Raw genomic sequence first — 57671 nt, 5'->3', positions numbered from 1 at the left:
CAGCAGCGGCAACGGCGGTGACTGCGTCGAGGTGGCCTCGCTCCCGGCGGGCATGGCCGTCCGCGACAGCAAGAATCCCGCCGGTCCCACTCTGCGCTTCAGCTGCGGCGAATGGCGCACGTTCGTCCACAGCCTGAGGACGAGCGAACTCGCCAGCCGGTAGAGATCGCCTCCTGCGCGTCATCGTCGTGCGGCTCGCCCGTGCTCCATGGCCGGGACGGTGATCGGTCCGACGGGTGGCAGGGGCCTCGGCTCACGGGGTGAGCGAGCGCACTAGGACGGGGATGGCGAGGGGGCGGGTGTGGCGAGGAGGGTCGCCGTGGGGGCGAGAGTGGCGGCTCCGCCTGACAGGTCCCACAGGCGGGCCGTGCCGTCGAAGCTCGCGCTCGCCAGAACCTTGCCGTCAAGGCTGAACGCCACGTCGGCGATCTCGATCTTGTGACCGGTCAGGGTGGTGACGGCGCTCCCCGTGCCCACCGCCAGCAGCACGATCGTCCCGGTGTAGTCCCCGACCGCCAACACCTTACTGTCGGGACTGAACGCCAGCGCGAGCGCCGAGTCGTCGACCTTGAGCGTGCCCGAGTGGTCGCGCGTGTGCGCGTCCCACAGCGTGATCCCCCGTCCGAGGCCACCGGCCGCCAGGATCTTCCCGTCCGGGCTGAATGCCACGTTCAGCAGTTTCTCCGTACCTCCGGCCGGCAGGGCGTCCAGGGCGTGGCCACGGACGGGGTCCCACAACCGGACGGTCGCGTCGTAACCGGCACTGGCGAGGATCTTCCCGTCAGGGTGGAACGCCAGCGATTCGACGCCGCCGGTGTGTCCCGTCAGGACGGCCTGTGTCGCCCCCGTGATCCCGTCCCACAGCCGCACCGACCGGTCGAAGCCTCCGCTGGCGAGGATCTTCCCGTCGGGGCTGAACGCCAACGCGGGGATGCTGGCCCCACTGCTGCCCGTGATGCGGGGGTCGGGCGCGTCAGTGTGACCGGCGAGGGTGTGGAGCAGTGTGGGACCGGCCGGGTTCCACAGCTCGATGAGTGTGCTTCCGGCCAGCGCCATCCTCTCGCCGCCGGGACTGAACGCCATCGCGTACACCCCTGAGATGGCAGACGATCGCAGCGCCCTGATGAACCGGCCGCCGGGCCAGTCCCACATCCGCACGGTCGGCGAGTCATAGCTGGCCGTGGCGAGCGTCTTGCCGCCCGGCCTGAACTCCACCTGGGTCACCGGACCGGGAGCCGGGGGCGTTGTCCCATCGGGCCTGGAAAGGATCATGGCCGTGGGAACGGCGGCCGCGGCGAGCGCACCCAGCCCCGCGAGCAGCACAGTACGCCTCCGGACCATACGGCGCTCACCCCGCGTCCCCGCCTCGGCCTGGGCGTCCGGCTCGGCCCGCGTCCCCGCCTCGGCCTGGGCGTCCGGCTCGGCCCGCGTCCCCGCCTCGGCCGTTACGTCCGGTTCGGCCTGCGTCTCGGCCCGTCCTCCTGGCTCGGACTCCGTGACCGTCTCCGCCCGTGTCTCCGCTCCGGCCGATGGCGCATCCGGATGGAAGGTGGCATTGCGGGTGAAGGCGTAGCGGTCGGCGGTGTCGGTGCCCCGCTGGTTGGGGGCAGGAAGCCCTGCGGCCTGCAGGCGTCGCCGCAAGTGGAAGTAGATGTCGCTCAGCGTCAGCCGATCAGGCCCGCCGGGGATGCCGCTCCGGACCAGGTCGACCAGTTCCTGGGTGAACGAGGTGGCCCTGTCCCCCTGATGTTCGAGCGCCACCACGTGCGCCGTGTGATCGCTCGCCGTCAGCGTGTAGACGCCCCGGGTGTCGGTGCTGTCGGCGACGTTCCCCGCGAGCGCCTCGATGGCGCGTCCGGAATAGCAGCAGTCCAGAATCACGATCTTCGTGTGGGCGGGGCTCTCCAGGAGCGCCGAGCGCAACCGCTCGAACTCCAGGCCCGTGATGTCCACATCGTCGGAGTCGGTGTCCTTGAACACCATGCAGAGCTGTCCGCGCGGTGTGATGGTGCCGTGCCCGGCGAAGTACACCAGCAGCACGTCCGTGGTCGCCCGGGCGACCCGCCGCAACCGCTGCACGACCTTGCGGACGTCCACCGGGTCCTCGATGACGACCGTCCGCTCCAGCGGCCACCCACACAGGGACAGGTCGGTCAGAATGGTCCGCATTTCCCGCAAACTGTTGGCCACGGCCGGCAACGACGGGAACCACGTGTCGTCGTAGACGGACGTGCCGATCAGAAGCGCCTGGGAGCGGGAGTGGTCCGCCGGCTCAGCACTCACGACCGCATCTCGCGGTCGCTCCGCGGCCACTCGTACAGCGAGGCGGTGTCGGCGACCGAGCTCCCGCTCGAAACCCGGACCTGCGCTTCCACTTCGTCCCTCCCGCACCCGCTGATCTTGAATGACGACGGCGACATTCAGTACATCGGAAGTTCCGCGACGACGTAACACGTTCGGCGGGCCGACACGGCCGTTCCGCCGGGCGACCGACGCCTCGGTGACGACCAGGTCTTCCAGGTCGGCGTGGGTCAGGCCGTACCGGTCCATCCAGGCACGGATGGCCTCGGCGGTCAGCCAGGCCGCGAGCCCCGGCGGAAGGCGTTCACCGCCTCCCGCAGCTCCTCGTCGGTGAACCGCTCCGGCCGTTCACCGGCCATCGTGCTGCCGCAACACTTCCTCCAGCACGGGACGCAACTCGGCGTCCTTGATCCTCTTGGCCTCCAGCGTCACGCTCTTGTCGCCGGAGGTCACGGTGACGGTCACGTCGGTACGGCGGCTCTGCAACCACGCCGGCAACGCCTGGGCGAGTGCCACCCCGACACCTCCCGACCCGAGTGCCACCACCAGCATGTCCACGGCCCCGCCCATCTCTTCCTCGGCGGGCGGCCTGGACACCGCGCGCACCGCCCCCGCGAGCGTGCGGTCACTCCGCAGCCACTCGTACAGCGAGGCGGTGTCGGCGACCGAGCTCCCGCCCGTAACCCGGACCTGCGCTTCCACTTCGTCCCTCCCGCACCCGCCGACCTTGAATGACGACGGCGACATTCAGTACATCGGAAGTTCCGCGACGACGTAACACGTTCGGCGGGCCGACACGGCCGTTCCGACGCTCCGGCGAGCCGCGCTCGCACGTCCGGGTATGCCGCGCGCAGAGCGTCCAGCCCTTCCTCCGGCGCCGGTCCTGAGCAGGCCGGGGGCGTCGGCGAGCAGCCGCTCGTCCACCTCCGCCGGTGTCGTCGTCATCACGAACTCCCGTTCGCGAGCAGGTCGGCGATCGCCGCGCTGATGGGCAGGCCGGTCGCGGCCTCGATCCAGAGGAACTGGCCGTTCGGATTGATCTCCAGGAAGGCGTGGCGGCCGTCGGGTGTCAGGTCAGATCGATCGCCCCGTAGGTGAGCCCGAGCGTCCTCACTAGGGCGACGCACCGCGCGGCCGTGTCGCCGGGCAACTCGTACGGCCTGATCGGGGTGGCGCCCGGGTCGTAGTGGCGCCGGTCGTACTTGGTGTGGTTACTGACCTGCGAATGGATCGCTGCCGCGAAGACCTCCGTCCCCGCGACGGTCACGCGCAGTTCGACCCGCTTGGGGACGTACGCCTGGACGATCACCGGGCAGGAACGCAGCGCGTCCGCGTACCCGACGTCGGCCGTCGACACTGGAGCCGCGTAGCGGCCGAGCTCCTGACGTTCCTTGGGGGTTCGCCGCTCCGGGACGTTTGCCGTGCACCGGCTTGGTGATCACCCGTCCCTCGTACCGGTCGTAGAAGTCGAGGAAGGCTTCGGGGTCGGTCGTCACGAGCGTCGCGGGAAGCTCGAAGCCCAGCCCGCGGGCCTGTTCGAGCTGGTACGGCTTGCGGCCCGCACGGTCGATGACCGGACGTGACGCGGGGACGCCCAGGCAGGCCAGGCTGTCCCGCAGGCTCTCGGAGACCACGCGGCACTCCTGCTCGACGTACGAGCCAACGTACGAGGCGTGCGAGGCGTACGGCTCGGAGGCGATCTCGGGATGCGCGATCGGGTCGAGCGGGCGGCGGTACCAGAACGCGGTCAGCTCGTCGAGGACGATCCGCCGGCCTTCGGCGCGCAGCTCGCGGCGCGCGGGCCCCGTCTCGCGGTGGACGATCTCCAGGTTGGCCCGGACCGGATAGGCCGAGGGGTCGAAGACGGTGACGTCCACTCCCTTGGTCTTGAGCAGGTCCACGACCCGGTCGGCGTGCTCGTCGCCGTCAGAGGTCGGAACGAGAATCATCGGTGGTGTCCCCCGGCTCCCCCGAACGCGGACGGGACGGGGGCGTGGCGGCCTCAGTTGGAGTCGCCCGAGGTGTGGGTGTGGTCGCCGTGGATCACGATGACCTGGCTCTTGGCCCCACCGCTCACCTGAAGCAGCTGGCTCTCGTCCAGTTCCGGTCCCATCGCCGCGATGTCGTTCAGCGAGGTACGCGTCTTGCCCATGGCAGTCCACCCGTCTTTCGTCACATCCGGGACACCCGTTGCGTCCCGTCCCCGAGAGAAGTTAAGCGGGACACCTGCCGCAGATCGTCCGTCCGAAGGCTGATCACCGATCACCCGCCGGAGGGACGGAACCCCCGGCCCTATGACGCGACGGGCGGACAGCGGCAGCGGGCCCGGCGCACGGTGGCGCCGCATTCGCCGACCCACTTCCCACCGCCTCGGCGCCATCAGGACACCGGCCCGGACCGGAGAGAGCCCGACCACCTCGGCGCCATGCGCACGCCGGGGTGAGCCCCGGGTTCGCTGTGCGGCGGCATGGGAGTGCACCGGGGTGGGTTGGGGGCGGTGGGGTCAGCGGACGCGGGCGGCTACGTAGGGGCTGACGCGGACGACCCCGGCCAGGTTCCTGGTGGAGACGGGGGAGAACTTGACGACGTCGCCGGTGCGGGGGGCCTGCAACATCTTGCCGTTGCCCCAGTAGATGGCCACGTGGGAGATGTAGCCCGGGTTCGTCGGGTCGCTGCGCCAGAACAGCAGGTCTCCCGGCTGGGCCTGCGACAGGGGGATCTGCGGTCCTGTCACCCACTGCTGGTGGGTCACCCGCGGCATCCGCACGCCCGCCTGGGCGAAGGCCCACTGCACCAGGCCGGAGCAGTCGAAGGTGTCGGGTCCCTCGGCACCCCAGACGTACGGGCGGCCGAGCTTGCTCGCCGCGGCGGTCAGGGCGACGCGGAGCTGGTCGGCCGACATGAACGCGCTGGCCGGCCAGTTCGTGCGCGACTGGGTGGGCGGGGTGAGCACCGGGTTGATCAGGGCGACCTGGCTGCCCTTGGGCAGGACCTTGAGCAGCCGCAGGCGCAGCCGGGTCGAGTCGACGCCGGGCGCGCTGACGACCAGCGCGTTGTCCCTCGGGATGCCGAGCGCCGTGGCCACCTCCCGCGAGACAACGGCGTTGATCATGCCCATGCCCATGGTCGCGTACGCGCCGACGCGCAGGCTCCTGCCTCCCCCGTTCACCGTAGAGCCCAGGGCCACCCCTCCGTCGCTGCCCAAGGTGAAGGAGACCGCCACGTCTCCCGCGGCGACGCTGTTCCACAGGACGTCGGAGCGGGCGGTGGCACGGGGGGTGTAGGCGCGGAAGGTCGAGGGGTCGACCCCCATGGTCTGCACGCGCTTGCCGTCCATCATGACGTCGGCGGCGTCCACGACCTCCACCGCCCTGACGCCCTTGCTCGCCTTGACCCTGCGGACGGCCGCCGCCGACAGGGAGCGCGGCGCGACGACGAACAGGTGCGGCCTGCGCAGGACGGAGAGCGGCGTGACCTGGGTGTTCGTGGCCGTCTGCGGCGGGTCGCCGGCGGGGAGCTTACGCGAGCCGGACGAGCCGTCGGCGGAGGCCGAACCGGTGGAGCCATCGGCGGAGGTGGAGCCTGTGGAGCCATCGGCGGAGGTGGAGCCGTTCGCCGCCGGAGCTCCGGCCGTGGGCGCGGTGGCGGGACCGCCCTGGGCGCCCGTGGCGCGGGTCGTCGCGGGGGCACGGGTGACGGTGAGGCCGCGGGCGGCGGGGAGGTAGCCGGGAACGCGCTGCCCGGCCTGCACGCGGGCCGCCGCGGCGCTCCGCGCCTCCCTGGCGCTCAGTTCGCCGAACACCGTGAGGTCGGCGGCGAGCACGGCGACCAGCCCGGTGGCGACGACCGCGACCGTGCGGCGGCGCAGCCTGGCCCTGGCGCGGCGCCGGCGGGGAATGCGCGGGTGGTAGCTGAGGTCTTCGCGGACCTCGGCCAGCGCGCCGCTCAGGTAGCCCTGGACGGACCCCAGGCTCCGGGTGAGGGTCTCTCGGACGGCGGTCGAGCCACGCGGTCGCCGATCGAGCACCTTCTCCCCCTTCTCGCCGTCATCTCTGCCGTCGCCGCCGTGGTCACCGTCGCCGCCGTGGTCACCGTGGTTCGGATGCCGAAGCCGCCGCCGGCCACCGAAGCCGTGTCGTGCGGGCACCAAAGAGCGTGCCGCATGTCCGCCGGAACGTCCAGGTGGTTCCGGAGGGTCGCGCCTAAGTCGTCCCGTCAATGCCCGATTGTCCCTGACCCGGGGCCGGGTGTCCGGCGTTTCGCCGCCAAGCCCTGCGGTGGCCCGCAGGCCTGACAGCGGCGATCCGCCGGAGCCGGGCTCCGGCGGATCTGGATGGACGATGGATCAGAGCGCGGACGCCCGTGCGGCCGCCGGACACGGCCGGCGGCCTGCCTTCGGGCGAGAACCCCGCCTGTCCGGCCACCGGACGCGGACCGTCCGGAGCTCGGACGCGGGATGCGGGCCGACCGGCCGGCCGGTGCGGGACGGGTCAGTTGCCGATGTAGGGGACGGCCTCGAGGATCTCCACGGTGTTCTGCCGGCCGTTGGGGAGGGTGTAGGTGGCCCTCTCGCCGATCTTCTTGCCGTTGATGGCCGCGCCGAGCGGGGAGCGGGGCGAGTAGACGTCGATCGGGGCGCCGCTCTCCTCGCGGGATGCCAGCAGGAAGGTGACCTCGTCGTCGTCGCCGTCGAACCGGATGGTCACGGTCATTCCGGGACCGACGACGCCTTCGGCGCGGGGGGCCTCGCCCACCCTCGCCTGGTCGAGCAGCTGGCGGAGCTGGAGGATGCGACCCTCCATCTTGCCCTGCTCCTCCTTCGCGGCGTGGTATCCGCCGTTCTCCTTGAGGTCGCCCTCTTCGCGGGCGGCTTCGATCTTCTTGGCGATGTCGACGCGCCCGGGCCCGGAGAGATGCTCAAACTCCGCCTTCAGGCGGTCGTACGCCTCCTGGGTCAGCCAGGTGACGTTCTCTTGGCGGGAGTCGACCACGGGTTCTCCTTGCGTACTCGTGAGAGTTGCGAGCGTCCGAATTCCGGGAGACTAACAAATTAACCCGGTCGGACGCTTTCCCAAAAGTCTCATTGTACGAGATAGCAGTACTGCACGCTGCCCGAAGTGGCGCGCGAGCTGGTGTCGACGCGCTCGGTCAGCCGGACGTCCTCCTCCCCGGGGGGGATCGTCACGTCGCGGGCGCCCACCTCCACATGATCCACGTCGGTGGCCCGCAGGCGGCAGACGGACGTGCGGTCGGCGGGCTTGTGCGCCTGGAAGGTTATCGTCACCGAGTTCGGCCCGTCGACCGTGAAAGCGATCGTGAGCACGTCGGGATTACCCCGCGCGGTCATCATGACGTACCCCCAGCCGCCCATCGCGATCGCGATAAAGATCCCGATGATGACGAAGGCGATGGTTCGCCCGGCGCGTCCGGAAGTGGGCCGACGCTCCGGAAAGGAGTCTGGGGTCCCCAGGATCGGCTGGTCCACGTGCGAACCGACGGGTCTATCGGTCATGGTGGAATCTCCCAGCGGTCCCTTGTCGTTGCACGAGACAATTGTCCCCTGCGGAGGCTCCGCTCTACGCGCCGCCCCCAGAAGAGCCCCACTGGGGGAGCCCGGCCCGGACACTTGAGGAGATACCGACCCGTGAGTGCACCACTGCGATTGATGGCCGTACACGCCCACCCTGACGACGAGTCCAGCAAGGGCGCCGCCACGATGGCGCGCTATGTGGCTGAAGGCGCTGATGTGCTGGTCTGTACCCTGACCGGCGGTGAGCGCGGTTCGATCTTGAATCCGAAGATGGAACTGCCGGACATCCTTGAGAACATCACCGAGGTGCGCCGCCAGGAGATGGAGCGGGCCCGCGAGATCCTGGGCGTGCGCCAGAGCTTCCTGGGTTTCATCGACTCCGGCCTGCCGGAGGACGAGAGCGAGCCGCTGCCTGAGGGATGCTTCGCGTTGCAGCCGCTGGAGGTGGCTTCCGCCCCGCTCGTCGCGGCCGTCCGCGAGTTCCGGCCGCATGTGATCCTGACCTATGACGACGACGGCGGCTACCCGCACCCCGACCACATCATGACCAACAAGGTGTCGGTGGAGGCCTTCGAGGCCGCGGGCGACCCCGACCGTTATGTCGGCCTCGGCGAGCCGTGGCAGCCGCTCAAGCTCTACTACCACATGGGATTCACCCGAGCGCGTTTCGAGGCCCTGCACCAGGCGATGACCGAGCGCGGCATCGGCTCGCCCTACGGTGACTGGATCGCCCGCTGGGAGGACCGACCGCAGAAGTGGGAGGTCACCACGCGGGTGCCGTGCGGGGAGTACTTCGAGACCCGCGACAGGGCGCTGCTGGCCCACGCCACCCAGGTCGACCCGGACGGCTTCTGGTTCGTGTGCCCGCGCGACCTGCAAGAGGAGATCTGGCCGACCGAGGACTACCACCTGGCCCGGTCGCTGGTGGACACCGACCTGCCGGAGGAGGACCTGTTCACCGGAATCCGCGCGGAAGAGGTGGCCCACGCCGACCACTGAGCCGACGCGCGCCGACCGCTGAGGAGGGGGCGGCCCCCGGGTGGCAGACTTGAGGTGTGACTGATATCGCCGCACACGCAGCCGCCGCACAGGGGGCCGCCCCCCCGCCGGTCGGCCCCGGGCTCATCGGCTTCCTCGTCGTGGCCGCGATCGGTGTCGCGCTGTACTTCCTGGTGAAGTCGATGAACAAGCAGATCTCCAAGATCGAGGTTCCGCGCCAAGCCGATCTGGACAAGGCCGACCGTGCCGAGACGACAGAGAGCGAGCCGCGGGCCGGCGGCCCGCGCTGACCGTCGTTCCCCCGCCGAGAGGAAGCTCCAGATGAACGAGACGGTCGAGGTGACCGACAACCCGGACGCCGGCCGCTATGAGGTCGCGGTGGGCGGCCGGCTCGCCGGCTTCGCCGAGTACCGCCACAGGGGCGGTCGGCTGGTGTTCACCCACACCGAGATCAAGGACGAGTTCGAGGGGCAGGGGCTCGGCAGCCGCCTGGTGCGCGGCGCGCTGGACGCCGCACGCGCGGCCGGGGACCCCGTCGTGCCGCTGTGCCCCTTCGTGGCCCGTTACATCGAGCGCCACCCCGAGTACGGCGACCTGGTCGCCAAGGCCGCCTCCGCCGAGCCCGTGGACCCCGCACAGCCCGTGGAACCCTCCCACTGACCGTCCAGCACGCGACAAAGGCTATTCGGGGGACCAGGCGCGTTCGAGGGACTTGGGGAGGCCCCACCAGCCGAGGGGGGTCAGGACGGCCCTGTCGTCCACGATGCCGAGTTCCCGCCACAGCGGTGTGACCGTGGTGAACAGCGTTTCGGTGGTCTCCAGGTCCTCCGGGTCGTCCATGTCGACGTCGATGTCGTCGGACTCGGCGACCAGCCGGGCGATGCGCTCAGGTGAGGCGAGCACCCCGGGGCCGCGCCGGGCGAGGGCGGCGACGGTGGCGAGCCAGTCGGCGTGGTGGATGGTGCACAGGGCGGCCAGCGCGGCGTCCTCCTGGCTCAGCTCGCCCTCCAGGTCCCAGAACTGGTGCTCGTCCTCGTCCTGCAGGTCGGAGACGGGTGAGGCGACCCCGGCGGCGACCATGAGCCACAGCTCGGTATCGTCCTCGGGCAGCGGCTCGCCTTCCAGGCCGGAGCACGCGCGCAGGACGTTGCCGGGGTATCCGGGCTCGGCCAGCAGGGCGCGCAACCGCCGGGCCGCGGCCGCCAGCTCGCCGGAGGGCAGGTCGGGCTCGGGCAGGTCGGCGAGCACCCGGCGCAGCTCGCCGAGGGCGAAGGCCTCCTCCTCGTCCCAGGTGGCGAACAGCTCCTCGTCCACCTCCTCGCCGACCGCGCTGCTCGGCACCCGGCCGTCGGGCAGGGGCGTGGCGAGCCAGTGGTCCTGGACGCGCTCGTAGACATCACGGGCCTCGGCGTCGCCGGCCACCAGGCGGTCGGGGTCGATCTCGCCGGTCCTGACGTGCTCCTCAAGGTGGGCGACCAGCCGTTCGTGCAGTTCGGTCGCCACCGGGCCGCGCTCGCCCTCCTCGGGCCACACGAAGTAGCCGCGGGTGATCAGGATGGGCTCGGTGCCGGTGGCCTCCAGCCATCTCTGGACGTCGCCGACCGTCGCGACGCCGTTCTCGATGCCGGCGAGCGTGGCCTTCGCCGAGTCCCAGAACGCGGCCGAGAGGGGGTTGCCCGCCGCCAGCATCGCGCGGCGGAGGTCGGGGACGGCCACCAGCGCCTGGCCGCTCGGCACGGCGAGCAGGGCCCGGGCGACGTCCCGCCGGGTGAGGTGGGCCGCGGGTCTACCTGCGTATTCGCTGACGAAGCCCAGATCGACTGTCACGTCCCGTGAGCCTACGCCCCCGGGCCGGACGGCGACAGCGGGACCGTTCTGCCAGGCCGGGCGCGTGGCGCGCACGGGTCGACCCAACCAAATGAATAGGACAACAAGCACTGATGGTGACGAAAGGCCCTGGTGAGTGCCGCTGAAGTGGGCAAAGGGTGAAAAGAGGAGCTGAATTCCGACCCGAGGAGGGGGCCATGACAGTGAGCCAGACGTCGCGAGAAAGCCGGGGCACGCCATCGGAATCCATGTCCAACGGTGATCTCATCCAGCTGGACACACCCGTCGTCAGCCTCCACGTCCACCGTCCGCACATGCCGAGGATGCCGCGCATGCCTGGGATGTCGCGTCCGTCCGGCGCGCGCGGGCAGGAGATGAACCGCGCCGTGGAAACGGCCAGGACCTTCCTGCCGCCGCCGGAGCGCTTGATGTACTACGGCGGTCTCGGCCTGCTCGCGGCCCTCGGGCTGGTGGAGTGGCCGATCGCCGTGGTCGTCGGCGCCAGCACCGCCATCGCGTCGCGGGCGATGCGGCGGCAGGGCGGCATGGGTGAGCAGGGCGGCATGGGCGAGCAAGGCGGCATGATGCAGGGCCGGATGCAGGGCCGGGCCGCGCAGGACACCACGGCCGAGCAGCCGGCGACGCCCCGGGCCACGCGGGCGCGGGCGAGCACCGCCTCCGGCCGCACGGCGACCCCGTCCACCCGCAGCCGCACCACGGGCACCCCGCGGACGTCCACGCGCACGCGCACGGCGGCGCAGAAGCCCACGGGCGGCGCGCAGCCCGGCACCGCCTGACACCGCTTTCCAGCGGATCCCCGCACGCGCTTCGCCACGAAATCGCAAAGCGCCGCAGAGAGGGTTCAACCGCCTGACCTGGGCATACTTAGGTCGAACGATCAGGCCGCACGCCAAGTGCGGCCTGATCGGCGTGTTGGCACGGGGGCCCTGGAGGCGTTGTGTTCCTGCTTCGTGAACTGAGGGGGCCGATAGGGCTGCTGGCGTCACTGCTGCCGGAGACGGTGCGCGGGGCGCTGCCCTTCCCCCGGCAGGTCCACGAGTGCCCGGGGGGCCTCCGCATCGAGTTGCGCAATCTCGGCGCCCCGGGCACCTCCCAGGAGGCCGGGCTGCTCGAGGAGCGCCTCTGCGAGATCGCCGGCGCCGGACGGGCCGAGGTCAACGGCGCCCTCGGCTTCGTCTACATCGCCTGCGAGCGCGACGGCGCCGACATCGGCAAGCTCCTGTCCATCGTGGACGAGCACGACGTCCCCCGGCGCGGCGGCGCCGACGGCCGGAAGGGCCGGCACGCGGTGGAGAACCAGGCCCGCGCGGTCCTGGAGCTCGGCGCCGGGCTGCTCGGCGCCGGCGTGACCCTCGTCGGCCAGGTGACGCACGTCGCCAGGGTGCCCTCCGCGCTGCCGGCCCTGCTCCAGCTCGTGGAGTCCACGCCCCGCGTCCGGCACGAGCTCGAACGCCGCGTCGGGCGGCCGACCGCCGACGTGATCTGGGCCTACACCCGCTTCACCGCCCAGACGCTCGCCCTGCGTCCCGTCGGGCTGTTCATCGACTCGCTGTCCGCGGCCGGCCGCCTGGCCGAGGCCGTGGCCGGCCGGCGGGCGTGGCGGGTCAGGGAAGAGGAGTTCGCCCAGCACAAGGGCGCCTACGAGCACATCAGAAGCGAGCTGTCCCTGCGCCCCGTCCCCATGCCCTACGGGCCGATCGAGCGGTACGCGGACGGGCTGAGCGTGGGCGCGCTCGCCTCCTACGGGATCACCTCGGTCATCAGCCACGACCAGGAGCGCGCGCTGGCGATGCTGATCGCCCAGACCCCCAAGGCCGCGCGGCTGGGACGCGACGCCTTCGTCAGCGCGATCGGGCGGGCCGTCGCCCACCGCGGCGGGCTGGTCCTGCACCGGGAGGCCGTGCGGGCCATGGATCGCGTCGACACGGTCGTGTTCGACGCGCGGACCCTGACGATGCCCTCCTGGACCATCCACGAGGTGATCACGCTCGCCTCCGGCGCCGGCGTGCCCACCGACGAGCTGCACGCCCGCGTCTACATGCTGCTCGAAGGCGCGGACGTCACGGTGCGCCGTGAGCAGGGCGACTGGGCGGCCGAACCGGCCGCGGCGCCGCCGGCGCGGGCGTCGGACTGGCAGGAGGGCGGCATCCGCCCCGTCTCGGTGACCTGTCGCGGCGAAACGGTCGCCGTGGTCGGCATGGTGCCCGAGACCCATCCCTACGCCGAGGCGCTCATCGGCGCCGCGCAGAGGTGCGAGGTCGTCCTCGCCGGGGACGACGCCGGGCTGGCCGCGCGCCTGGGCGTCCGGCGGCGGGTGGAGGGCGGCGAGCGGCTGGCCTCGTCCATCCGGGAGCTGCAGGCGGAGGGGCACGGCGTCGCCCTCGTGAGCGGGCGGTCGCGGCGCGGCCTGGGCGAGGCCGATCTGGGCATCGGCGTGCTGGCCTCCGGGGGGCGGCCTCCGTGGGACGCGGACGTGATCGGCGGGCCGGACGTCGCGCACCTGCTGCTGCGGTCGCTGCGCGTGGCCAGGACGACCAGCGGCCGCAGCGTGAAGGTCTCCGCCGGCGGGGCCGCCCTCGGCACCGGGCTCACCGTCGTCGGCTCGGCCGCGGGGTCGGTGCGCCGCGTGCAGCTCGTCAGCGACTGCACCTCGCTCGCGTCCCTGGTCATGGGCGTGTGGTCGGCCCGCAACCTCGGCCGGGGCGGACTGCCCATGCGGGTGGACCGCACCCCGTGGCACGCTCTGCCCGCGCAGGACGTGCTGGCACGGCTGTCCTCGACCCCGTCCGGGCTCTCGGAGGCCGAGTCCGCGCGCCGCCGCAACGGTCCGAGCCGAAAGGAGACCGTCGCGGCGCCGTCGCTGCTGCGCGCGACCGCCGAGGAGCTGGCCAACCCGCTGACCCCGGTGCTCGCCGCCGCGGCGGGCCTGTCCGCCGCCGTGGGCTCGGCGCTGGACGCCGTGCTCATCGCCGGAGTGCTCGGCGTCAACGGGCTGATCGGCGGCGCGCAGCGCACCAACGCCGACCGGGCGCTGACCCGGCTGACCGACGCCACGGCGGTCCCGGTGCGGCTGCGCCGCCCGCAGGGGCCGGTGGACGCCACCGCCGACGACCTGGTGCGGGGCGACGTCATCGAGCTGCGGGCGGGCGACGCCGTGCCCGCCGACTGCCGAGTGATCAAGGCGCGCGGCCTGGAGGTGGACGAGGCGCCGCTCACCGGCGAGTCCCAGCTGGTGACCAAGTCGGTGGCGCCGACCGCCGCGCTGGCCGTGGCCGACCGCAGCTCCATGGTGTACCAGGGCACCACGGTCGCCGCCGGGTACTGCCTGGCGGTGGTGGTGTCCACCGGCACGGCCACCGAGGCCGGGCGCACGGCGGAGATGGGCGCGGAGGAGGCCCCGCCGACCGGGGTCGAGCTGCGGCTGCGGGCGCTGAGCCGCCAGATCATGCCGGCCGCGCTCGGGTCCGGCGTCGTGCTGATGGCCACCAACCTGCTGCGCCGCACGCCGCTGGCCGCCGCCGTCGCGCCCGCGGTGAGCCTGGCCGTGGCCGCCGTTCCCGAGGGGCTGCCGTTCATCGCCACCGTCGCCGAACTGGCCGCGGCGCGGCGGCTGTCCACCCGCGAGACGCTGGTGCGCAACCCCTCGACCATCGAGGCGCTCGGCCGGGTCGACGTGCTGTGCTTCGACAAGACCGGCACCCTCACCGAGGGGCACATCACCCTGGGCCGCGTCTCCGACGGCCGCGTGGAGCACCCCGTGGACGAGCTGCCGCCGGAGTTCCGGCGGATCCTCGCGGCGGCGCTGCGCGCGGGCCCGCAGATCGACGGCGAGCGCGCCGTCCCGCACCTCACCGACCGCGCCGTGCAGGAGGGGGCGAGGAAGGCGGGCGTCCTGCCGGCCGAGGGGCTGGCGGCCTGGCAGCGCATTGACGAGCTGCCGTTCGAGCCGGCCAGAGGCTTCCACGCCGTGCTGGGCACCACCGACCCGGCGGGAGGCTCCCGCCTGCTCAGCGTCAAGGGCGCCCCCGAGGTGGTGCTCACGCGGTGCGGCACGCTGCTCAGCGACGGCGCGGTGCTGCCCCTGGACGAGGAGGCGGCGCAGTCGCTGATCAAGGAGGTCGACCAGCTCGCCCAGCAGGGGTACCGCGTGCTGGCCGTGGCCGAGCGACGCGCCGGCGACCTGCGCGAGCTGGACGAGGCCGCCGTCGGCGAGCTGTGCTTCCTGGGGTTCCTCGGGCTGGCCGACCCGGTGCGGCCGACCGCCGCGCGCAGCGTCGACCGGCTGACGCGCGCGGGCGTCCGGGTCGTCATGATCACCGGAGACCACCCGAGCACCGCCGAGGCCATCGCCGCCGATCTGAACCTGCTGGGCGGTCTGCACATCATGACCGGCCCGGAGCTGGACCGCATCGACGACGAGGCGCTCGCCGAGGCGCTGCCGGGTGTGTCGGTCTTCGCGCGGGTCACCCCCGCGCACAAGGCGCGCATCGTCGCCGGGCTGCAGAAGGCGGGCAAGGTGGTGGCGGTCACCGGTGACGGCGCCAACGACGCTCCGGCCATCCGGCTCGCCGACGTCGGCGTGGCGCTCGGCTCGCGGGCCACCCCGGCCGCGCGCGCCGCCGCCGACGTGGTGGTGACCGACGACCGCATCGAGACGATCGTCGAGGCCATCGTCGAGGGCCGCGCCATGTGGAGTTCGGTGCGCGACGCGCTCGGCATCCTGCTCGGCGGCAACCTCGGGGAGATCGTCTTCACCGTCGGGTCGAACCTGATCGCCGGGCGCAACACCCTGAACGCCCGTCAGTTGCTGCTGGTCAACCTGCTCACCGACATGCTGCCGGCCCTGGCGATCGCCATAAGGCCGCCGAGCGCGACCAGCCCCGAGAAGCTGCTGGAGGAGGGTCCCGAGGCGTCGCTGGGCGCGGCGCTCACCCGCGACATCTACGCCCGCGCCGTGACGACCGCGGCGGCGGCCACCGCGGCCTGGCTGTTCGCGCGCTCCACCGGCTCGCAGGGCCGGGCCGACACCGTGGGGCTCATCGGCCTGGTGTCGGCGCAGCTCGTGCAGACCCTCGCCGTGGGCGGGCGCGACCGCACGGTCATACTGGCCACCTCGGCCTCAATGGCGTGCCTGGTCCTGGCCGTCTCGACGCCCGGGGTCAGCCGGTTGTTCGGCTGCCGGCCGGTGGGCCCGTTCGGATGGGCGATCGGCCTGGGCAGCGGAGTCGCCGCGGGGCTGGTGGGACGCCTGGTGAACCCGTCTCGTTACTTCGGCGACGCTGGTCACTGAACGTTCATCTTTCGTACACTCACAGACGGACATCTAGCTACATAGATGCGTAATCCTGTATAAAGCACTCGAAGTCCCCTTCCTGTGAGGTTATGGTGTACAACTTCCTTGCCACGGTGCTCGCCAAGGCGGCCGTGATCCTCGTCGAGGCCCTGGTCATCCGCCTGGTCCAGAGCTGGGTGGACAAGGCGCTTCCCGAAGCCGCCTGACCCCGCCCTGACCGGTCCCGGCCGGTCTCGACCGGTCCTGCGCCGGTCCGTCCACCTCCCGCTCACCCGTCACCGCGCGACCCGCCATGATTGAGGCGTGGAGACGCACAGTGGGTGAGCGGCCCTACGTCCTGCTGTCGGTGGCGATGTCGATCGACGGCTTTATCGACGACGCCTCCGGCGCGCCGCTCGCCCTGTCCAACGAGGCCGACTTCGACCGCGTGGACGAGGTGCGCGCCGGCTGCGACGCGATCCTGGTCGGCGCCGGCACCATCCGCGCCGACGACCCGCGGCTCGTCGTGCGATCCGCGGCCCGCCGTGCCGAACGGGTGCGGCGAGGGCTCACCGAGACCCCGGTCAAGGTCACGCTGACCGGCCGCGGCGACCTGGACCCCGAACGCCGCTTCTTCGCGCTCGGCGACGCCGAGAAGATCGTTTACGTCACGGGCCCGTCCGCCGGGCGGGTCCGCCGCACCCTCTCCGGCGTGGCCACCGTCGTCGACGCCGGCGACCCGCTCGACCTTCCCGGCGTGCTCGCCAACCTGGCCGCGCGCGGGGTCGGCCGGCTCATGGTCGAGGGCGGCACCGCCGTCCACACGCTCTTCCTGGCCCACGGGCTGGTGGACGAGCTGCACCTGGTCGTCGCCCCGTTCCTGGTCGGCGACCCCGCCGCTCCCCGCTTCGTCGGCGGCGCGTCCTTCCCTTACGGCCACGACCGGCCGATGCGGCTCGCCGAGGCGCGCCCCATCGGGGACGTCGTCCTCCTCCGCTACCTGCCTCCGGAGCCCTCCGATGCCTGACGCCCCGGCCACCCCCGCCCCCGAGGACGACCGGCGGTGGCTGGAGCGCACCATCGAGCTCTCGCGCCGCTGCCCGGTTTCCACCACCGCCTTCGCCGTGGGAGCCGTCGTCGTGGCCGGTGACGGCACGGTCCTGGCCACCGGCCACTCCCGTGAGGGCGACCCGCACGACCACGCCGAGGAGGCCGCCCTGGCCAAGATCGTCCCCGGCGACCCCCGGCTCGCCTCGGCGACCCTCTACAGCTCGCTCGAACCGTGCACCAGGCGCGCCTCGCGTCCCCGCACCTGCACCGAGCTGATCATCGCCGCGGGCGTTCCCCGCGTCGTCTTCGCCTGGCGCGAACCCGACGTGTTCGTCGACTGCACCGGCGCCGAGACCCTCCGCGACGCCGGTGTCGAGGTCGTCGAGCACCCCGGCCTCGCCGCCGCGGCCCGCGAGGTCAACGCCCACCTGTTCACCCGCTGACCGCGGGCGGCCCTCACCAGGGAACCGTCGGATACCACCCGTAGCCGAACATGGCGGGCAGGCGGACGTCCCAGTAGATGACGGTGAAGGCGCCGGCGACCAGGAAGGCCGCGGCGGTCACCGTCACCAGGCGGCGGGGCTCGGCCACCAGCCAGCGGGCGAACCGGCCCCGGCCCGCCAGCGTGAGCAGCGTGAACAGCACCGCCATCACCACGATGTTGCCCAGCGACTGCAGGACGAACACGGCCGCGCCGTACAGCGGGTTGTGGGTCTGCGCGGCGTAGGTGAACAGCTTGTGGAACAGCGGGAACGGGCGGCCGATGAGGAAGCCGCCCACCAGCGCGCCCAGCACGACCAGGCGCGCGCCCGGGAAGCGGCGCTCCAGGCCCGCCAGCGGGTCGGGCACCAGCCGCAGCGCGGCCAGGCCGAGCCAGACGAACACCAGCCCGATGACGCCGAAGACCACCGACGCCTGGATCAGCCGCACGGGCAGCCCGTTGCCGACGGTCGCGGTCGACAACTGCGGCAGCCGCTCGCCGAGCAGCGCGCCCACGGCTCCGTACAGGCCGCTCACCACGACCATGCCGATCGCGAGGCGACCGAGCGGGCGCAGCGTCGCGCCCAGCCGGTCGCGCCAGGACGCGCCCTCGCGCACCAGCGGCACCACCGCGCCGAACGCCGCGACGTTGCAGGCGGTGAACGTGCCGGCCAGGCCCGAGACGAACGCGAAGACCGCGCCCGCCACCACGCCGGTGATCGCGGTGCCCTTGGCGTCGTGCCCGAGCAGCGTGTTGGCGACGTTGTCCCCGATCACGCTGTCGACGAAGTGGAAGGACCACAGAGCGGCGAGGACCGCTCCGGCGAGCACGCTCAGCACGACCAGGCGGCCTCGGTGGGCGGGCGGTTCGTCGGCCGGGGCCAGGGGGCCGCCGCGCGCGGACTCGGCAAGCGTCATGACACATCCTTATGGCAGGGGGGACGGCGGGAGACGTGCACGCTGATCAGTGGCCACTGATCACGACTGTGAATCCCTTGTCGCCTCTCGTCAAGGCACCGTCCACGCCGTGGAGGGCGGGGGCGCGGGAGGGGTGGGCCGATATCCGTGCCCGGGGGTCGGAGCTCGCGTATTGTCCGGTTAAGCTGCACGGCGGGCCATTCACGGCACACCCGATCATCCCTAGGGAGAGGAAGACGCATGTACAAGGAATTCGCGATCGAGGCCGTGATGTGGCTGATCCCGATCGTGGTGCTTCTGGGCATCGCCCTGCTGGTCACCGCCACCGCCTGAGCCGCCTCCTTTCACGGACGGCGGCCGGCGAGCGCGCGAGCGAGGTGTCACCGTGCTCGAAGTCCTCGGGGTCGACCACTGGGGCGAGGAAGCGTACCTGGCACTGATCGACGGCAACCCGCTCACCGCCGACGAGCTCGCCGGGGTCACCACCGTCGACCGGGAGGTGATGGGCGCGGTGCTCCAGCGCCTGGAGGACCGCGGGCTGATCTCCCGGGTGCCCGGCCAGCCGGTGCGCTACGCGGCGCTGCCCCCGCAGACCGCCATCGAGGTGCTGCTGCTGTCGCGTGAGCGCGACATCAAGCGCGTGCGCGCGCTCGCGCACCACCTGGGCGAGCGCCACCGCAGGGCCCGATTCGGAGGGGACGCCTCCGAGCTGATCGAGGTCATCTCCGGCCCGGAAGCGGTAGCGAGGTCGGGACAGCAGTTGCTGCGCCGGGCCCAGAAGGTCGTCCGCGGCATCGACGCCCCGCCGTACGCGCGGGCCATCGGCGGCGAACGGGTCTCCTCGCGGGTGAACGTGCTGGAGCACACGGTGCGGCGGCGCTTCATCCACGAGCACGGCACCCTGCGGACGGCCGGGCAGGCCCGCCACCTGGAGGAGGGCGTCGCCGCCGGGGAGGAGATCCGCGTCCTGGCGAACGTGCCGATGAAGATGATCCTCGCCGACGACGACCTCGGGCTGATCCCCCTGCGGGCGACGCCCCGCGTCCTCGACTCGTGCATTCTGGTGCATCCCTCCTCGCTGCTGGACGCCCTGTCCACCCTGTTCGAGATGCTGTGGCGCCAGTCGCAGCCGTTCCTGCCGGGCCAGGCCGCCGCGAACGGGGACCCGGCGGGCGCGCCCGGCGATCCGCCGCTCAGCGAGGAAGAGCGGCGCATCGTCTCGCTGCTGGCCCTCGGCCTGCCGGACGAGGCGATCGCCCGGCAGCTCGACATGGGGCACCGCACCGTCCAGCGCCGCATCCAGGCGCTCATGGTCCGGCTGTCGGCCACCAGTCGCTTCCAGGCCGGCGTCCTGGCCGCCCGGCGCGGCTGGTGGGACCCCGACGCGCCCGGGTGAAGCGATGTGACGGCGTGAACGCCGCGTGAACGCCGCAACGGCCCTCCCATCCTCAGGCGTGCGCCGGTCCCCGCGGGATGGAGTGGTGTGGAGCCCCACGGGGACCGGCCGTTCAGGGGAGGTCACGGCGGGCCCGGGCGGCGTCGCCCGGGCCCGCCCCGGTCAGTCCTGGTGGCCGCCGGGCCCGGGCGGTCGCACCCGCATGCTCACCGGCACCGACGCCGACGGGTACGGGGTGTCCCCTCCGACGGTCAGCGCCGCCGTGTACTCCGTGCCGACCGTGGTGACCCGCCGGTCCGCGTCCAGTTCCACGGTGACCGTGGTGCTGTGCCCCGGTTCGATCCGGTTCGTACCCGCCCGCGCCGACAGCCACGGGACGTCGGCGTACGGCCGGTCGTAGCCGGGCAGCCTGACCGCCTGGGCGCTCGGCTCGCCGGTCGCGACGTCCATGCCGCCGACCAGGTAGAACCCCGGGGCGCCGGTGGCGTAGACCGCCGTGACCGGGGCGTTGGGCAGCGGGGACCAGGTGTCGAGGCCCGGGTCGTAGGCGTACCCCTCATTGGTGATCGCGTTCTGGCTCCAGCTGTAGCCGGTGGAGATCAGCAGCTCGCCGTTGGCGGCGGCGTACGCGGAGACCGCGAGGTCCACCGGCATGTCGGCGATGGGCGACCAGGCGTTGACGGCCGGGTCGTAGGCGTACGCCTTGGCCGTGGTGCCCTCACGGGTGAAACCGCCGGCGCAGTACAGCCTGCCGCCGATGCCGCCGCACGACAGGGAGTCGACGCCGTAGGGGTAGGAGGCGGCCTTCGCCCAGCGGTCGGCCGCCGGGTCATAGACCATGACGTCGCCGTGGTCGCAGTCCTCCGCGCCGCCGGTCCCCATCGTGCAGCCGCCGACGATGTACAGCTTCCCGTCCAGGGTCGCCGCGCCGGAGGAGCCGTACGGGTGGGGGTTCGGGGCGACGGTGCGCCAGGCGCCCGTCTTGGGGTCGTAGACCTCGGTGGCCTCGACGGTGCCTCCCATGGCGTTGCGGCCCGAGGTGAGGTAGAAGCGCCCGTCGATGAAGCCGCCGGCCGCCGTCGCGCGGCGGTACACCGGCGCGGCCAGCGTGGTCCACACGCCGGTACGCGGGTCGTAGGACGCCCAGTGGTCGGAGAAGTTCGTGAGCTCCGTGCTCCTGCCCAGCCCGGCGTACAGCTTGCCGTCGTAGAGGCCGGCGACCATGCCGATCGACGGCTTCGGCATGGCGGGGAGCTGCTGCCAGGCGGTGCCGCCGTCCTGCGTGGTGACCGCGCCGGGCGCCGGGGCGGCGAGCCTGCCGTTCGCGCGGCCGAGGACGCCGGGCCTGATCCGGTCACGCTCGACCTTGACCCGGTTGAGCGGAGCCCCCGCGGCCTGCTCCGCCGCCTGGCCCGCCGACCGGTTCAGCTCGCCCAGCGTCACGGTGGCGGGCGCGGTGCCGGTGTTGCGCACCGTGAACCTCAGCTTCTCCTTCTCGCCCCAGGTGACCGGGGCCGACAGCGCGGCCGGGGACACCGCGAGCCGGCCCGCCTTCAGCGGGAAGTCGGCGCGGGCGACGCCCTTGGTGACCTTCACCCGCTCGGCCAGCGCGGGATAGTGGAAGGCCGCCTTGTCCGCGGTGATCCGCCGCTCGCCCGTCCTGGGGGAGAACAGCCAGTAAAGCCCGTCGCCGTGGATCGGGTCCTGCGGCGCGGCCACGCTGGTGGCGGGGGCCGCGCCGGGCGCCGAGACGGTGGCGCCGGTCACGCCGGCCCCGGTGTTGGCGTCGGTCACCCTGCCGATGACCAGACCGCCCTCGGCCGGGCCGAACACGCGGGTGCCGACGGCCACCCTGTCGACCTCCCAGATGTTGCCCAGGCCGCCCACGTAGTGGAACCGCACGCGCACGTCGCGCTTGCCGGCGAACGGGGCCAGGGACACCGACACGTGCTCGGGCCCGACGATGCTCGGCGGCGAGTTCCACAGCGTGTACCAGTTCGCGCCGCCGTCGAAGCTGACGTCCATGGTGGCCGTCGGGACGTCGATGCGCTGGACCGGCGGGAAGTGGGTGTCGAACTCGACGACGGGCGTCTTCTCGCGCGACAGGTCGAAGGACGGGCTGCGCAGCTCGGTGTCCACCTCGGCCCAGCCGTGGTGGAAGTCGTCGACGATCGCGAAGCCGCCGCCGCCCCCGGTCTGGTTGGACCGGCCGAGCGGGTCGTCGAAGTCCCAGCCGCCGTTGTCGTTGTTGTTCTTCACCGTCCAGCCCGCGGGGGCCGACCGGGTCTCGAAGTCCTGGACCGAGCCGCCGTGGTAGCTCAGCGTGTACCCGGGGGCGCCGGCCTTCGCCGTGTCCACCGGGACGGAGACGTCCGCGGTCACCGCGGCGCGGCCGAGCGTCACCGACGTGGTGGCGGGCAGGTAGCCGGGGTAGTTCGCGGTGACGGTCAGCTTGTAGGTGGCGTCCTGCGGCAGGCTGACGCTGTAGCGGCCGGTCGCCGGGTCGGTGTTGACCGGCGCGCCGGGCACGCCCTCGATGGTGACCTTCGCGTAGAGGGGCCAGCCGTGTCCGCCGCCGTCGGTGACGGTGCCCGAGATCGTCTTCGTGGGCAGCGGGTCGAGCGCCACATCGCGGGTGAGGGCCGCGCCGTCATCCAGGGTCACCCCGTCCAGCGACGCCTGCCGGTATCCGTAGGCGCTGACGACGCCCTGGTAGGCGCCCGCCGGGACGGCCAGGCGGTAGGCGCCGTCCGTCCCCGTGGTCGCCCTGTAGTCGCCGAAGGTGACCAGGGCGCCCGCCAGCGGGGCCTTGGTGGCCGCGTCGGTGACCGTGCCGGAGATCGTCCCGTGCGGGCCGCCGCGGAAGGCCGCGACGCCCTTGGGCGTGCCCAGCCCGGTCGGGCCGTCGTACCCCTCCCCCGCCACGCACAGGTACGCCGGGTCACAGGACGGCTCGGTGCCGAAACCGCACAGCCCCGCCGGGCAACTGGCGTTGTCCCCCTGAGTGACGTCGTTCAGCGCGCCGCGCGCGGCGTAGGGGTAGGAGTTGGCGTCCGTGCCCTCCACCGGGGTCCCGGCGACGGCGTAGACGCCGGTGATGATCGGAGAGGCGGCGCTGGTGCCGCCGTAGACGGCCCAGCCGGTGTCGGAGTAGCTGTTGTAGACCGCGACGCCGGTCACCGGGTCGGCGACGGCGGCGACGTCCGCGATCGTGCGCCCGGCGCAGCCGGTGTCGGACTGGAAGGCCGGCTTGGCCGCGTACCGCGAGCATCCCGAACCGGGGGCGCCCCAGCGGTCGACGCCGCCGGACCGCCAGTGGGAGTTCCAGACCTTCTCCGACCAACCGCGCGCCGTGCCGGCGTCGCGCACCAGCGAGGTGCCGCCGACCGAGGTCACGTACGTCGAGGCCGCGGGGTAGGACGCGCCGTAGCCCGCGTCCCCGGAGGCCGCCACGATGGCCACCCCCGGGTGGTTGTAGTACACGTCCAGCGTCCCCTGGTCGGGGTACTCCTGGGCGGTGCCGTAGGAGTTGTTGACGAACCTGGCGCCCAGCGTGACGGCCTGGTCCACGGCGATGCCGAGGTCCACGGGGAAGTTGGAGTCGGCCTCGACGAGCAGCAGCCGCGCGCGCGGCGCGATCGCCGACACCATGTCCAGGTCCAGGGCGATCTCGCCGGCCCAGCCTCCGTCGGCCTGCGGGTACTCGGTGCCGCCGCGCTGGTCCACCTTGCGGAAGCAGCCGTTCGCGGTCGTGCACGGCGGCAGACCGTACTGGGCGCGGTAGACGGCGAGGTCGGCCTCGGCCGCCGGGGCGTCGAAGGCGGCCACGACCGCGATGGTCTGGCCCGCGCCGCCGTCGGCCGGCAGGTCGTAGGCGCTGAGCAGGTCGGCCGGGCCGTGCCCGTCGGGGGTGGCGCCGGCGGCCATCGGGCCCGTCCGGCGCCTGGCCCCCTCGGGCAGGCCGCGGCGCATCGCGAAGCAACTGGCCCTGCCCTCGCCGGGGGCGTCGCACAACGGCTGCGCCGTCTCGGCGGCCTTGGCCGCCTCCCGCTCTCTCGCCGCGTCCGGGGTGGAGGCCGGCGCGGGCGTCGCCCCCGGGCCACCGGGCGTCGGGGCGGGGGTGGAGACCGGCGCGGGGGTGGGGGCGGCCTGCGCCGCCGCGGCCAGGGAGGGTTGCGAGGTCAGCGTGAGCACGGCGAGGACGACGGCGGCGAGCAGGCCCGCGCGACGGCCGCCCCTCCTCCGCCCCGGCCATGGCCGTGGTGCTGGTCCTGTCCAGGTACGCAAAGGGGGTCGCTCCTGCTCTCCAGGGGGTGCCGCGGGCCTGGCGGCGGGCGGCGGAGATCGTGCATCTTCGGAGCCGAAACTCCGGCATCAGGGGCAACAGCGTCAATATCACCAAGCGGCGGGATGGTGCCGTGACGCGTTCACGCCAGGGACACGCGAGGGCTGGGCCAGGCACGGCGCCGACCGGGTCAGGACACCAGGTGGGCGCCGCACGCCCCGAAACCGGCCGCGCCCGCGGCGCCGGCCACGACAACCAGCCGCACGCGCGGCGAGGGCACAACGCGTTCCTCCTCGTGGTGAGGTGATAGCGGGCCTGCGCCGGGAAGTGAGAACAGGTGAGCGGGGAAGGAAGCGCGGTGGGCACGCCCCCCGTGGCGGCCGTCGAGCGCCCGTCTACTGTGAGACGGATCGCGCGGGAGGATGACCAGGCACGCCGTCCGGCCGGCCCCGCGCAGGACGCACGCTCCGCCGACGCAGGAGAGGTCCCATGAACCGGCTGAAGGACGCCACGAGCCCGTACCTGCTGCAGCACGCGGACAATCCCGTCCACTGGCATCAATGGGGCGAGGACGCTTTCGCCGAGGCCCGCGCGCGCGACGTGCCGCTGCTGATCTCCGTCGGCTACTCGGCCTGCCACTGGTGCCACGTCATGGCCCACGAGTCCTTCGAGGACGCCGAGACGGCCAAGATGATGAACGAGCTGTTCGTGAACGTCAAGGTCGACCGCGAAGAGCGTCCCGACGTGGACGCCGTCTACATGAGCGCCACCACCGCGATGACCGGCCAGGGCGGCTGGCCGATGACCGTGTTCGCCACCCCCGACGGCCATCCCTTCTACGCCGGCACCTACTTCCCTCGACGGCGCTTCCAGCAACTGCTGGCCGGAGTGTCGCAGGCGTGGACCGGGCAGCGCGACGCCGTGCTCGCCCAGGGGTCCCAGGTGGTCGACGCGCTGAGCCAGGGGGCGGACCTGCCGCGCGGGTCCACGCCGACGCGCGAGGTGCTGGAAGGGGCGGTGCAGGACCTCTCCCGCACCTTCGACCCGGCCCGCGGCGGGTTCGGCGGCGCACCCAAGTTCCCGCCCTCGATGGTGCTGGAGTTCCTGCTCAGGCACGGCACCCCTCGCGCGCTGTCGATGGCCGAGAAGACGCTGGAGGCGATGGCGCGCGGCGGCATGTACGACCAGCTCGCCGGGGGCTTCGCCCGTTACAGCGTCGACGCCGGCTGGGTGGTCCCGCACTTCGAGAAGATGCTCTACGACAACGCCCTGCTGATGCGGGTGTACGCCCACTGGTGGCGCGCCTCGGGCTCCCCGCCGGCCAGGCGCGTCGCACTGGAGACCGCCGAGTGGCTGCTGCGCGAGCTGGGCACCCAGGAGGGCGGCTTCGCCTCGGCTCTGGACGCCGACAGCGAGGGCGAGGAGGGCAGGTTCTACGTCTGGACGCCCCAGCAGTTGCGGGAGACGCTGGGCGAGGAGCGCGGCGCCTGGGCCGCCTCGGTGTTCTCGGTGACCGAGGAGGGCACCTTCGAGCACGGCTCCTCGGTGCTGCAACTGCTGTCGGACCCGGTCGACCAGGCGATGCTGACCGACGTCCGCAAAGCGCTGCTCAAGGCCCGCTCGGCCCGGGTGCGGCCCGGCCGCGACGACAAGGTGGTGGCCGCCTGGAACGGGCTCGCCATCGCCGCCCTGGCCGAGGTCGGGGCGCTGTTCGACCGGCGCGACCTGGTGGGCGCGGCGCGCGCCGCCGCCGAGCTCCTCGTCCGGGTGCACCTGGACGGCTCACGCCTGGCCCGCACCTCGCGGGACGGCCGGGTGGGGGCCAACGCGGGAGTGCTGGAGGACTACGCCGACGTCGCCGAGGGGTTCCTCGCCCTGTACGGGGTCACCGGGGAGTCGCGGTGGTTCCGGGAGGCGGGCGCCCTGCTGGACACGGTGCTCGACCGGTTCCCCGACGGGCGCGGCGGGTTCTACGACACCGCCGACGACGGCGAGCGGCTGTTCCAGCGGCCCCAGGACCCGACCGACGGAGCGACGCCGTCGGGGCAGTTCGCCGCGGCCGGGGCCCTGCTGACGTACGCGGCGCTCACCGGGTCGGAACGTCACAGAGAGGCCGCCGAGGCCGCCCTGGGCACGGTCACGACGCTCGCCGACCGGCACGCGCGCTTCGCCGGATGGGGGCTGGCCGTGGCCGAGGCCGCCCTGGCCGGGCCGGTCGAGGTCGCGATCACCGGTGCCCTCGACGACCCGCGCACCTCCGCGCTGCACCGCGCCGCGCTCATGGCGGGCGTCCCGGGCACGGTGATCGCGCTCGGCGACGCCGGGGTGCCGCTGATGGAGGGCCGCGGCCTGGTCGACGGCCGGCCGGCCGCGTACGTCTGCCGCAACTTCGCCTGCCGCATGCCGGTGACCACCCCGGCCGACCTGTCCAAGGAACTCCGCACCATCTCCTGACGCGGGTCCCCGTTCGCAGACGCCGCGCGACACCACCGCCTCCGGCATGCCCCGCGACACCACCGCCTCCGGCATGCCCGGCGACGCTCGGCCACGCCTCGTTCCCGTACCCGGCAGAACCGACACAGGTCCCAAGTCGTAGGACAGGATCGCGCCCGATCATGGCCGTCCTGGGAGGGCCCTCGGTAGATCTGGAGCACCGGGCGGGCCGTGCTCCCGCCGGCGTCGGAAAGGGGCGCACGGCACGCCGGAACAGCGACGGAGAAGGAGACCGTGCGAATGTGGATCGACAAACTGGCCGCGACGACCGCCGTGGCGATGGCCGGCGCGGTGCTGTTCGCGAGCCCGGCGGCGGCCGGTGCGAGCACCGCGCCACCGGCCGGGACCAGCGCCGCCGCGGCGGCCGCCGGAGCCGTCACCGAGTCCGTGATGAGCGCGGCGGCCGCGGGCGAGGACGTCCGGGCCGGGGTGGCCCGGGCCTGCGCCACCCCGTGCAGCTGGGTCTCCGCGCCGGTATCGACCCAGATCCTCGCCCTGAAGGCGGCGGAACTGAAGGCGCAGCAGCTCGCCCAGGTGGGCTACACGATCCTGACCACCACCGCGAAGGCGCAGCAGGACGCCGCCACGTGGAGAGGGCACGTGACGTACCGCTGACAGGCCGATCCCGTCCTTGGGCCCCGGGGCCGTGGGCCGGATCCACCCGGCCCCCGGCCGCCCCGGCCCTCTCGGGTCGTAGGGGCGCGGAAAGCTGCGACGATCTCCCCGGGTGACGCCGGGCCGAAGACCGGGCTGAGCGGAAGGTGAGACCGTCCCGCCTCCCGCTCGGTTTCCTTGCGCGGTCGTATCTCAGATCGCGCGGTTCCGGTCCGTGGTCACGGCCGGGCGATCAGGCGGCCTGGAACTTCTCCCAGTCGCTGACGGCCGTCGAGCGCGCCCGCAGCATCCCGTAGTCGGCGCCGGTGTACCCCACCTCGGCGGACACGTACTTGTTGTTGAACAGGGACTTTATGGTGCAGTAGGACTGGGTGCAATCGACCCAGAACTTCTCCCAGTCGTTGACGTTGAGCCCGCGCGCCCGGAGAAGGCCCATGAAGCGGCCCGTGTAGCCCATCTCGGCGGTCACATAACGCTTGGCGGCCAACGAATAGATCGTCCAATACTTGCCTTCGTTGCAGATTCTGAACTTCTCCCAGTCACCGGTGGAGCCGGACCGGGCGCGAAGCACGTTGTTGGTGTCCCCCTCGTACTTCAGTTCGGCGCTGACCCGAAGGAAGCCCGCGCCGATGGAGGCCAGGCCCCCCTCCGAGCAGTTGCCGGCGACCTTGGCACTCGCGCCGCCGCGCTGGGCCGCGAGCTGAGCCAGGTTGATGACCTTGCCGCCCGCCGGGGCCGACGCCGCGGCCGTGCCGGCGAACCCCGCGGGCGCCGCGGCCAGCACGACCGCCCCCGCCGCCACGGCCATGCCGCACGCGCGGAAGCCATTGGTGAATCTCACGTTTCCTCTTTCCCACGATCTTGTGCGACTACCTGCCGCGATCAAGCGGCCGCCGGAAACGGTACGGGTGGGCGGGTCTGTGGCTCGATGGACTAATACCGCCCGCATCTGCGCACTTTTTCCTTATCAGGAGCAGCTCGTGGTCTGTCAGGGCATGGGCGACGGCCGGCTCGCAAGGCGGTGGTGACGGGGCGTCAGATCAGCGAAAGACCGCGGCTGAAGGCGCCGTGATCAGCGGGAGACCGCGGCCGAAGGCGCCGTGATCGGGCGATGGGGCCGTCCGGGGTGAAGACCGTCCAGTGGCGTCAGCCGGGCGGGAGGTCCGCGGGGAGGTCGTCGGGCCCCTGCTGGTCGGGCGGATTGGGCGGGTTGGGGCCGCCGTCCGGACCGCCCTCGGGGCCGCCGCCGTTCGGGTCTCCGTCGGGGGCGTTCCGCGCGTCGGGACGGTCGCCGTCCGGGCCGCCCGGGTCATGGCTCGGCGGGGTCACGTCCGGCGGGCCGTTCGGACCGTTCGTGCCGTCCGGACCCGCCGTCGGCTGGTCGGTGGGCGGGGCGCCGGTGTCGCGGTCGGCGTTCCAGCCGGTGTCGCCCCAGCCGCCCCAGCCGTCGCGGCCGTAGGGGTCGTAGGAGGCCGAGCCGGGGAAGTCCTCCACCGGCTTGCCGGCCATCGCCTCGGACATGAACGCCCGCCACACCTGCGCGGGCAGCGAACCGCCGAACAGGGCGCCGTACCCGGGGACGCTCACGGTCTTGTTGTCGTCGCGGAACATGTTCACCGCGGCGGACAGTTGCGGGGTGTACCCCACGAACCACACCGCGCTGGAGGAGTCGCTGGTGCCGGTCTTGCCCGCCACCGGACGGTCGTACAGGCGGGCCGCGGTGCCGGTGCCGCTCTGGACGACCTGCTGCATCGCGTAGGTGGCGTCGGCGGCGGTGGCCTCGCTGAAGGCGCGGACCCCCGGGACGGTGAACTTCCTTGTCTTGCCCTTGGCGTCGGTCACCGAGCGGATGACGTGCGCCTCCTTGTGGACGCCGCCCGCGGCGAACGTGGCGAACCCCGACGCCTGCTGGACGGCGCTCACCGACGCCGTGCCGAGGGGGAAGGTCGGGAAGTCCTTCTGCTTGGCGATCTGCTCGGCCGGGATGCCCGCCGCCTCGGCGGCCGCGGCGACCTTCCTCAGCCCGACCTTCTGCGCGAGGTCGACGAAGGCGGTGTTCACCGAGTTGCGGGTGGCCTCCACCAGGTCGATGGCCGAGCCGTAGGAGGCGCCGCCGGAGTTCGGGATGGGCTGCTTGGCCGAGGCCACCCTGATCGGGGAGTTGCCCTCCACCCGGGTGTTGAGGTCCAGGCCGTCCTCCAGCGCGGCGGCCAGCGTGTACGGCTTGAAGGTGGACCCGGCCTGCACCTTGGCCGAGAAGGCGTTGTCGTACTGGTTGGCGGCGTAGTCCCTGCCGCCGTAGAAGGCGACGACCTCGCCGGTGCCGGGCGCGACGGCCGCGAGCCCGGTGCGCACCTTGCTGGAGGTGTCCTCGGGCAGGGTCTCCTCGACGGCGCGCTCGGCGGCGGCCATGAGCTTCTTGTCGAACGTCGTGGTGATCTTCAGGCCGCCCTGCTGGATGTCCTCGTCGGACAGGCCCCTGCGGTTCAGCTCGGCCCGCACCTGGGCCAGGACGTACCCCTTCTGCCCGTTGAGCGAGAGCGGGTTCTTCAGCTTGGCGAGCGTGGGGAAGCTCAGCGAGGCCGCCTCGGCGGGGTCGAGCGCACGCGTCTCGACCATGGCCTTGACCACCGCCTGCCAGCGGGCCCGGGCGGCGGAAAGGTCGGCGCCTCGGGGGGCGGCGAAGCGCGACGGCTGCTGGATCACCGCCGCCAGGTAGGCCCCCTGGGCGGCGGTCAGCTTGTCGACGTCCTTGCCGAAGTAAGCCTGCGCGGCGGCCTGGACGCCGTACGCGCCCCGGCCGAAGTAGATGGTGTTGAGGTACTGCTCCAGCACCCAGGACTTGGACCTCGACTGGTCGACCTTGAGCGCGATCATGATCTCTTTGAGCTTGCGCACGGCCGACCGCTCCTGGCTCAGCCCGCTGTAGTAGTTGCGGACGAGCTGCTGGGTGATCGTCGAGCCGCCCTGGATCTGGTTGCCGGTCACCGTCGACCACATGGCGCGGGCCGTGCCCTCGATCGACACGCCCTGGTCCTGGTAGAACGTGCGGTTCTCGACGGCGATGACCGCGTCGCGGACCACCTGGGGCACCTTGTCGATGTCCACGTTCTTGCGGTTGACGCCCTGCCGGGCGAGCACGGTCTTGCCGTCGCGGTAGTAGATCAGCGAACCCTGCGCGGTCGCGTCCTTCTGGGTGGTGTCCGGGATCGGCGTGAGCACCCAGGCCACGGCGAACAGGGCGGCCAGGCAGAGCACGACGATGCCACCGGCGATCACGAAGCGGCGGAGGAGACGCCGCCTGAAACGGCGCTTCCTGTCTGCGTCCCGCACGGCGCAACCCCCGATCTACTGCTCAGCAAACCCCCGTAAGCTGGGCGGATCGTCCTACGGTAAACGATACGTAACGGTGCGCCGTCCGTCGAGCGGCGGGTCCGTTCAACGGTCGCGGCGGCGTGGGACCTCCGCCACCAGGGGCAGCACCCGGTAGGCGACCGGCGTGTCCAGCGCGATCACCGACGACGTGCGCACCACCCCCTCGACGTCCACGATCAGGTCGATGACCCGTTGCAGGTCGGCGTTACTCCGCGCGACCACACGGCACAGCATGTCACCACCACCCGTGATCGTGTGGACCTCCAGCACTTCCGGTATGGAGGCGAGCAGCCCCGCGACGGGCTCGTGGCCGCTGACCTGTCTGATCTGGAGGGTGACGAACGCGGTCACCTGGTAGCCGAGCGCGGCGGGGTCCACGTCCGGGCCGAACCCGGTGATCACGCCGCTCGCCGTCAGGCGGTCCATCCTCGCCTGCACCGTGCCGCGCGCCACCCCGAGCCTGCGCGACGCCTCCAGGATGCCCACGCGCGGCTCGGCGGCGAGCAGCGCGATCAACCGGGCGTCCAGCTCATCGATCGTCATGGTGTACAGGATTACCGGCGTTTCCGACTCTCCGCTAGGCAATCTGCCCACCATTTCGGGTAACACTTGCGCATTCCAGCCATCCGGCCGGAAAGTGGCCCCATGAGCGATGTATTTCCCGTACACGGCATGGACTCGGTGGTGTTCGCCGTGGGCAACGCCAAGCAGGCGGCCCACTACTACTCCTCGGCCTTCGGTATGCGCCTGGTCGCGTACAAGGGCCCCGAGACGGGAAGCCGGGACGAGGTGGCGTACGTGCTCACCTCCGGCAGCGCGCGCTTCGAACTGCGCGGCTCGGTGCGCCCCGGCACCGAGATCGCCCGGCACGTGACCGAGCACGGAGACGGCGTCATCGACCTGGCGCTGGACGTGCCCGACGTCGAGGCCGCCTACGCGCACGCGGTCGCCGCCGGCGCCCGCGGCCTGGCCGAGCCGCACGTCGTCGAGGACGAGCACGGCAAGGTCGTCATGGCCGCCATCGCCACCTACGGCCAGACCCGCCACACCCTGGTCGACCGCGCCAACTACAGCGGCGTCTACCTGCCCGGCTACGTCGCCGCCGCCCCGCTGGTCGAGCCGCCGGACAAGCGGTACTTCCAGGCCATCGACCACTGCGTGGGCAACGTCGAGCTCGGCCGGATGGACGAGTGGGTGGAGTTCTACAAGCGCGTCATGGGCTTCACCAACATGGCCGAGTTCATCGGCGACGACATCGCCACCGAGTACTCCGCGCTGATGTCCAAGGTCGTCGCGAACGGCACCCGCAAGGTCAAGTTCCCGCTGAACGAGCCGGCGGTCAGCCGCAAGAAGTCGCAGATCGACGAGTACCTGGAGTTCTACGGCGGACCCGGCGTCCAGCACATCGCCCTGGCCACCAACGACATCGTGCGCACCGTCGAGCGGATGCGCGCCGCCGGGGTGGAGTTCCTGGACACGCCCGACTCCTACTACGACGACCCCGCGCTGCGCGCCCGCATCGGCGAGGTCCGCGCGCCGATCGAGGAGCTGAAGCGGCACCGCATCCTGGTGGACCGCGACGAGGACGGCTATCTGCTGCAGATCTTCACCAAGCCGGTGCAGGACCGGCCCACGGTGTTCTTCGAGTTCATCGAGAGGCACGGCTCCCTCGGCTTCGGCAAGGGCAACTTCAAGGCGCTGTTCGAGGCCATCGAGCGCGAGCAGGCCAGGCGCGGCAACCTCTGACCCTCCCCGCGCGGCCATGCCCTCCCATGGCCGCGCCTTCCCTGCGGCCATGACCCCCCACGTGGCCGTGCACCCAAAGCGGCCATGACCCCCCACATGGCCGTGCACCACATGCGGCCATGAACCCCCACATGGCCGTGCACCACGCACGGCCGCGCCGCGCGCGGCCGTGGACGGCGCCGAACCGGGGCACGCCCCCGCCCCGGTTTGGCGCCACCGCTTCCCGGCGATCAGTCACTCATGAGATCACCAGGAGGCGGACCGTACGACGGCCCCCCGGACGAGCCGCACGAGCCGCACGGGGGGCCGCCGTATGGGACCCCGGAGACCCCCTACGGCCCCGCGGGGCCGTCCGGCGCGCGCCCCTGGGAGGGGTACGACCAGGGCGGACCACCGTACGGGCCCTGGGGCGCCCCGCTCGGCGGGCGCTGGCGCCGGCTGTTCGCCGGGCTGCTGGACCTCGTGATCGTGAGCGTGCTGACCTCGCCGTTCTCCACGACCCTGACCGTGCGGGCCGCCGACGGCAGCCTGGAGGCCGTCCGCACCGTCAACGGCCTCGGCGTCGCGGTCGTCTGGTTCCTGTACTACTGGCTGCTCACGGCCTTCTGGAACGGCCAGACCGTCGGCAAGAAACTCTTTCGCCTGCGGGTCGTGCAGTTCCCCACCCAAGAGCGGGTCTCGGCCGGGCAGGTGGCGGTCCGCGAGATCGTCTACGGGATCTTCGGCGTGGTGTGCTGCCTGGGCCTGGTCGATCTGCTGTGGATCCTGTTCGACGGAAAAAAGCAGGCCCTGCACGACAAAGCCGCCTCCACCATTGTCGTAGACGCCTGATGACCTGCGGTTTTTCACGTAGGCTGCCTGACATGCAGCTCAAGGGTCCACGGCGGATGACCACCGCCCTGCTGTCGGCCGGGGTCGTCGTGCTGAACGCCTGCGCGCCCTCGAACGGGGCGACCGCGCCCAGCGGGGCGCCCGACGCCCAGTCGTCGAAGGACGGCACGATCGGCGCGGCCGGCATCGGCGACGCCGACTTCCCCACCGACGGCAACGGCGGCTACGACGTCGAGCACTACGGGCTGCGGCTCTCCTACGACCCGGCGGTGAAGAACCTCTCGGGCACCGCGGAGGTCAGGGCCCGCGCCACGCAGGGTTTGTCCCGCTTCGACCTCGACCTGCACGGCTTCACCGTCCACAAGGTCAGCGTGGACGGACGGCCCGCCACCTTCACTCGCAAGGGCGACGAACTGGTCATCGACCCGGCCGCCATGCTGGCCAAGGGCGCGGTGTTCACGGTCGCCGTCGACTACGGCGGCCGGCCCGACCCCGTCCGCAACTCCTCCAACCTGGGCACCTACGGCTTCATCCCCACCAAGGACGGCGCGTTCGTCACCAGCGAGCCCAACGGCGCCAGGACCTGGTTCCCGTGCAACGACCATCCCGCCGACAAGGCGACCTACGACTTCGACGTCACGGTGCCGAGCGGCATCACGGTCGTCGCCAACGGCGAGATGCGCGGCGCCCCGGTCACCTCGGGCGGGCGCTCCAGCTTCTCCTGGAGCGAGACGCACCCGATGGCGAGCTACCTGGCGACGATCACGCTCGGGAAGTTCGACGTCAAGACCGGCCGCTCACCCGGCGGCATCCCGGTGTACGCCGCCACCGACCCGGCCTTCCGCGACGACCTCGGCTTCCTGTTCAAGACCTCGGCCAAGGTCACCGACTACTGGTCCACGGTGTTCGGGCCCTACCCGTTCTCCTCGACCGGCGGGGTCATCGACGACTTCTCGGCCGGCTACGCGCTGGAGAACCAGACCAAGCCCATGTACGGCGGCTTCCAGCCCGACCAGGGCATCATCGCCCACGAACTGGCCCACCAGTGGTTCGGCGACAGCCTGAGCATCACCCGGTGGAAGGACCTGTGGCTCAACGAGGGCTTCGCCACCTACGCCGAGTGGCTGTGGAGCGAGCACAACGGCGGCACCACCGCCGACAAGACCTTCCAGGACTACTACTCGGCCAAGGAAGCGCCGATGTGGAAGTATCCCCCAGGCGCCGCCCAGCGCGATGACCTGTTCAACAACTCGGTCTACGTCCGCGGCGCCATGACCCTGCAGGCCCTGCGCCGCCGGATCGGCGACGACACCTTCTTCAAGCTCCTGCGCACCTGGACCGACGAGCACCGCTACGGCGGCGTCACCACCGCCGACTTCGTCACCCTCGCCGAAAAACTCAGCGGCAAGCCCCTCACCAGCCTCTTCGACGCCTGGCTCTACAAACCCACCCGCCCCACCCTCCAGTAGCCGCGCCGGTCGGCGGCCTTATGTGTCGATCACAAAGAGTGATCGTCCTCCACGGAGAGATTCTCCTCCGAACGTTCCGCGAGATCGGGCTCCGCCTCAAGCAATCCGACGAACGGCAGGTCACGAACGATCAGCCGCTCGGCGGACGAGTCGCCGGTGATGATCTCGGCGTTCCTGAGTTCGAGCCTCCAGCGGGCCCAGACGGTCTTGCCGTGGCGATCGGCGAGCGGAGTGATGCCGTGATCGTGTGCGAGGGCGGCGACGATGGCTAGGCCGCGTCCGTGGAGGGCGTCGAGGTCGAGGTCCAGATGACGCGGCCGGTCGGGGCCGTGATCGGTGACACGGACGCAGAACTCTCCTGGCAGGGCCCACAAGGAGAGCCGGATCGGGGCCTCTCCATAGGTCACCGCGTTCGCCAACAACTCGCTGACGACCAGAACGATGTCATCCGCGAGATCCTGAAGGTCCCAGGCGTTCAGGGTGTCGACGACGATGCGACGGACCTTGCCGACCATCGACAGGTCGTGCGGCAGGTCCCAGCAGACGGTGCGAAGACCGTCCGGCGTCTCTGGCATCAAGGCTCCTTGCCGAATGCGTGACGTATGCAGCGGTGAGTGAGTCGTCCGGCCGGAGCGGTCGGCCACGAGCGAGGAAACGCCGGCTTCGCCGCCCAGCCACGTGATCTGTTCGGCCTCGCGCATCAGGTGACGCAGCTCGTCCGTGTCCCGCGCCTGAACGATCACCGCCTCCGGGGCAGGCCAGGTGGCGAGGGCGTAGAAGCGGCGCGTACCCACGCCGTACAGGACCGTCCATCCGGGCTCCAGCAGATCCAACTGGTGGGCGGCGGCTCGTTCCGCCAGGTCCCACTGCCGCCGGACGACCTGCTCGAACCCCGCCCCCTGCCGATGCCGCCCCTTCGGCCGCACCTGGTGCCCGTACCCGGTCACACCACCACTCCCTTCCGGCTCGACCAAGGGCTCGTGCGTTTGCATCACCGGATGAATCGGTTTCTGTATTGGCAATTTGAGTCAGATTGACAATCCAGACATTCGTTACTACTTGGAGGATCTTTACAGGTAAGCACGCACCCTCAGAGTGATCAGAGTGCGTCACCGATGATGAACGCCACCTAGATCGCCGCCGTAACACGCTCACCCTCTGCGACGAGTCGTGCGACCATAGTGAAGGCGCAGCCCTCAACTTGCAAGACGTAATTTGAGTTACGGGTAATTGTCTGATTAGAGCTTTGCATTCCATTCGTCGTCATACGCCGGGAGAACCATGTCCAACAGCCCTACCGTCAAGCGGCGACGGCTTTCTGCCGCCCTACGACAACTGCGTGTCGAATCCGGGCTCACCGCAGCCGAGGTCGCCAAGCAGTTGGACTGGGACCCCTCGAAGATCACGCGGATGGAACGCGACGAATGGAAGCGGCCCGCTCCGCACGACATTCGAGGACTGCTCGATCTCTACAGAGTGACGGACGAGCGTCGGCGAGATGCACTGCTCACTCTTGCCCGCGAGTCACGGCAGCGGGGTTGGTGGGCCGACTATCAGGACGTCTTCCGGACCTCGCTCCCCGACTTCGAGGCCGGCGCGTCCATGATCCGTACCTATGAGGCCGTGGTCATCCCCGGCCTGCTCCAAACCTCGGCCTACATGATGGCGATCTTCCGAGGTGGGCAGGTACTACACGAAACGGTGTTTGAGCGCCACGTTCACGCCAGACTCGCGCGACAGGAGATCCTCAGGCGCCAGGACCCGCCCACACTGGTAGCGGTCATCGACGAGGCGGCACTCCTGAAAATGATCGGCGGTCGCGATGTCATGCGCGACCAGGCACGCCAACTGCTGGAACTGGCAAGACAACCCAACATCACCATCCAGGTGTTGCCGAACTCCGTGGGCGCCCACTCCGCGCTGGACGGCCCATTCGTTATCCTGGATTTCCCATCCCCCGACGATCCGAGCCTGATCCATCTGGCTACGTTGACCGACAGTCTCTGGCTGGAGACCCCCGAGGAGATCCAGCGCTACACCCTCACCTTCAGCCAGGCACAGGCGTCGGCATTGCCACCTGACGAGTCAGTACGGTACCTGTCGGAGCTCCACGAGCGACTACAACAGGAATAGAGGCGAATCAGTGGACCACAGCGCCCCGCTCGCCTGGCGCAAGAGTTCTCGGAGCACGTCGAACGACAACTGCGTGGAAGTGGCGCCTCTCCCCGAAGGCGGAACAGCCCTCCGCGACAGCAAGAACCCCGGCGGGCCAGTGCTGTGGTTCTCCGCCGACGAGTGGCGAGCATTCATCAGCGACACGAAGACCGGCCGGTTCGCCAACCCATGACACCAGTGACGTGCCAACAGACGAAGTAGGCGAAACATGGACCAAGGCACACACACCTGGCGGAAGAGCAGCTACAGCGGAACAGACGACAACTGCGTCGAGGTAGCACATCTCCCTCAAGGAGATCAAGTCATCCGGGACAGCAAGAACCCCACCGGCCCGGTGCTGCGATTCACCGCTAGCGAGTGGCGAGCTTTCGTCAGCGACACCAAGACCGGCCGGTTCGTCAGCCCATAGCGTTGAGGGGACCGTAGGCGAAATGGGCAGAGCATGGATCGCTGCCCTCACTGACGGGCAGCAGGAGCCGATCAATGGTTTCGGCAGTCACTTAATCCGGAATCCGGACTGAAACCCGGGACATCTCGCCCACCTCATCGGCATTGGTACGTTGCGTGCTGGCATGTTGCGTAGAGTTGTGCGGACCATCCCAGCGTCAGCGGAAGGCACCATGGTGGAGAACGGTCCGGTTGCGAGCCAGTCGAAGGACTTCTTCATCACTTACAACGGGAAGGATGAGGACTGGGCGACGTGGATCGCCGGAGCACTTGAGACCGCTGGATACACCATCACCATTCAGGCATGGGATTTCCGCCCTGGCGATAATTTCATGTCAGAGATGGACCACGCTCTGGCGACCTGTCGGCGCACTCTGGGTGTGCTCTCGCCCAACTATCTCGCTTCTCTCTTCACCCGAGCGGAGTGGACGGCGGCCTATCGCCAGACGTTGCTCGGTGAACCTCGGCGGTTCATTCCGGTGAGGGTCGCCGAATGTGACGTCGCCCCATTGCTCGGGCCGTTGGTCTACATCGACCTAGTGGGCGTGGCGGAGAACGAGGCCCGCGATCGACTGCTGGCCGGCGTCGCCGACACGGTGAGCCGAGTACCACGTAACCCTCGATTCCCAGGCGCTTCGGACCGTTGATCCCCCGGTAGAAGCAGGTCAGGCGGCGGAGCCCAGGAGATTCTGTGTCGGATACCGAATACACCGCGGAGTTCTTCGTCAGTCACGCGGACACCGACGTGCAATGGGCGGAGTGGATCGCGGCTGAACTGGAAAGCGCCGGATACGGGGTGATCCTCAAGGCGTGGGACATCCGGCCCGGGGACAACCGCCTCGACAAGATCGACGAGGCGCTGTCCACGTGTCGCCACACCCTCTACGTCATGTCCGCCGAGCATGACACGGAGGTGGCAGCCCGCACCGCCGCCCAGTACCAAGGACTTCAGGGCAAGGAACGAGCCCTGATCCCCATCCGGGTGGACGAGGGCGATGGCGACATCCCGCCGACGATAGCGGCGCTCGTGCCGATCGACCTGTGCGGCGTGGACGAGGAGGAGGGGCGGCGCCGACTGCTGGCCGGGGTGGCCGAGCACGCGGAGCGGGTCGCACGAGCCGGCTTCCCGAACAAGTCGGAAAAGCGGGTCCGATTTCCTGGTGCCGAGCAGGGGGTGTACGAACTTCGCGGACACCGTCCGGACCCCCGTTTCATCGGACGCGATGACACGCTGGCCGATCTGTACCGTGCCCTGCGAGCCAATCGCCCGACTTCCGCCGTCCAGGCGATAACCGGCCTGGGTGGGATGGGCAAGACCCAGGTCGCCGTCGAATACGCCTTTCGGCACGGCGTCGCGTACGACCTGGTGTGGTGGGTGCGGGCCGAGGACCCGACCACTTTGCGGGGAGACTACGCCGAACTCGCTACCGAGCTGCGTTTGCCATTCGAGAAAGACGACCAAGCGATAGCAGCCCTTCGCCAAGAGCTGCGCCGCCGTAAGAACTGGCTGCTGATCTTCGACAACGCCGAGGACCCCGGCGAGATCTTGCCGCTGATCCCTGAGCGGCACATGGGGCATGTGCTCATCACCTCCCGGCGGCCGGAATGGCCCCATGCGGAACTCCGGCACCTCGACATTCTCCCCGTCCCCGCCGCGGTGGACTATCTGCGGCAGTGGGGAGGGATAACCAGTGCTGACACGGCAAAGGACCTGGCGGAGGCCCTGGGGTGTCTGCCTCTGGCGCTGGCACAGGCGGCGAGCGTCATCGCGGATGGAATGTCCGCCACCGACTACCTCGACCACCTCCACAAGCAGTCGCCGGAACTGTTCATGCGGGGACCAGCCGGGAACCACCAGGCGACGATCGCGTCCACGTGGCGGGTGTCCTTCGACCGTCTGGCCGACCGGTCCCCGGCCGCCGTGTCCTTGCTCCGCCTCACGGCGTTTCTCGGAGCCGAGGCGATCCCGTTGGACCGGCTCGTTCCGGTAGCGGACATGCCTGCCGAGCTGGCCGAGGCGCTGACGAACCCGTTCAGCCGCACCGAGGCCACGCAGGCCCTTCGGGAGTATTCGCTGGCCAAGACCGGTGACGGCCTGATGTCGATCCATCGAATGGTGCAAGCCGTCACGCGCACCGAACTCGCCGCCGACGAGCCTCTCTGGGCAGGGTTTGCGCTCGCGACTATGAGCACCACGTTTCCCATTGAGGTTCGTAACCCCACGTCTTGGCCGACGTGCGAAACGATGCTCGCCCACGCTCTCTCAAGCGCACAGCACGCCCGGCGGCTCCGCGTCGACATCATGGGGACGATCGACCTGCTGGACCGGGTCGCGCGATATCTCCTGGTCCGGGGAAGATCGGACCGGGCGGCTGCGGTCGTCGAGGACGCGCTAACGTCGGCGAAGCAGCTTCCCACCGATGCTCTTGAGTATCTCCGCTGCCGCAACACCCAGGGACTGATCCTGCTGAGTCAAGGCGACCGTCACGGGGCGGGGCAAGCGCAGGAGGAGGTCTATCACGCCAGAATCCGGAAGCTCGGAGAAGACGATGTAGACACGCTACGCGCCGGCCGAGATCTCGTTGAGGCCCGTTATGTCCAAGGTCAATGGGCAGAGGCCACTCAACTGCAGGATCGGCTCGTCGAGACCTTCACCACGGTCCTTGGCGCGGAGGACCTCGAAACCGTCACCGCTTCGTCCTACCAGGCAACCCTCCTCCGGACCGCCGGACAGTACCAACGGGCTCGCATCCTGGAGGAGCGAGTTCTGGAAGCACGTCGACGACTCCTCGGCGACGAACACCCCGACACCCTCACCGCGACCGCCAACCTCGCCGCCACCCTCGACGCACAAGGCGAGTACGACCGCGCCCGCACCATGACAGAACAGGTGCTCGACGCCCGCCGCCGACTCCTCGGCGACGAACACCCCGACACCCTCAACGCGATCATCAACCTCGCCGCCACCCTGCAGGCACAAGGCGAGTACGACCGCGCCCGCACCCTCCAAGAACAGGTGCTCGACGCCTACCGCCGACTCCTCGGCGACGAACACCCCGACACCCTCACCGCGACCGCCAACCTCGCCGCCATCCTCGACGCACAAGGCGAGTACGACCGCGCCCGCACCATGACAGAACAGGTGCTCGACGCCCGCCGCCGACTCCTCGGCGACGAACACCCCGACACCCTCAACGCGATCACCAACCTCGCCGCCACCCTCCACGCACAAGGCGAGTACGACCGCGCCCGCACCCTCCAAGAACAGGTGCTCGACGCCCGCCGCCGACTGCACGGCGACGAACACCCCGACACCATCACCGCGACCAGCAACCACACCGTCACCCTCCGGGCACTGGGCGAATACGAACATGCCCGCACCCTCCAAGAACAGGTGCTCGACGCCCGCCGCCGACTCCTCGGCGACGAACACCCCGACACCCTCAACGCGACCGCCAACCTCGCTACCATCCTTGACGCACAAGGCGAAACGGCGAAAGCGCAGTCCTTACTCGTTGACGCTCTCACTGCCAGCCAACGGGCCTACGGCAGGAAGAGCACGCTCACATCCCGTATCGCCTGGCAGCTGGTGTCTCTCCTTGACGCGCCTCATGAAGCGAACAGGAAGAACTCCGTCGTCATTGAGAACCTCTCCTGGCTGTCGAAGGAACCACCCAGCAGGCTGAGCGGAGAGCAGAAGAGCATCAAGGAACGCATCAAGCGCTTCCTTTTCGGCGGAGGCAAGCCGGCCAACCGCCGCCCGTCGAAACGCAAGAAATAGCCTGCCCGCATGGGTCCACCAGGCCCTCTCGTCCAGAAGCGTCCGCCAGATGAGGTAAGGCAGCCCCACAGAGGGTCTACCGGCGCCGCTGCTCACTGTTCTGCGACGTGGTCGGCGAGTCCAGAGTCGTACGAGGTGGGCTCTCCATATCTGCCACGCTCTTCACATCAGGCGGATAGTTTGCTGTCCATGGACGCCGATACCTGGGGAGACGTCGAGCGGCTTGTCGCCTGGCTGGACACGGCGAGTGCGCTCGCGCCTGAGAGTGAGTTGCTGTTGCGGCTGATGAAGGTGTCGGAGGAGACGGGTGAGGTGGCGGCGGCCGTCATCGGCGCGCTCGGGCAGAACCCCCGCAAGGGGGTCACCCACACGTGGGAGCAGGTCGACGGCGAGCTATGCGACGTCATCCTGACCGCCATGGTCGCCCTGAGGTCACGGAACGCCGACGCGGCGAACGTCTTCCGTGAGCACGTCACCGGCGTCGTGACCAGAGCCCTCGGCTCACCCGCCTAGACCCGGGCTCCGGGCGATCGCGGGGGCCGCGATGCCGGCGTCCTGGCGAGTCGATTTCTCGGCCTATCCGAAGATGAGTTTGTAGCCGTAGCGGCGCAGGCCGGCGAGGACCTCGTCGCAGTGGACGGGGCCCCGGGTCTCCAGGTGGAGCAGGACCTCGGCCTCGTCCAGGTGGAGGCGGGGGTCGACCCGCTCGTGGCCGACGTCGAGCACGTTCGCTCCGAGGTCGGCCAGCCGGGCGAGCAGCGTCGCCAGCGCCCCCGGGCGGTCGGGGAGCCGCAGACGGAAGGCGAGATAGCGACCGGCGGCCGACAGGCCGTGGCGCAGCACCCTGGACAGCAGCAGCGGGTCGATGTTGCCGCCGGACAGCACCGCGACCACCGGCGGCTCGAAGGCGTGCGGCCAGTCGAGCAGCGCCGCGACCCCGGCCACGCCCGCCGGCTCCACGACGAGCTTGGTGCGTTCGAGGCACAGCAGCAGCGCGCGCGACAGCGTCTCCTCCGAGACGGTGACCACGCTGTCGACCAGGTAGTGGATCATCTCGAACGTGATGTCGCCGGGCCGGCCGACGGCGATGCCGTCCGCCATGGTGGACGCCGGGTCGACCATGACCGGGTGCCCGGCCGCCAGCGAGGCGGGGTAGGCGGCGGCCTGTTCGGCCTGCACGCCCACCACGCGCACCCCCGGGCGCATGGACTTGACCGCGAGCGCCACCCCGGCCGCGAGCCCGCCGCCGCCGATCGCGACCATGATCGTGCCGACGTCGGGGAGCTGGTCGAGGATCTCCAGCCCCACGGTGCCCTGACCAGCGACGACGTCGGGATGGTCGAAGGGGTGGATGAACACCGCCCCGGTCTCCTCGGCGTGCTGCTTGGCCGCGGCCAGCGCCTGGTCGACGGTGGTCCCCGCGAAGATCACATCGGCCCCGTACGCGCGGGTCGCCTCGACCTTGGGCAGCGGGGCGCCCTCGGGCATGAAGACCGTGGACTTGCAGCCCAGCAGCCCCGACGCCAGCGCCACCCCCTGGGCGTGGTTGCCCGCGCTGGCCGCCACCACGCCGCGGGAGCGCTCTTCCTCGGTCAGCCGGGCGATGCGCACGTAGGCGCCCCTGACCTTGAACGACCCGGCCCGCTGGAGGTTCTCGCACTTGAGGTACACCGGGCCGCCGATCATCTCCGACAGCACGCGCGAATGCAGCAGGGGGGTGCGGATCACGACGTCTTCGAGCAGATCACGGGCGGCGACCACATCGTCGTAGGTCACCTCAGACTGCGCCATGCCCGCAGTCTCCCACTCCTGGCTCCGCCGTAATCTCACCGGCCCACCGATCACCCGCCCCCCGCCGTCATCTCACATGTCGGGCGGGCCGGTCCAGTAGTGGGTGGGGCGCAGGACCAGGGCGGCGGCGCCGATGAGGCCGGCGTCCTGGCCGAGGTGGGCGGGGACGACGCGGACGCGCTGGGCGAAGCCGAGGCGGGCGTGCTTCCGCAGCGCCTCCTCCAGGGGGCCGAACAGCAGTGGCCCGGCCTGCGACACGCCGCCGCCGATGGTCACGACGTCCAGGTCGCACAGGTGGGTGGCCGAGGCGATGCCGATGCCGAGCGCGCGGCCGGCGCGGGCGAAGGCCGCGAGAGCGACCGGGTCGCCCGCGGCGGCGTCGGCCGCGAGCTGCCGGCCGCTCGCCTGCGCGGCCTCGACGTACGGTCCCTCGGGGCGGGCGCCGGTGGCGCCGGGAACCCAGCCTCGCTCCAGAGCCCAGGCGGCCAGGCCCGGGCCGCGGCTGATGGCCTCCAGGCATCCCCGGCCGCCGCACTGGCATGGGGGGCCGTCGGGGTCGATCACGACGTGCCCGATGTGCCCGGCGTTTCCGGTGCCGCCGTCGATCAGCCGGCCGCCGAGGATGAGGCCGCCTCCGACCCCGGTCGAGACGACCATGCCGAGCATGTTGTCGCTGCCCCGGCCCGCTCCCCGCCAGTGCTCGGCGGCGGCGACGCAGACGGCGTCGTTGTGGACGCGCACCGGCATTCCGGGGAACCGTCCGGCCAGCCTCTCGCGGAGCGGGAACCCGCGCCAGCCTGGCATGTTCAGCGGCGAGACGGCGCCCTCGGGCCAGGTCATCGGCCCGCCGCAGCCCACGCCCACGCCGACCGTCCGGGCGTCCGGCCGCCGCGCGAGGACCACGTCGATCAGGTCGGCCAGGGCTTTCCACAGCGTGGCGGCGTCCCCGCCGGGCGGCGTGGCGACGCGCTCGGCGACGACGATCTCGCCGTGCGCCCCGACCAGCCCGGCGGCGAACTTCGTCCCCCCGATGTCGACCGCCAGCACGCACTCGGGGCCGCGCCCCGCCTCCGCCGCCAGTTCGCGCGCCACGTCGCCCAACAGCTCCCGCGCCGGGTCATGTGCCACCGACCACGCTCCAAGCCCTCGTCCGTGCGTCTCCCGCGGCTCCGCCCAAGCGCACCCGCCCCCCAAGGATCACACGCCCCCGCCGAACGCAGCGAGCCGAATTCCAGACGACGAAGCCCCCGCCCCAAAGGCACCCCCGGCCCGCCCAGCCATCCCAACGGATCGGCCACAGCAACCCGCTCGGGGCGCGGCGGTGTTCTGAGGAGGAGAGAGCGAGTGCGAGGAACGAACGCTCGTGAACGACGACGAAGGACGCCGCCTCAAAGGCGCCCCGAGCCCGCCGAGCGGAGCGAGGCCAGATTACGCAGAGAAGACGAGGATGGCGGCGGAGAAGCCGTGGACGTGGTTGTGGCCGGCGACCGGGCCGACTTCGCCGGCGGCGAAGAAGCCGGCCATGCCGATGGGGCCGAGGGTGTCGTGCAGGGCGAGCACGTCGTGGTCGGAGCTGCCGAACATGGCCGACCCCCTGCCGTTGCAGGAGAACAGCAGGGCGCCGTCGATGCGTCCGCGCTGTTCCACGTGGGCGTCGAGCAGTTCGTACAGGTCCTCGTCGGCGGCGGCGGCGTCGCGGACCTGGAAGCGGACGCTCTGCCCGATGTCGAGCACGTCGCCGACGGCCACGGCCTCGCGTTCGGGGTCGATGCCGAGGATGCCGCGGATGAGGAAGTCTCCGCGTTCGTGGCTTTCGGCGTACTCGTCCATGGCGACGCCGATCTGCAGCCCGGAGGCGACCAGTTCGCGGTCCTCCTCGTCCAGGCCGCTGACGATGTCCTCCAGGCGGGCGAGCGCGGGCTGCCCGGCGAGCTCCAGCAGCAGGTTGTCCTCGGAGCGGGTGACGACCATGGTGGGGCCGATGGGGCGGCAGCCCTGGCTGACCACGGTGCTCACGTTGATCGGGCCGCTCAGCATGACGCCGATCGCCCCTTCGGTGTACATCTCGCCGCCGGCGAACAGGCGCACCGAGCCCTGCCCGCCGATGCCGTTGGCCAGGCCGCCGACGATCGGGAGGTCGCCGAGGACGTCGCAGGAGTGCTCGACGAAGGCGTCGGTGGGGAAGCTGTAGGGGTCGGCCAGCAGGACGGCCACCCGGTCGTCGGGGTCGCGGTCGGGCAGGCCGATGATGACGAAGCGGTCCTCCATGCGGAGGGTCTCCAGGGCGAAGGTGGTCGCGCGGCCGCCGTCGAAGCTGGCCGCCCACGCGCTGACCGCCGAGGTCAGCTCGACTCCCTGGCCGTCGCCGATGACGCCGGTGGCGCTGCAGCCGATGATCTCGGCGCCCGGCGCCATGCGCATGGCGCGCAGTCCGGCGCGGGCGACCTCCTCGGGGTCGTCGCCGCAGATGAAGAAGCACACGAGGTCGGGTGGCCCGGAGAGGCCGGACAGCGCTTGGCGTACCGCGGCCTCCGCGGCGCCGACCAGGTCGGGGCCCACGGCGAGACCGTCCGAGAACCGGCTCGTCAGCACTGCCACACGCCTCGCCTCCTCCAGTGTCGCGAGTCGTAGTGTGTCGTACGTTCGCCCCTCTTAGCCGGATTGTCCCCACTACGGGACTAACAACGCGTACGGAGCGCCCCGCAATAGTCAAGATCCGAAATCCGGAATGCTGCCGACACCGTCCCCCGCGACGTAGTCTCGTCTTCGTGCATGAATCGCCCACACAGCGAAGTGAAACGCCGCAAGCTCGCACTCTCCGTGAGCTGCGCGAAAGTGGACACACCTATCGCACGGTCAAGGCGGAGATCCGCGAGAATCTGCTGGCCAGGTTACGCTCACGGGCGCCGAGATTCCCGGGCATCGTCGGATTCGACGAGACCGTGCTGCCCCACCTCGAGCGAGCCCTGCTGGCGGGTCACGACCTGGTCCTGCTGGGCGAGCGCGGTCAGGGCAAGACCCGCCTCATCCGCACCGTCACCGGCCTGCTGGACGAGTGGACCCCGGTCATCGACGGCTGTGAGATCAACGACCATCCGTACGCGCCCGAGTGCGTCCGCTGCCTCAAGCTCGCCGCCGAGAAGGGCGCGGACCTCCCGGTCGCCTGGAAGCACCGCGACGACAGGTACGGCGAGAAGCTCGCCACTCCCGACACCTCCGTGGGCGACCTGATCGGCGACGTCGACCCCATCAAGATCGCCGAAGGCCGCACGCTGGGCGACCCCGAGACCGTCCACTACGGCCTGGTGCCTCGCACCAACCGGGGCGTGTTCTCGGTCAACGAGCTGCCCGACCTGGCCGAGCGCATCCAGGTGTCGCTGTTGAACGTGCTGGAGGAGCGCGACATCCAGGTCCGCGGCTACAACCTGCGGCTGCCCCTGGACATCCTGCTCATCGCCAGCGCCAACCCCGAGGACTACACCAACCGCGGCCGCATCATCACCCCGCTGAAGGACCGCTTCGGCGCGGAGATCCGCACGCACTACCCGCTCACCCTGGAGGACGAGCTGGCGCTCATCCGCCAGGAGTCCGCGCTCAACTGGCGCGGGCACGAGCCGGAGGGTCAGGGCGGCGCGGCGGAGGCGGGCCTGAGCGCCGAGCTGCCCGAGCACCTGGTGGAGACGATCGCCCGGTTCACCCGCCTGGTGCGCGAGTCCACGGCCGTGGACTCCCGGTCGGGCGTGTCGGCCCGGTTCGCCATCGCCGCGGCCGAGACGGCCGCCGCCTCGGCGGTGCGGCGGGCGGCCCTGACCGGGGAGGAGCGCCCGGTGGCCCGGGTCGCCGACCTGCCTGGCGTCGTCCCCACGCTGCGGGGCAAGGTGGAGTTCGAGGTCAGCGAGGAGGGACGCGAGGTCGAGGTGCTGGCGCACCTGCTGCGCCGGGCCGTGGCCGAGACCTTCCGCGGCACCCTGGGCGGCATGGACCTGTCGGCGCTGCTGGACAAGTTCTCCGAGGGCGCCCAGATCGAGTCCGGCGAGATGACCCCCGCCACCGAGCTGCTGCAGCAGATCGGCCCGGTCAACGGCCTTTCCAAGATCATGACGGGCGTCGGGATGGGCGAGGGCGAGGAGTCCCCCGGGCACGCCGCCGCCGCGCTGGAGTTCGCCCTGGAAGGGCTCTACCTCATGCGCCGCCTGTCCAAGGACGAGGTCGACGGAGGCGCGGTCTACCGCACCTGAGCACCCCGGGCCCCGCCGGCCCCTCCGGCCGCGCCGGGCCCGGCCTCCGGTCTCCCATCGCTCCGGGAGCCCGGACGCCCCCGTCTGCGCTAGGCGGACGTTCTTCGCACACCGGACATACGACGATTAGGCTCACATGCGATGAGTGGCTACCGATACGGCGAGTACCACGACGGTCCGGACCCGCTGGCGCCTCCGTACGACGTCCGCGCCGCGCTCGATGAGATGGGCGACGCGATCCTGTCCGGCTCCACCCCGCTGGACTCCCTGCGCGACCTGCTCCGGCGCGGCCTGCCCGGCGCGCCCGACCGGCGCGGCCTGGACGATCTGCTGCGCGAGGTGCGCCGGCGCCGCCGGGAGCTGCGTGAGCGCGGCAACCTGAACGGCACGCTAGAACGCGCCCGCGCCCTGCTGGACAAGGCGATCGGGCAGGAGCGCGCCGAGCTGTTCCCCGATCCCTCCGACGACGCGCGGTTGCGCGAGGCCGAGCTGGACTCGGTGCCGGCCGACACCGCGAGCGCCGTCCAGCAGCTCGGCTCCTACGAGTGGCGCTCGGCCGCCGCGCGGCAGACCTTCGAGGAACTGCGCGATCTGCTGCGCCGTGAGGTCCTCGACAGCCGGTTCCGTGGAATGCGAGACGCGCTCGCGAATCCGGACCCGGAGGCGATGGAACGGGTCCGGCAGATGATGTCGGATTTGAACGACATGCTGGACCGGGATGCCCAAGGCCGGCACACCCAGCAGGATTTCCAGCAATTCATGGAAAAATATGGGGACTTTTTCCCGGAGAATCCCCGGAACCTCGAAGAACTGGTCGACATCCTCGCCCGCCGCGCCGCCGCGGCCCAGCGCATGCTCGCCTCCATGACCCCCGAGCAGCGCGCGGAGCTCCAGGCCCTGATCGACCAGACTCTCGACCAGGCCGGCCTGTCGGAGCAGATGGCCCGCCTCGGCGAGGCCCTGTACGCCCGGCGGCCCGACCTCGCCTGGGACGGCTCCGAGCGGATGGACGGCGACCAGCCCCTCGGCATGGGCGACGCCGTGAGCGCACTGGAGGAGCTCGCCGACCTCGACCGCCTGGAGCAGTCGCTCGCACAGGACTACCCGGGCGCCCGGCTGGACGACGTCGACGAGGCCGCGATCCGCCGCGCCCTCGGCCGTTCGGCGGTCGACGACCTGGAGGCCCTCCGGCGCATCGAGCGCGAGCTGGAGGAACAGGGGTACCTCCGCCGCCAGCGCGGCAAGCTGGAGCTGACCCCGAAGGCCGTGCGCAGGCTCGGCGAGACCGCGCTGCGCCGCGTGTTCGACTCGCTGGACGCCGGTCGCCGCGGCGACCACGACCAGCGGGACGCCGGGGCCGCCGGCGAGCTCACCGGCACCACCCGCCCGTGGCGCTTCGGCGACGAGCAGCCCATCGACGTGGTGCGCACGCTGGTCAACGGCGTGCGGCGGGGCGGGCCGGCCGGCGAGGGCCGGGTGTCGCTGTCCGTCGACGACTTCGAGGTGGCCGAGACCGAACGGCGCACCGCCGCCGCCGTGTGCCTGCTGGTGGACCTGTCCTACTCCATGGCGCTGCGCGGCACCTGGGCGCCCGCCAAGCAGACGGCGCTCGCCCTGCAGTCGCTGGTGGCCTCGAAGTTCCCCGGTGACGCCGTGCAGATCGTCGGCTTCTCGAACTACGCCCGGGTGCTCCAGCCCGAGGAACTGGCCGGGCTCGAGTGGGACATGGTGCAGGGGACCAACCTCCACCACGCGCTGTTGATCGCGGGCCGCCACCTCGACCGGCACCCCGACTTCGAGCCGGTGGTGCTGGTCGTCACCGACGGCGAGCCGACGGCGCACCTGATGCGCAACGGCCGGTCCTGGTTCGAGTGGCCGCCCTCGCGCGAGACGCTGGAGCTGACGCTGGCCGAGGTGGACAAGATGACCCGGCGCCGGGCCACGATCAACGTCTTCATGCTGGCCACCGACGAGCGGCTCAAGGAGTTCGTGGACGAGGTGGCGCGGCGCAACGGCGGCCGGGTCTTCTCCCCCAGCGCCGACCGGCTCGGCGAGTACGTGGTCAGCAACTTCCTGCGGGCGCGCCGCTCCCGCTGAGCCCGGGCGCGTCTGAGGGCCGACCCCCGCGAGCTGGTCTATCGACTGGTTTACGGGGGTATGTCCATTTCACTGGACCGCGCTCCGATTTGGTCCGGGCATTCGATGCGCTTCGTTAATCGGTTGCTGACCGATATGCAATACCGGAGGATATTTATTGGAGGTGGTCCAAGCCATCGCAAAAGCGGCCGGCAACGGCCCGTCATGAAAGGAGAGTGCAATGTTCGCCGCGATCGCTCTCCTGGCGCTCATGATCATCACGGTGGCGATGTTCGAGCTCACCGTGAACAACCGCCACCTGCAGGCCAGGCCGCCGGTGGACGAGCCGCCCCTCACCGAGGAGGCGGCGCAGGACGCCCCGAACGTCCCGAACGCCTGAGCCGCGTCCCATGATTGTCCACGGCCGCCCGTCACACCGTTCCCACGCTGATCACTGAGACGGTAGCCTCAGCGGCATGTCGTTCCTCGACAAACTTCTGCTGTGGCTGCACATCGGCTTCGCGATCTTCGCGATCGGGCCGGTGACGGTCGCCACCAGCTTCACGCCGCGATACATCCGGGCCAAGGACGTCGGGGTGCTGCGTCATCTGCACCGCACGACGCGCGTCTTCGGCGTCCTCACCCTCGGCGTCTTCCTGTTCGGCATCGCGCTGGGCGGCAGCGCCCTGGGCCGGCCCTACCTGTCGATCTCGATGACGTTGTTCGTCGTGGCGGCGGTGCTGCTGGTCATCATCGAACGCGACCAGCGCGCCGCCGTCCGGGCCCTGTCCAACGAGACGCCCGAAGACGACGCCAAGGTGCAGACCGGGCGCATCGCCACGTTGGGCTCGATCACCGCGCTCATCTGGCTGGTGATCCTCGTGCTGATGGTGTGGTTCAACCCCTGACGCCGCGGGCGCCAGGGGTCGGTGTCGTCCTGCTCAGCCGCCGAGGGCGTAGGTGAGGTCCGCCAGCAGGTCCCCGGCGGTCTCGATGCCGATCGACAGGCGCACCAGGTCCGAGGGCACCTCCAGCGGCGAGCCCGCCGCCGAGGCGTGGGTCATGCGCCCCGGGTGCTCGATCAGCGACTCCACGCCGCCGAGCGACTCGCCCAGCGTGAACAGCTTCGCGCGGTTGCAGATCTCGACGGCCGCCTCCTCGCCGCCCGCCACGCGGAAGGAGACCATACCGCCGAAGCGCCGCATCTGCTTGGCCGCCACCTCGTGCCCGGGGTGGCTCGCCAGACCCGGGTAGAGCACCTGGGTCACCTTGGGGTGCGACAGCAGCAGGTCGACCACCCGCTCGGCGTTGTCGCAGTGGCGCTCCATGCGCAGTGCGAGGGTCTTGATGCCGCGCAGCGTCAGCCAGGCGTCGAACGGGCCGGCGACGGCGCCCATGGCGTTCTGGTGGTAGGCCAGCTCCTCGCCGAGGTCGCGGTCGCGGGAGATGAGCGCGCCGCCGATCACGTCGGAGTGCCCGCCGACGTACTTGGTGGTCGAGTGGATGACCACGTCGGCGCCGAGGGCGAGCGGCTGCTGCAGGTACGGCGAGGCGAAGGTGTTGTCCACCACCAGCCGGGCGTCCGCCTGGTGGGCGATGGAGGCCAGCGCCTCGATGTCGGCGATGTTCAGCAGCGGGTTGGTGGGGGTCTCGACCCAGATGGCCTTGGTGCTCGCCGGCCGGACCGCCGCGCGCACCGCGTCCAGGTCGCCCAGCGGCACCGGGTCGAAGTGCAGGCCCCAGCGCTCCAGGACCTTGGCGAACAGCCGGTAGGTGCCGCCGTAGGCGTCGTCGGGGATGATGACGTGGTCGCCGGGCCGGCAGATCGTGCGGAGCAGGGCGTCCTCGGCCGCCAGGCCGGAGGCGAACGCCATGGCGCGCGTCCCGCTCTCGATGGCCGCCAGGCACTCCTGCAGCGCGTCCCTGGTCGGGTTCGCCGAGCGGCTGTACTCATACCCCGATCGCAGCCCTCCCACGCCGTCCTGCTTGTAGGTCGACACGGCGTATATGGGGGGCACGACCGCGCCGGTGTGCGGGTCGGGCTCCTGGCCAGCGTGAATGGCCAGCGTCTCAAAGCCTTCAATCATGACTTCACGGTATCGCCCTCTCGGAGGGGGAAACGGCGGCAGGGGACGACGTACCCGCGATGACGCCGGGATCGGCCCGGCGCTCGCCTGCGAGCGGCGCCGGTAACCCCTAATGCCGGCCGTGCGGAGACCGAGCGCTCCGGACGGCGGCTCCGGCTCCGCCGCACGACGTCGATGCCACGCGCCGCCGGCCGGACGCTCTCACGGGCGCGACCACATGATCGGCGCCGTGTGAACCCCGTTTTCCCGCGCGGCCGCCCCGGCCGGGAGCAATAGGGCCCCCGACTTCGCGGGCAGGGCCCCCCGAACGCCGCGCGGGCGCGGCCTCGGGAACCGGCCGAACGGCCGATACGGGATGTCCGGACGGCGGTTAACCTCGATGCCTGTGAGGGAGACCCCGCGGCTGGTCCACGTCGTCCAGCGGCTCAGCGAGATCACGCTGGTCGGGTTCCTGTGCCTGCTGCTGGCGGTCGACACGGTGATCGCCTTCCAGGTCGGCAAGGCGCAGCCGGCGGTCCCGCTGTGCGGCCTCATCGGCATCGGAGCCTATCTGCTGCGCCACCGCTACCGCGCGCAGGGTGCGGTGCTGCTGATGGCGATGTCCGCGGCCGTCTCCATCGCGGTGCTCGCGTTGCGCTCCCACGGCAACCCCGGGCTGGCCGAGGCCGGCGCCCTTCTGCTGATCACCGTGGGCGTCGTGCGCTGGGTCCGGCCGCTGCGCACGGCGGTGCTGCTGGCGGTGCTGTCGGCCCTCACGTTGCAACTGGCGAGCCTGCGCCCGATGACCTCGGCCAACCTCGCCTTCGGGTTCATGATGTTCGTCGCCTGGGCCGCCGCGATGGGCATCGGCAGCTACCTGCGCTACCAGCTGGAACGCCGCCAGGCGACCGTGAGCGCCGTGCGCAGGGCCGAGCGCCTGGAGCTGGCGCGCGAGCTGCACGACCTGGTCGCCCACCACATCACCGGCATCGTGGTCCAGGCACAGGCGGCCAAGGCCGTGGCCGCCCACCGGCCCGACGCCGTCGAGCCCGCCCTTTCCGCCATCGCCGGCGCCGGGGCCGACGCGCTGGCGTCCATGCGCCGCCTGGTCGGCGTCCTGCGGGCCGAGGACGACGCCTCGCGGAACGCGGGGGCCACCACGCTCGCCGACCTGCGCCTGCTCGTCGAGCGCTTCTCCTCCTCGGGCCCGCAGGTGGCCTTCGACGTGGGCCAGGGCCTCGCTGAGCCGTCGCTGGCGCCGGAGGTGCTCACCACCCTGCACCGGGTCCTCCAGGAGTCCCTGACCAACGTACGGCGGCACGCGCCTCACGCGGCCTGGGTGACGGCCGACCTGCGCCCGGCCGAGCGCGGGGTGGCACTGCGCGTGCGCAACCCGCGGACCTCGGCCGACCCCCGCCTGTCCAAGATGGGCGGGGGGTACGGGCTGGTCGGCATGGCCGAGCGGGTCAAGGCCGTCGGAGGCGACCTCGTCGCGGGCCCGGCCGCCGACGGCGCATGGGAGGTCCGCGCCTGGTTCCCCCTCGACCGCGCGGACCGCGAGACCACCGCCTCCTGACGGGCGAAGGTCAGGCGTTGACCGTGCTGGCGAGGAAGGCCAGCAGGTCCTGGCGGGTGATCAGGCCGATCGGCTTGCCGTCGTCCAGGACGACCGCGGCGTCGGCCTTCTCCAGCGCCTCGATGGCGACCGCGACCGGCTCTCCCGCGCCGACCATGGGGAGCGGCGCGGACATGTGGTCCTCGATGGGGTCCTCGCCGCGCACCTTGCCCCGGTACAGGCCCTCGAGCAGGTCGCGCTCGACGATCGAGCCGACCACCTCGGCCGCCATGACCGGCGGCTCCTCCTTCATGACGGGAAGCTGCGAGACGCTGTACTCGCGCATGATCGAGATGGCCGTGCTGACCGACTCGTGCGGGTGGGTGTGCACGAACTCCGGCAGGCCGGGGGACTTGCGGCCGAGCACGTCGCCGACCAGCCCCTCCTCGCTGGAGGAGGTCAGGAAGCCGTAGTCGGCCATCCAGTCGTCGTTGAAGATCTTGGACAGGTAGCCGCGCCCGCCGTCCGGCAGCAGGACGACCACGACGGCGTCCGGACCGGCCTCGGCCGCGACCCGCAGGGCGGCCACGACCGCCATGCCGCAGGAGCCGCCGACCAGCAGGGCCTCCTCGCGCGCCAGGCGGCGGGTCATCCAGAAGGAGTCCTTGTCGGAGACCGCGACGATGCGGTCGGCGATCTTGGTGTCGTAGGTCGCCGGCCAGAAGTCCTCGCCGACGCCCTCGACCAGGTAGGGACGCCCGGAGCCGCCGGAGTAGACCGAGCCCTCGGGGTCGGCGCCGATGATCTGCACCCGGCCGCCGGAGACCTCCTTGAGGTAGCGCCCGGTGCCGCTGATCGTGCCGCCCGTGCCGACGCCGGCGACGAAGTGGGTGATGCGCCCCTCGGTCTGCTCCCAGATCTCCGGCCCGGTCGAGCGGTAGTGGCTCTCGGGGTTCTCGGGGTTGGAGTACTGGTCGGGCTTCCAGGCGTTCGGCACCTCGCGCACCAGCCGGTCGGAGACCGAGTAGTAACTGTTGGGGTGGTCGGGCGAGACCGCCGTCGGGCACACCACGACCTCGGCGCCGTACGCGCGCAGCACGTTGATCTTGTCCTGGGCGACCTTGTCGGGGACCACGAACAGGCAGCGATAGCCGCGGTCCTGGGCCACGATGGCCAGGCCGATGCCGGTGTTGCCCGAGGTCGGCTCCACGATGGTGCCGCCGGGCCGCAGCGCGCCCGAGCGCTCGGCGGCCTCCACCATGCGCAGGGCGATGCGGTCCTTCACCGAGCCACCGGGGTTGAAGTACTCGACCTTGGCGAGGACCTGCGCCGAGATGCCGGTCGTGACCTTGCGCAGCCGCACGAGCGGAGTGTCGCCCATGAGCTCGATGAGCGAATCGTGAACGCGCACCGGGAATAACACCTCATTTGCCGAAGCTGTGTCAGCGTGCCGATTGATGCCGGTTCCGGTGCGTGATCCGGGGTCCGGCTGGTTCCAATTCCTCACCGTACCGTCACGACCAGGACCACAGGGGACGGGCCGCCGCCAGTCGGGGGCCCCTAAAGACGGGTGCGGGCGCACGGCGGTCCTCGTCGGCCGCCGTTCACCGGCCGCCCGCGTCGTTGTGAGCACCGCGGCCGGGATGGGAATCATCACAGAAGCAAACGGATCCAGGAAAGGACACCGGAAGTGATCTGGACGCCCGCGACCGCACGGGCGGCTCGCCGGATCGCCACCGCGGCCGCGTTGGGCGGCGGTGGAGTGACCGCGCTCGGAGCCGCCATGTACGCCGTCCTGTTCACCGAGGCGCTGGTCGCCCGCAGAATCGTCGGCCGCCCGCACGGCATGGACGGCCCCGTCTCAGATGGGCTTTACGGCCGGGCGGGGGCCGAGCAGGCCCGTCCCATCTCCATGGTCATGCTGGGCGACTCCACCTCGGTCGGGCTCGGCGTGTCCGATCCGGACGACACCCCCGCCGTGATCATCGCCAGAGGCCTGGCCGCGGCCGCCGGCCGGCCCGTCCGGCTCGACGTGTTCGGCCGGTCGGGCGCGGTGTCGGCCGACCTGTCCCACCAGGTGGACCGCGCGCTCAAGACGCGCCCGGAGATCGCGGTCATCTTCGTCGGCGCCAACGACGTGACCACCAAGACCCGGCCCGGCGACGCGGTCGGGCACCTGCGCGAGGCCGTGGCGCGGTTGCGCGAGGCGGGCGCGGAGGTCGTCGTCGGCACCTGTCCCGACCTCGGGACGATCCGTCCCATCGCCCAGCCGCTGCGCTGGATGACGCAGCGGTGGAGCCGGCAGCTCGCGGCGGCGCAGACGGTCGCGGTGATCGAGGAGGGCGGCCGCACGGTGGCCTTCGCCGACATCCTCGGCCCGGAATTCACGACATATCCGGACGAGATGTTCGGACCTGATCGATATCACCCATCTGCCCGAGGTTACCAACGGTCCGCTTACGTAGTGCTACCTTCTGTATGCGCCGCGTTGGGATTCGGGCCTGAGCCCGAGCCCGAGCGCGGCGAGGGATCGCAATCGATTTACCTCGCGGCGGCCAAGGCCGCGGAGGAGTCCGGCACCGAGGTCACCGCGACCCGCGTCGCCGGCCGCGCGACCGGCCCCCACGGCAGATGGGCCATGATTCTTCGTCGGCGGCCGGGGACGATGCCTCGCAGCGCCTGAATCCGGTCACCCTCCGCGATACAGCCGTCACTATGTCGGCATTGGAGGGTAATGCCCGTGATCCGGTCTCTCGCGAATCCAGCCCTGGCGCTCGCCGGGGTCCTGGCCCTGGCCGGCTGCTCCAGCAGCAAGGCGGCCGGCGAGCAGACGCACCCGACCTGGCGCAACGACGAGGTCAACGCCGTGAGCCGCGCCACCGTGGCCGCCGGTGTCGCCGCGGTGACCTCCATGAGGGCGGACGGCACGCTGGAGACCACCGCCCTCGACCTCGCCACCGGCCGGAAGCTGTGGGCCCGCCCCGCCACCATCGCCGGGCGCCTGCCGGGCATGGGCGTGCAACCCCCGGCCGCCGTCGACACCGCCCCCGGCCAGGGGGTCGTCGCCGCGGTCGGCCCGGTCACGCAGGGCAGATGGACGGCGTCCCTGGCCGCCGTGGACGCGCGGACCGGGCAGCGCAGGTGGTCCCGCCCGATCCACTCCACCTTCGGCCCGCAGCGGTGCGGGCCCTACTTCTGCGTGTCGGAGAACACCGCCCTGACCTCCGCCCGCATGGTCGTCCTGGACCCGCTCACCGGCCGCACCCTGTGGCGGCTGCCCGGCATCGCCGAGGTCGAGTGGTCCGACGCGGCCCGGGTCGTCATGCTCCGCATGGCCAGGCACCCCGTGCTGTCCGCCCACGACGTCAAGACCGGCAAGCCGGTGTGGCGGCTTCCGGTGGAGCAGGCGCTGAACACCGGCGTCGACCTGTCGGGCGGCTGGGCCTTCGGCGCCACCGGCGGCGACCTGGTCGGCTACGTCGCCCCCTACACCAACCCCGAGAAGAAGCGCACGTCCTCCTTCGGCGTCTTCTCGGTGCGGCTGGCGGACGGCCGGGTCAACTGGCTGCGCCCGTCGGTGGTGCGCGTCTACCCCAGCGGCAGCCCCGGCCTCGCCCCGATCGTGCGTCCCGTCGACGAACAGGGGCAGTACGGCGGCTTCGCCCGGCTCGACCCCGGCACCGGCCGCGTGACGGGGCAGATCACCTCCGAGCAGGTCCCCGGCACCGGCTGGTGGCTCGCCTTCCCCGGCGACATGGGGCGGCTCGGCTTCCTCAAGCCCGGCGCCGCCGGGTCGGCGTTCGACCTGGCCTCCGGGCGGGCCGCCCCGGTGCGAGGGCAGCACGGATGGTCGTTCTGCGTGACCGACCCCAAGCCGCTGCCGCTGCGCGAGGCGGCCCAGGGCTTCTACTCCGTCGCGGCCCTGTGCGAGTTCGACCTGGCCACCGGCAGGCGCCTGAGCGCGGCGGGCACGCCGCCCGCGTGGTTCACCGGCAGCCAGGACGGCTGGCGCCTGTGGCGCGACGAGAAGGGCGCCGTGCACGCCGTCCGGGACGCCACGGGCACCGCTCCCGGCATGTACGGCTGACACATGGGCCGGGGCACAGGCCGGCGCGGCCCGGCACGTGTGTGCCGTACATAGTTCTGTTTCTTGACGCCCCGGCGCGTGGCAACGGCCCTACCGCGCGGTAACCTCCGCTGGAGGGAGCCCTGTCACGAACCCAGGAGAGCCACATGCCCGAGGCAGTCATCGTCGCGACCGCACGTTCGCCGATCGGCCGAGCCTTCAAGGGGTCGCTCAAGGACATCCGTCCCGACGACCTCACCGTCCAGATGATCAAAGCCGCGCTCGACAAGGTGCCGCAGCTCGATCCCAACGAGGTCGACGACCTGATGCTCGGTTGCGGCCTGCCGGGCGGCGAGCAGGGGTTCAACATGGCCCGGGTGGTCTCGGTGCTGCTCGGGCTGGACGGCGTCCCCGGCACCACGGTCACCCGCTACTGCTCCTCCTCGCTGCAGACCACGCGCATGGCCTTCCACGCCATCAAGGCGGGCGAGGGGGATGTGTTCATCTCGGCCGGCGTCGAGTGCGTCTCGCGCTTCGTCAGGGGCAACTCCGACTCGCTGCCCGAGACCACCAACCCGCTGTTCCTGGACGCCAAAACGCGCACCGACGCCCGGGCCGAGGGCGGCGGCCCGGTATGGCACGACCCGCGCCAGGACGCGCGGCTGCCCGACATCTACGTCGCGATGGGCCAGACCGCCGAGAACGTCGCCGGCATGCGCGGCGTGAGCCGCCAGGAGCAGGACGAGTTCGGCGTCCGCTCGCAGAACCTCGCCGAGAAGGCCCTCGCCAACGGGTTCTGGGAGCAGGACATCACCCCGGTGACGCTTCCCGACGGCACGGTCGTCAGCAGGGACGACGGCCCGCGGCC

48 protein-coding genes (2 of these 48 cut by a window edge) are annotated in these 57671 nt (G+C 71.4%); 28 read left to right on the top strand and 20 right to left on the bottom strand.

The window, feature by feature from the left end; translation table 11 throughout:
• A protein-coding gene (locus tag ACWEN6_RS12140; protein WP_452570223.1) for a DUF397 domain-containing protein crosses the window boundary here: on the top strand, window positions 1-163 show its 3' portion. Its footprint begins 38 nt before the window's first position; 163 of the gene's 201 nt are visible here — the last part of the coding sequence; its start codon lies beyond the left edge, outside the window; its stop codon occupies window positions 161-163.
• A 110-nt stretch (window positions 164-273) separates the two neighbouring features.
• Here the strand turns inward: ACWEN6_RS12140 and ACWEN6_RS12135 are convergent, their stop codons facing one another.
• The 8 genes from ACWEN6_RS12135 to ACWEN6_RS12100 form a co-directional block, all read right to left on the bottom strand.
• Window positions 274-2283 (bottom strand): caspase, EACC1-associated type, encoded by a 2010-nt coding sequence (locus ACWEN6_RS12135; RefSeq protein ID WP_452570222.1) that lies wholly within the window; start codon window positions 2281-2283, stop codon window positions 274-276.
• A 366-nt stretch (window positions 2284-2649) separates the two neighbouring features.
• A complete protein-coding gene (locus ACWEN6_RS12130; protein ID WP_452570221.1) occupies window positions 2650-3003 on the bottom strand; it encodes an effector-associated constant component EACC1 in 354 nt (117 codons plus the stop codon).
• Window positions 3004-3245: 242 nt separating this feature from the next.
• Window positions 3246-3428, bottom strand: a complete 183-nt coding sequence (locus ACWEN6_RS12125; RefSeq protein ID WP_452570220.1) for a hypothetical protein — start codon at window positions 3426-3428, stop codon at window positions 3246-3248.
• Between the two features lie 84 nt (window positions 3429-3512).
• Window positions 3513-4250: an MvdC/MvdD family ATP grasp protein gene (locus ACWEN6_RS12120; RefSeq protein WP_452570219.1), complete on the bottom strand. Its 738-nt coding sequence runs from the start codon at window positions 4248-4250 to the stop codon at window positions 3513-3515.
• 53 nt (window positions 4251-4303) lie between these two features.
• The gene (locus ACWEN6_RS12115; protein WP_452570218.1) at window positions 4304-4453 is read right to left on the bottom strand and encodes a hypothetical protein; all 150 of its coding nucleotides are present in this window, start codon (window positions 4451-4453) and stop codon (window positions 4304-4306) included.
• Window positions 4454-4804: 351 nt separating this feature from the next.
• On the bottom strand, window positions 4805-6328 hold the full coding sequence (locus ACWEN6_RS12110; protein WP_452570217.1) for a C40 family peptidase: 1524 nt from the start codon (window positions 6326-6328) through the stop codon (window positions 4805-4807).
• A 463-nt stretch (window positions 6329-6791) separates the two neighbouring features.
• Entirely contained in the window at window positions 6792-7292 is a 501-nt protein-coding gene (gene greA, locus ACWEN6_RS12105) for a transcription elongation factor GreA (protein WP_354840072.1), read from the bottom strand.
• 89 nt (window positions 7293-7381) lie between these two features.
• Complete coding sequence (locus tag ACWEN6_RS12100) at window positions 7382-7813, bottom strand: DUF4307 domain-containing protein (RefSeq protein ID WP_354922720.1); 432 nt, start codon at window positions 7811-7813, stop codon at window positions 7382-7384.
• Between the two features lie 132 nt (window positions 7814-7945).
• Here ACWEN6_RS12100 and mca point away from each other — a divergent pair, with 132 nt between their 5' ends.
• The 3 genes from mca to ACWEN6_RS12085 are packed head-to-tail and all read left to right on the top strand — an operon-like array spanning window position 7946 to window position 9490.
• Window positions 7946-8830: a mycothiol conjugate amidase Mca gene (gene mca / locus ACWEN6_RS12095; RefSeq protein ID WP_452570216.1), complete on the top strand. Its 885-nt coding sequence runs from the start codon at window positions 7946-7948 to the stop codon at window positions 8828-8830.
• A gap of 56 nt (window positions 8831-8886) precedes the next feature.
• Window positions 8887-9120: a hypothetical protein gene (locus tag ACWEN6_RS12090; protein WP_452570215.1), complete on the top strand. Its 234-nt coding sequence runs from the start codon at window positions 8887-8889 to the stop codon at window positions 9118-9120.
• 31 nt (window positions 9121-9151) lie between these two features.
• Complete coding sequence (locus ACWEN6_RS12085; protein ID WP_452570214.1) at window positions 9152-9490, top strand: GNAT family N-acetyltransferase; 339 nt, start codon at window positions 9152-9154, stop codon at window positions 9488-9490.
• Between the two features lie 21 nt (window positions 9491-9511).
• On the opposite strand, the gene ACWEN6_RS12080 is transcribed toward ACWEN6_RS12085, so the two are convergent.
• Window positions 9512-10657 carry a hypothetical protein gene (locus ACWEN6_RS12080; protein ID WP_452570213.1) on the bottom strand — a complete coding sequence of 382 codons (1146 nt, stop codon included), beginning with the start codon at window positions 10655-10657 and terminating at the stop codon, window positions 9512-9514.
• Between the two features lie 332 nt (window positions 10658-10989).
• Between ACWEN6_RS12080 and ACWEN6_RS12075 the strand changes: the two genes are divergently transcribed.
• The 4 genes from ACWEN6_RS12075 (at window position 10990) to ACWEN6_RS12060 (ending at window position 17443) form a co-directional block, all read left to right on the top strand.
• Window positions 10990-11454: a hypothetical protein gene (locus tag ACWEN6_RS12075; protein WP_452570212.1), complete on the top strand. Its 465-nt coding sequence runs from the start codon at window positions 10990-10992 to the stop codon at window positions 11452-11454.
• Between the two features lie 161 nt (window positions 11455-11615).
• On the top strand, window positions 11616-15968 hold the full coding sequence (locus tag ACWEN6_RS12070) for an HAD-IC family P-type ATPase (RefSeq protein WP_452570211.1): 4353 nt from the start codon (window positions 11616-11618) through the stop codon (window positions 15966-15968).
• A 319-nt stretch (window positions 15969-16287) separates the two neighbouring features.
• On the top strand, window positions 16288-16977 hold the full coding sequence (locus ACWEN6_RS12065) for a RibD family protein (protein ID WP_452570210.1): 690 nt from the start codon (window positions 16288-16290) through the stop codon (window positions 16975-16977).
• Window positions 16970-17443, top strand: a complete 474-nt coding sequence (locus tag ACWEN6_RS12060) for a deaminase (RefSeq protein WP_354922689.1) — start codon at window positions 16970-16972, stop codon at window positions 17441-17443. The genes ACWEN6_RS12065 and ACWEN6_RS12060 overlap by 8 nt, the downstream gene beginning before the upstream one ends.
• Before the next feature lie 13 nt (window positions 17444-17456).
• Here the strand turns inward: ACWEN6_RS12060 and ACWEN6_RS12055 are convergent, their stop codons facing one another.
• The gene (locus ACWEN6_RS12055; RefSeq protein WP_452570209.1) at window positions 17457-18398 is read right to left on the bottom strand and encodes a hypothetical protein; all 942 of its coding nucleotides are present in this window, start codon (window positions 18396-18398) and stop codon (window positions 17457-17459) included.
• A 385-nt stretch (window positions 18399-18783) separates the two neighbouring features.
• On the opposite strand from ACWEN6_RS12055, the gene ACWEN6_RS12050 reads away from it, so the two are divergent.
• Complete coding sequence (locus ACWEN6_RS12050) at window positions 18784-19794, top strand: helix-turn-helix domain-containing protein (protein WP_452570208.1); 1011 nt, start codon at window positions 18784-18786, stop codon at window positions 19792-19794.
• Between the two features lie 162 nt (window positions 19795-19956).
• Here ACWEN6_RS12050 and ACWEN6_RS12045 read toward each other — a convergent pair whose 3' ends face one another.
• Window positions 19957-23988, bottom strand: a complete 4032-nt coding sequence (locus ACWEN6_RS12045; RefSeq protein WP_452570207.1) for a carboxypeptidase regulatory-like domain-containing protein — start codon at window positions 23986-23988, stop codon at window positions 19957-19959.
• 580 nt (window positions 23989-24568) lie between these two features.
• Between ACWEN6_RS12045 and ACWEN6_RS12040 the strand changes: the two genes are divergently transcribed.
• Together ACWEN6_RS12040 and ACWEN6_RS12035 are read left to right on the top strand one after the other, a co-directional pair.
• Complete coding sequence (locus ACWEN6_RS12040; RefSeq protein WP_452570206.1) at window positions 24569-26533, top strand: thioredoxin domain-containing protein; 1965 nt, start codon at window positions 24569-24571, stop codon at window positions 26531-26533.
• Between the two features lie 273 nt (window positions 26534-26806).
• A complete protein-coding gene (locus tag ACWEN6_RS12035; RefSeq protein ID WP_452570205.1) occupies window positions 26807-27187 on the top strand; it encodes a hypothetical protein in 381 nt (126 codons plus the stop codon).
• 232 nt (window positions 27188-27419) lie between these two features.
• On the opposite strand, the gene ACWEN6_RS12030 is transcribed toward ACWEN6_RS12035, so the two are convergent.
• The 3 genes from ACWEN6_RS12030 to ACWEN6_RS12020 form a co-directional block, all read right to left on the bottom strand.
• On the bottom strand, window positions 27420-28028 hold the full coding sequence (locus tag ACWEN6_RS12030) for a fascin domain-containing protein (RefSeq protein WP_452570204.1): 609 nt from the start codon (window positions 28026-28028) through the stop codon (window positions 27420-27422).
• A gap of 305 nt (window positions 28029-28333) precedes the next feature.
• On the bottom strand, window positions 28334-30466 hold the full coding sequence (locus ACWEN6_RS12025; RefSeq protein ID WP_452570203.1) for a transglycosylase domain-containing protein: 2133 nt from the start codon (window positions 30464-30466) through the stop codon (window positions 28334-28336).
• Between the two features lie 159 nt (window positions 30467-30625).
• Window positions 30626-31105, bottom strand: coding sequence for an Lrp/AsnC family transcriptional regulator (locus ACWEN6_RS12020; RefSeq protein ID WP_354840009.1), 480 nt, complete (start codon window positions 31103-31105; stop codon window positions 30626-30628).
• Between the two features lie 102 nt (window positions 31106-31207).
• On the opposite strand from ACWEN6_RS12020, the gene hppD reads away from it, so the two are divergent.
• The 3 genes from hppD to ACWEN6_RS12005 all read left to right on the top strand — a co-directional run bounded on the left by hppD (window position 31208) and on the right by ACWEN6_RS12005 (window position 34608).
• Window positions 31208-32308 carry a 4-hydroxyphenylpyruvate dioxygenase gene (hppD, locus tag ACWEN6_RS12015; protein ID WP_354840007.1) on the top strand — a complete coding sequence of 367 codons (1101 nt, stop codon included), beginning with the start codon at window positions 31208-31210 and terminating at the stop codon, window positions 32306-32308.
• A 240-nt stretch (window positions 32309-32548) separates the two neighbouring features.
• A complete protein-coding gene (locus ACWEN6_RS12010) occupies window positions 32549-33139 on the top strand; it encodes an RDD family protein (protein WP_452570202.1) in 591 nt (196 codons plus the stop codon).
• 32 nt (window positions 33140-33171) lie between these two features.
• Window positions 33172-34608, top strand: a complete 1437-nt coding sequence (locus ACWEN6_RS12005; RefSeq protein WP_452570201.1) for a M1 family metallopeptidase — start codon at window positions 33172-33174, stop codon at window positions 34606-34608.
• Window positions 34609-34637: 29 nt separating this feature from the next.
• Here the strand turns inward: ACWEN6_RS12005 and ACWEN6_RS12000 are convergent, their stop codons facing one another.
• Window positions 34638-35555 (bottom strand): ATP-binding protein, encoded by a 918-nt coding sequence (locus ACWEN6_RS12000; RefSeq protein ID WP_452570200.1) that lies wholly within the window; start codon window positions 35553-35555, stop codon window positions 34638-34640.
• Window positions 35556-35889: 334 nt separating this feature from the next.
• On the opposite strand from ACWEN6_RS12000, the gene ACWEN6_RS11995 reads away from it, so the two are divergent.
• The 6 genes from ACWEN6_RS11995 to ACWEN6_RS11970 all read left to right on the top strand — a co-directional run bounded on the left by ACWEN6_RS11995 (window position 35890) and on the right by ACWEN6_RS11970 (window position 41524).
• Window positions 35890-36741, top strand: coding sequence for a helix-turn-helix domain-containing protein (locus ACWEN6_RS11995; protein WP_452570199.1), 852 nt, complete (start codon window positions 35890-35892; stop codon window positions 36739-36741).
• A gap of 10 nt (window positions 36742-36751) precedes the next feature.
• Window positions 36752-36955 carry a DUF397 domain-containing protein gene (locus ACWEN6_RS11990; protein ID WP_452570198.1) on the top strand — a complete coding sequence of 68 codons (204 nt, stop codon included), beginning with the start codon at window positions 36752-36754 and terminating at the stop codon, window positions 36953-36955.
• A 36-nt stretch (window positions 36956-36991) separates the two neighbouring features.
• Window positions 36992-37192, top strand: coding sequence for a DUF397 domain-containing protein (locus ACWEN6_RS11985; protein ID WP_452570197.1), 201 nt, complete (start codon window positions 36992-36994; stop codon window positions 37190-37192).
• A gap of 211 nt (window positions 37193-37403) precedes the next feature.
• Complete coding sequence (locus tag ACWEN6_RS11980) at window positions 37404-37877, top strand: toll/interleukin-1 receptor domain-containing protein (protein WP_452570196.1); 474 nt, start codon at window positions 37404-37406, stop codon at window positions 37875-37877.
• A gap of 44 nt (window positions 37878-37921) precedes the next feature.
• On the top strand, window positions 37922-41011 hold the full coding sequence (gene fxsT, locus ACWEN6_RS11975) for an FxSxx-COOH system tetratricopeptide repeat protein (protein WP_452570195.1): 3090 nt from the start codon (window positions 37922-37924) through the stop codon (window positions 41009-41011).
• A gap of 189 nt (window positions 41012-41200) precedes the next feature.
• Window positions 41201-41524 carry a MazG-like family protein gene (locus ACWEN6_RS11970; protein WP_452570194.1) on the top strand — a complete coding sequence of 108 codons (324 nt, stop codon included), beginning with the start codon at window positions 41201-41203 and terminating at the stop codon, window positions 41522-41524.
• Window positions 41525-41587: 63 nt separating this feature from the next.
• Here the strand turns inward: ACWEN6_RS11970 and ilvA are convergent, their stop codons facing one another.
• From ilvA to ACWEN6_RS11955, 3 genes are all read right to left on the bottom strand, one after another.
• Entirely contained in the window at window positions 41588-42802 is a 1215-nt protein-coding gene (gene ilvA / locus ACWEN6_RS11965; RefSeq protein WP_354922635.1) for a threonine ammonia-lyase, read from the bottom strand.
• Window positions 42803-42874: 72 nt separating this feature from the next.
• Window positions 42875-43930, bottom strand: coding sequence for an ROK family protein (locus ACWEN6_RS11960; RefSeq protein ID WP_452570193.1), 1056 nt, complete (start codon window positions 43928-43930; stop codon window positions 42875-42877).
• A 300-nt stretch (window positions 43931-44230) separates the two neighbouring features.
• The gene (locus ACWEN6_RS11955; protein WP_354839975.1) at window positions 44231-45400 is read right to left on the bottom strand and encodes an FIST signal transduction protein; all 1170 of its coding nucleotides are present in this window, start codon (window positions 45398-45400) and stop codon (window positions 44231-44233) included.
• Window positions 45401-45570: 170 nt separating this feature from the next.
• On the opposite strand from ACWEN6_RS11955, the gene ACWEN6_RS11950 reads away from it, so the two are divergent.
• The 4 genes from ACWEN6_RS11950 (at window position 45571) to ACWEN6_RS11935 (ending at window position 50024) form a co-directional block, all read left to right on the top strand.
• Window positions 45571-47040: a sigma 54-interacting transcriptional regulator gene (locus tag ACWEN6_RS11950; RefSeq protein ID WP_354922629.1), complete on the top strand. Its 1470-nt coding sequence runs from the start codon at window positions 45571-45573 to the stop codon at window positions 47038-47040.
• Window positions 47041-47181: 141 nt separating this feature from the next.
• Window positions 47182-49137, top strand: a complete 1956-nt coding sequence (locus tag ACWEN6_RS11945) for a vWA domain-containing protein (protein ID WP_452570192.1) — start codon at window positions 47182-47184, stop codon at window positions 49135-49137.
• A 220-nt stretch (window positions 49138-49357) separates the two neighbouring features.
• Complete coding sequence (locus ACWEN6_RS11940) at window positions 49358-49516, top strand: hypothetical protein (RefSeq protein WP_354839967.1); 159 nt, start codon at window positions 49358-49360, stop codon at window positions 49514-49516.
• 76 nt (window positions 49517-49592) lie between these two features.
• Window positions 49593-50024, top strand: a complete 432-nt coding sequence (locus ACWEN6_RS11935; RefSeq protein WP_354839964.1) for a hypothetical protein — start codon at window positions 49593-49595, stop codon at window positions 50022-50024.
• 33 nt (window positions 50025-50057) lie between these two features.
• On the opposite strand, the gene ACWEN6_RS11930 is transcribed toward ACWEN6_RS11935, so the two are convergent.
• Window positions 50058-51203 carry a cystathionine gamma-synthase gene (locus ACWEN6_RS11930; RefSeq protein ID WP_452570191.1) on the bottom strand — a complete coding sequence of 382 codons (1146 nt, stop codon included), beginning with the start codon at window positions 51201-51203 and terminating at the stop codon, window positions 50058-50060.
• 385 nt (window positions 51204-51588) lie between these two features.
• On the opposite strand from ACWEN6_RS11930, the gene ACWEN6_RS11925 reads away from it, so the two are divergent.
• Window positions 51589-52758, top strand: a complete 1170-nt coding sequence (locus ACWEN6_RS11925; RefSeq protein ID WP_452570190.1) for a sensor histidine kinase — start codon at window positions 51589-51591, stop codon at window positions 52756-52758.
• A gap of 10 nt (window positions 52759-52768) precedes the next feature.
• Here ACWEN6_RS11925 and ACWEN6_RS11920 read toward each other — a convergent pair whose 3' ends face one another.
• A complete protein-coding gene (locus ACWEN6_RS11920; RefSeq protein WP_354839956.1) occupies window positions 52769-54148 on the bottom strand; it encodes a cystathionine beta-synthase in 1380 nt (459 codons plus the stop codon).
• Window positions 54149-54427: 279 nt separating this feature from the next.
• Here ACWEN6_RS11920 and ACWEN6_RS11915 point away from each other — a divergent pair, with 279 nt between their 5' ends.
• The 3 genes from ACWEN6_RS11915 to ACWEN6_RS11905 all read left to right on the top strand — a co-directional run.
• Complete coding sequence (locus ACWEN6_RS11915) at window positions 54428-55420, top strand: SGNH/GDSL hydrolase family protein (RefSeq protein ID WP_452570189.1); 993 nt, start codon at window positions 54428-54430, stop codon at window positions 55418-55420.
• A 51-nt stretch (window positions 55421-55471) separates the two neighbouring features.
• Window positions 55472-56824: an outer membrane protein assembly factor BamB family protein gene (locus ACWEN6_RS11910; RefSeq protein ID WP_452570188.1), complete on the top strand. Its 1353-nt coding sequence runs from the start codon at window positions 55472-55474 to the stop codon at window positions 56822-56824.
• Between the two features lie 146 nt (window positions 56825-56970).
• Window positions 56971-57671 carry the 5' portion of an acetyl-CoA C-acetyltransferase gene (locus ACWEN6_RS11905; protein ID WP_452570187.1) on the top strand. Its footprint extends 520 nt past the window's final position, so 701 of the gene's 1221 nt are visible here — the first part of the coding sequence; its start codon is at window positions 56971-56973; its stop codon lies off the right edge, out of view.

Source organism: Sphaerisporangium sp. NPDC004334 (assembly GCF_053602655.1).
Note: the sequence above shows the minus strand (reverse complement) of the source record. Positions and strands in the feature narration are given on the sequence as shown.

Excerpts from the sequence above, each read along its gene's own strand:
- ACWEN6_RS12055 (WP_452570209.1), bottom strand. The coding sequence starts at position 18,398 with ATGACGCTTGCCGAGTCCGCGCGCGGCGGCCCCCTGGCCCCGGCCGAC.
- ACWEN6_RS12115 (WP_452570218.1), bottom strand. The coding sequence starts at position 4,453 with ATGGGCAAGACGCGTACCTCGCTGAACGACATCGCGGCGATGGGACCG.
- hppD (WP_354840007.1), top strand. The coding sequence starts at position 31,208 with ATGAGCGATGTATTTCCCGTACACGGCATGGACTCGGTGGTGTTCGCC.
- ACWEN6_RS12075 (WP_452570212.1), top strand. The coding sequence starts at position 10,990 with ATGCCTGGGATGTCGCGTCCGTCCGGCGCGCGCGGGCAGGAGATGAAC.
- ACWEN6_RS11910 (WP_452570188.1), top strand. The coding sequence starts at position 55,472 with ATGCCCGTGATCCGGTCTCTCGCGAATCCAGCCCTGGCGCTCGCCGGG.
- ACWEN6_RS11940 (WP_354839967.1), top strand. The coding sequence starts at position 49,358 with ATGTTCGCCGCGATCGCTCTCCTGGCGCTCATGATCATCACGGTGGCG.
- ACWEN6_RS11935 (WP_354839964.1), top strand. The coding sequence starts at position 49,593 with ATGTCGTTCCTCGACAAACTTCTGCTGTGGCTGCACATCGGCTTCGCG.
- ACWEN6_RS12010 (WP_452570202.1), top strand. The coding sequence starts at position 32,549 with ATGAGATCACCAGGAGGCGGACCGTACGACGGCCCCCCGGACGAGCCG.
- ACWEN6_RS11945 (WP_452570192.1), top strand. The coding sequence starts at position 47,182 with ATGAGTGGCTACCGATACGGCGAGTACCACGACGGTCCGGACCCGCTG.
- ACWEN6_RS12005 (WP_452570201.1), top strand. The coding sequence starts at position 33,172 with ATGCAGCTCAAGGGTCCACGGCGGATGACCACCGCCCTGCTGTCGGCC.
- ACWEN6_RS12040 (WP_452570206.1), top strand. The coding sequence starts at position 24,569 with ATGAACCGGCTGAAGGACGCCACGAGCCCGTACCTGCTGCAGCACGCG.
- ACWEN6_RS11980 (WP_452570196.1), top strand. The coding sequence starts at position 37,404 with ATGGTGGAGAACGGTCCGGTTGCGAGCCAGTCGAAGGACTTCTTCATC.
- ilvA (WP_354922635.1), bottom strand. The coding sequence starts at position 42,802 with ATGGCGCAGTCTGAGGTGACCTACGACGATGTGGTCGCCGCCCGTGAT.
- ACWEN6_RS11995 (WP_452570199.1), top strand. The coding sequence starts at position 35,890 with ATGTCCAACAGCCCTACCGTCAAGCGGCGACGGCTTTCTGCCGCCCTA.
- ACWEN6_RS11985 (WP_452570197.1), top strand. The coding sequence starts at position 36,992 with ATGGACCAAGGCACACACACCTGGCGGAAGAGCAGCTACAGCGGAACA.
- ACWEN6_RS12100 (WP_354922720.1), bottom strand. The coding sequence starts at position 7,813 with ATGACCGATAGACCCGTCGGTTCGCACGTGGACCAGCCGATCCTGGGG.
- ACWEN6_RS12060 (WP_354922689.1), top strand. The coding sequence starts at position 16,970 with ATGCCTGACGCCCCGGCCACCCCCGCCCCCGAGGACGACCGGCGGTGG.
- ACWEN6_RS12020 (WP_354840009.1), bottom strand. The coding sequence starts at position 31,105 with ATGACGATCGATGAGCTGGACGCCCGGTTGATCGCGCTGCTCGCCGCC.
- ACWEN6_RS12085 (WP_452570214.1), top strand. The coding sequence starts at position 9,152 with ATGAACGAGACGGTCGAGGTGACCGACAACCCGGACGCCGGCCGCTAT.
- ACWEN6_RS11930 (WP_452570191.1), bottom strand. The coding sequence starts at position 51,203 with ATGATTGAAGGCTTTGAGACGCTGGCCATTCACGCTGGCCAGGAGCCC.
- ACWEN6_RS11970 (WP_452570194.1), top strand. The coding sequence starts at position 41,201 with ATGGACGCCGATACCTGGGGAGACGTCGAGCGGCTTGTCGCCTGGCTG.
- ACWEN6_RS12120 (WP_452570219.1), bottom strand. The coding sequence starts at position 4,250 with ATGATTCTCGTTCCGACCTCTGACGGCGACGAGCACGCCGACCGGGTC.